60 protein-coding genes (2 of these 60 running past the window's edge) are annotated in these 57,671 nt (G+C 48.5%); 14 read left to right on the top strand and 46 right to left on the bottom strand.

What is annotated here, in order from left to right; all coding sequences use genetic code 11:
• The 8 genes from era to rpoE form a co-directional block, all read right to left on the bottom strand.
• Window positions 1-866, bottom strand: the 5' portion of a protein-coding gene (gene era, locus CWI84_RS05915) for a GTPase Era (protein WP_126841656.1). It extends 34 nt beyond the left edge of the window; only the first 866 of its 900 coding nucleotides appear in the window; it begins with the start codon at window positions 864-866; the stop codon falls past the left edge of the window.
• Window positions 863-1,552, bottom strand: a complete 690-nt coding sequence (gene rnc / locus CWI84_RS05910) for a ribonuclease III (RefSeq protein WP_126841655.1) — start codon at window positions 1,550-1,552, stop codon at window positions 863-865. The genes era and rnc overlap by 4 nt, the downstream gene beginning before the upstream one ends.
• Window positions 1,549-2,412 carry a signal peptidase I gene (lepB, locus tag CWI84_RS05905; RefSeq protein WP_126841654.1) on the bottom strand — a complete coding sequence of 288 codons (864 nt, stop codon included), beginning with the start codon at window positions 2,410-2,412 and terminating at the stop codon, window positions 1,549-1,551. Before lepB ends, rnc begins: the two co-directional genes overlap by 4 nt.
• Before the next feature lie 29 nt (window positions 2,413-2,441).
• Entirely contained in the window at window positions 2,442-4,253 is a 1,812-nt protein-coding gene (lepA, locus tag CWI84_RS05900; protein ID WP_126841653.1) for a translation elongation factor 4, read from the bottom strand.
• Window positions 4,254-4,350: 97 nt separating this feature from the next.
• The gene (locus CWI84_RS05895) at window positions 4,351-4,782 is read right to left on the bottom strand and encodes a SoxR reducing system RseC family protein (RefSeq protein ID WP_126841652.1); all 432 of its coding nucleotides are present in this window, start codon (window positions 4,780-4,782) and stop codon (window positions 4,351-4,353) included.
• Entirely contained in the window at window positions 4,772-5,773 is a 1,002-nt protein-coding gene (locus CWI84_RS05890) for a MucB/RseB C-terminal domain-containing protein (RefSeq protein ID WP_198674483.1), read from the bottom strand. The genes CWI84_RS05895 and CWI84_RS05890 overlap by 11 nt, the downstream gene beginning before the upstream one ends.
• Before the next feature lie 26 nt (window positions 5,774-5,799).
• On the bottom strand, window positions 5,800-6,405 hold the full coding sequence (locus CWI84_RS05885; RefSeq protein WP_126841650.1) for a sigma-E factor negative regulatory protein: 606 nt from the start codon (window positions 6,403-6,405) through the stop codon (window positions 5,800-5,802).
• 19 nt (window positions 6,406-6,424) lie between these two features.
• Entirely contained in the window at window positions 6,425-7,003 is a 579-nt protein-coding gene (gene rpoE / locus CWI84_RS05880) for an RNA polymerase sigma factor RpoE (protein ID WP_126841649.1), read from the bottom strand.
• 148 nt (window positions 7,004-7,151) lie between these two features.
• Here rpoE and nadB point away from each other — a divergent pair, with 148 nt between their 5' ends.
• Entirely contained in the window at window positions 7,152-8,768 is a 1,617-nt protein-coding gene (nadB, locus tag CWI84_RS05875; protein ID WP_126841648.1) for an L-aspartate oxidase, read from the top strand.
• Here nadB and CWI84_RS05870 read toward each other — a convergent pair.
• Together CWI84_RS05870 and CWI84_RS05865 are read right to left on the bottom strand one after the other, a co-directional pair.
• The gene (locus CWI84_RS05870; protein ID WP_126841647.1) at window positions 8,739-8,972 is read right to left on the bottom strand and encodes a hypothetical protein; all 234 of its coding nucleotides are present in this window, start codon (window positions 8,970-8,972) and stop codon (window positions 8,739-8,741) included. The genes nadB and CWI84_RS05870 overlap by 30 nt on opposite strands.
• A gap of 21 nt (window positions 8,973-8,993) precedes the next feature.
• Entirely contained in the window at window positions 8,994-9,266 is a 273-nt protein-coding gene (locus tag CWI84_RS05865; RefSeq protein WP_126841646.1) for an FAD assembly factor SdhE, read from the bottom strand.
• Between the two features lie 94 nt (window positions 9,267-9,360).
• Here CWI84_RS05865 and ygfZ point away from each other — a divergent pair, with 94 nt between their 5' ends.
• Window positions 9,361-10,299: a tRNA-modifying protein YgfZ gene (gene ygfZ / locus CWI84_RS05860; RefSeq protein ID WP_126841645.1), complete on the top strand. Its 939-nt coding sequence runs from the start codon at window positions 9,361-9,363 to the stop codon at window positions 10,297-10,299.
• Window positions 10,300-10,302: 3 nt separating this feature from the next.
• Complete coding sequence (locus CWI84_RS05855) at window positions 10,303-10,785, top strand: FKBP-type peptidyl-prolyl cis-trans isomerase (RefSeq protein WP_126841644.1); 483 nt, start codon at window positions 10,303-10,305, stop codon at window positions 10,783-10,785.
• A gap of 63 nt (window positions 10,786-10,848) precedes the next feature.
• On the opposite strand, the gene CWI84_RS05850 is transcribed toward CWI84_RS05855, so the two are convergent.
• The 9 genes from CWI84_RS05850 to CWI84_RS05810 all read right to left on the bottom strand — a co-directional run bounded on the left by CWI84_RS05850 (window position 10,849) and on the right by CWI84_RS05810 (window position 19,694).
• Complete coding sequence (locus CWI84_RS05850; protein ID WP_126841643.1) at window positions 10,849-11,331, bottom strand: methylated-DNA--[protein]-cysteine S-methyltransferase; 483 nt, start codon at window positions 11,329-11,331, stop codon at window positions 10,849-10,851.
• Between the two features lie 158 nt (window positions 11,332-11,489).
• The gene (gene lysS, locus CWI84_RS05845) at window positions 11,490-12,998 is read right to left on the bottom strand and encodes a lysine--tRNA ligase (RefSeq protein WP_126841642.1); all 1,509 of its coding nucleotides are present in this window, start codon (window positions 12,996-12,998) and stop codon (window positions 11,490-11,492) included.
• Window positions 12,999-13,030: 32 nt separating this feature from the next.
• Window positions 13,031-14,129, bottom strand: a protein-coding gene (gene prfB, locus CWI84_RS05840) for a peptide chain release factor 2 (protein ID WP_126841641.1) whose coding sequence is annotated in 2 segments (ribosomal slippage) — window positions 13,031-14,053 and window positions 14,055-14,129 — 1,098 coding nt in all. Because the reading frame shifts where the segments join, the coding sequence is not laid out codon by codon here.
• Window positions 14,130-14,166: 37 nt separating this feature from the next.
• Entirely contained in the window at window positions 14,167-15,879 is a 1,713-nt protein-coding gene (recJ, locus tag CWI84_RS05835) for a single-stranded-DNA-specific exonuclease RecJ (RefSeq protein WP_241968737.1), read from the bottom strand.
• Between the two features lie 15 nt (window positions 15,880-15,894).
• On the bottom strand, window positions 15,895-16,629 hold the full coding sequence (gene dsbC, locus CWI84_RS05830; RefSeq protein WP_157981002.1) for a bifunctional protein-disulfide isomerase/oxidoreductase DsbC: 735 nt from the start codon (window positions 16,627-16,629) through the stop codon (window positions 15,895-15,897).
• 88 nt (window positions 16,630-16,717) lie between these two features.
• Window positions 16,718-17,632, bottom strand: a complete 915-nt coding sequence (gene xerD / locus CWI84_RS05825; RefSeq protein ID WP_126841638.1) for a site-specific tyrosine recombinase XerD — start codon at window positions 17,630-17,632, stop codon at window positions 16,718-16,720.
• 35 nt (window positions 17,633-17,667) lie between these two features.
• Entirely contained in the window at window positions 17,668-18,177 is a 510-nt protein-coding gene (locus CWI84_RS05820; protein ID WP_157981001.1) for a VC2046/SO_2500 family protein, read from the bottom strand.
• Window positions 18,178-18,267: 90 nt separating this feature from the next.
• Window positions 18,268-19,230 carry an NAD(P)H-quinone oxidoreductase gene (locus CWI84_RS05815; RefSeq protein ID WP_126841636.1) on the bottom strand — a complete coding sequence of 321 codons (963 nt, stop codon included), beginning with the start codon at window positions 19,228-19,230 and terminating at the stop codon, window positions 18,268-18,270.
• Window positions 19,227-19,694, bottom strand: coding sequence for a GNAT family N-acetyltransferase (locus CWI84_RS05810; RefSeq protein WP_126841635.1), 468 nt, complete (start codon window positions 19,692-19,694; stop codon window positions 19,227-19,229). Before CWI84_RS05810 ends, CWI84_RS05815 begins: the two co-directional genes overlap by 4 nt.
• 137 nt (window positions 19,695-19,831) lie before the next feature.
• Here CWI84_RS05810 and CWI84_RS05805 point away from each other — a divergent pair, with 137 nt between their 5' ends.
• Window positions 19,832-21,469, top strand: a complete 1,638-nt coding sequence (locus tag CWI84_RS05805; protein ID WP_126841634.1) for a tetratricopeptide repeat-containing response regulator — start codon at window positions 19,832-19,834, stop codon at window positions 21,467-21,469.
• On the opposite strand, the gene CWI84_RS05800 is transcribed toward CWI84_RS05805, so the two are convergent.
• From CWI84_RS05800 to rpsB, 16 genes are all read right to left on the bottom strand, one after another.
• Window positions 21,466-22,287 (bottom strand): pirin family protein, encoded by an 822-nt coding sequence (locus CWI84_RS05800; protein ID WP_126841633.1) that lies wholly within the window; start codon window positions 22,285-22,287, stop codon window positions 21,466-21,468. The genes CWI84_RS05805 and CWI84_RS05800 overlap by 4 nt on opposite strands.
• Before the next feature lie 20 nt (window positions 22,288-22,307).
• Window positions 22,308-23,234, bottom strand: coding sequence for a glutathione S-transferase family protein (locus CWI84_RS05795; RefSeq protein WP_126841632.1), 927 nt, complete (start codon window positions 23,232-23,234; stop codon window positions 22,308-22,310).
• Between the two features lie 84 nt (window positions 23,235-23,318).
• Window positions 23,319-24,470 carry a lipid-A-disaccharide synthase gene (gene lpxB / locus CWI84_RS05790; protein ID WP_126841631.1) on the bottom strand — a complete coding sequence of 384 codons (1,152 nt, stop codon included), beginning with the start codon at window positions 24,468-24,470 and terminating at the stop codon, window positions 23,319-23,321.
• Window positions 24,470-25,237: an acyl-ACP--UDP-N-acetylglucosamine O-acyltransferase gene (lpxA, locus tag CWI84_RS05785; RefSeq protein ID WP_126841630.1), complete on the bottom strand. Its 768-nt coding sequence runs from the start codon at window positions 25,235-25,237 to the stop codon at window positions 24,470-24,472. Before lpxA ends, lpxB begins: the two co-directional genes overlap by 1 nt.
• Window positions 25,238-25,693: a 3-hydroxyacyl-ACP dehydratase FabZ gene (gene fabZ, locus CWI84_RS05780; RefSeq protein ID WP_126841629.1), complete on the bottom strand. Its 456-nt coding sequence runs from the start codon at window positions 25,691-25,693 to the stop codon at window positions 25,238-25,240. It abuts the gene before it with no gap.
• Between the two features lie 29 nt (window positions 25,694-25,722).
• Window positions 25,723-26,748 carry a UDP-3-O-(3-hydroxymyristoyl)glucosamine N-acyltransferase gene (gene lpxD, locus CWI84_RS05775; RefSeq protein ID WP_126841628.1) on the bottom strand — a complete coding sequence of 342 codons (1,026 nt, stop codon included), beginning with the start codon at window positions 26,746-26,748 and terminating at the stop codon, window positions 25,723-25,725.
• A gap of 2 nt (window positions 26,749-26,750) precedes the next feature.
• On the bottom strand, window positions 26,751-27,269 hold the full coding sequence (locus CWI84_RS05770) for an OmpH/Skp family outer membrane protein (RefSeq protein WP_126841627.1): 519 nt from the start codon (window positions 27,267-27,269) through the stop codon (window positions 26,751-26,753).
• A 35-nt stretch (window positions 27,270-27,304) separates the two neighbouring features.
• Window positions 27,305-29,788, bottom strand: a complete 2,484-nt coding sequence (gene bamA, locus CWI84_RS05765) for an outer membrane protein assembly factor BamA (RefSeq protein WP_126841626.1) — start codon at window positions 29,786-29,788, stop codon at window positions 27,305-27,307.
• 31 nt (window positions 29,789-29,819) lie between these two features.
• Window positions 29,820-31,175, bottom strand: a complete 1,356-nt coding sequence (gene rseP, locus CWI84_RS05760; protein WP_126841625.1) for a sigma E protease regulator RseP — start codon at window positions 31,173-31,175, stop codon at window positions 29,820-29,822.
• A gap of 13 nt (window positions 31,176-31,188) precedes the next feature.
• A complete protein-coding gene (ispC, locus tag CWI84_RS05755; RefSeq protein WP_126841624.1) occupies window positions 31,189-32,388 on the bottom strand; it encodes a 1-deoxy-D-xylulose-5-phosphate reductoisomerase in 1,200 nt (399 codons plus the stop codon).
• The gene (locus tag CWI84_RS05750; RefSeq protein ID WP_126841623.1) at window positions 32,388-33,251 is read right to left on the bottom strand and encodes a phosphatidate cytidylyltransferase; all 864 of its coding nucleotides are present in this window, start codon (window positions 33,249-33,251) and stop codon (window positions 32,388-32,390) included. The genes ispC and CWI84_RS05750 overlap by 1 nt, the downstream gene beginning before the upstream one ends.
• Before the next feature lie 3 nt (window positions 33,252-33,254).
• Window positions 33,255-34,028, bottom strand: coding sequence for a polyprenyl diphosphate synthase (uppS, locus tag CWI84_RS05745; protein ID WP_126841622.1), 774 nt, complete (start codon window positions 34,026-34,028; stop codon window positions 33,255-33,257).
• 77 nt (window positions 34,029-34,105) lie between these two features.
• Window positions 34,106-34,627 (bottom strand): ribosome recycling factor, encoded by a 522-nt coding sequence (gene frr, locus CWI84_RS05740; protein WP_420843708.1) that lies wholly within the window; start codon window positions 34,625-34,627, stop codon window positions 34,106-34,108.
• A gap of 69 nt (window positions 34,628-34,696) precedes the next feature.
• The gene (pyrH, locus tag CWI84_RS05735) at window positions 34,697-35,431 is read right to left on the bottom strand and encodes a UMP kinase (protein ID WP_126841620.1); all 735 of its coding nucleotides are present in this window, start codon (window positions 35,429-35,431) and stop codon (window positions 34,697-34,699) included.
• A gap of 103 nt (window positions 35,432-35,534) precedes the next feature.
• Window positions 35,535-36,413 carry a translation elongation factor Ts gene (gene tsf, locus CWI84_RS05730; RefSeq protein ID WP_126841619.1) on the bottom strand — a complete coding sequence of 293 codons (879 nt, stop codon included), beginning with the start codon at window positions 36,411-36,413 and terminating at the stop codon, window positions 35,535-35,537.
• Window positions 36,414-36,427: 14 nt separating this feature from the next.
• On the bottom strand, window positions 36,428-37,156 hold the full coding sequence (gene rpsB, locus CWI84_RS05725) for a 30S ribosomal protein S2 (protein WP_126841618.1): 729 nt from the start codon (window positions 37,154-37,156) through the stop codon (window positions 36,428-36,430).
• Between the two features lie 279 nt (window positions 37,157-37,435).
• Here rpsB and map point away from each other — a divergent pair, with 279 nt between their 5' ends.
• From map to dapD, 3 genes are read left to right on the top strand one after another with little or no spacing between them, the layout of a single operon-like run.
• Entirely contained in the window at window positions 37,436-38,224 is a 789-nt protein-coding gene (gene map, locus CWI84_RS05720) for a type I methionyl aminopeptidase (protein WP_126841617.1), read from the top strand.
• On the top strand, window positions 38,221-40,839 hold the full coding sequence (gene glnD / locus CWI84_RS05715; protein ID WP_126841616.1) for a [protein-PII] uridylyltransferase: 2,619 nt from the start codon (window positions 38,221-38,223) through the stop codon (window positions 40,837-40,839). The genes map and glnD overlap by 4 nt, the downstream gene beginning before the upstream one ends.
• A gap of 8 nt (window positions 40,840-40,847) precedes the next feature.
• Entirely contained in the window at window positions 40,848-41,672 is an 825-nt protein-coding gene (gene dapD / locus CWI84_RS05710) for a 2,3,4,5-tetrahydropyridine-2,6-dicarboxylate N-succinyltransferase (protein WP_126841615.1), read from the top strand.
• Here dapD and truC read toward each other — a convergent pair.
• Both truC and CWI84_RS05700 read right to left on the bottom strand, forming a co-directional pair.
• The gene (truC, locus tag CWI84_RS05705; protein WP_126841614.1) at window positions 41,652-42,380 is read right to left on the bottom strand and encodes a tRNA pseudouridine(65) synthase TruC; all 729 of its coding nucleotides are present in this window, start codon (window positions 42,378-42,380) and stop codon (window positions 41,652-41,654) included. The genes dapD and truC overlap by 21 nt on opposite strands.
• The gene (locus CWI84_RS05700; RefSeq protein ID WP_126841613.1) at window positions 42,373-42,717 is read right to left on the bottom strand and encodes a YqcC family protein; all 345 of its coding nucleotides are present in this window, start codon (window positions 42,715-42,717) and stop codon (window positions 42,373-42,375) included. The genes truC and CWI84_RS05700 overlap by 8 nt, the downstream gene beginning before the upstream one ends.
• Before the next feature lie 92 nt (window positions 42,718-42,809).
• Between CWI84_RS05700 and CWI84_RS05695 the strand changes: the two genes are divergently transcribed.
• Window positions 42,810-43,838, top strand: coding sequence for a DUF3549 family protein (locus CWI84_RS05695; RefSeq protein ID WP_126841612.1), 1,029 nt, complete (start codon window positions 42,810-42,812; stop codon window positions 43,836-43,838).
• A 3-nt stretch (window positions 43,839-43,841) separates the two neighbouring features.
• Here CWI84_RS05695 and CWI84_RS05690 read toward each other — a convergent pair whose 3' ends face one another.
• From CWI84_RS05690 to syd, 4 genes are all read right to left on the bottom strand, one after another.
• A complete protein-coding gene (locus CWI84_RS05690) occupies window positions 43,842-44,144 on the bottom strand; it encodes an Mpo1-like protein (RefSeq protein ID WP_126841611.1) in 303 nt (100 codons plus the stop codon).
• Window positions 44,134-44,784, bottom strand: coding sequence for a GNAT family N-acetyltransferase (locus tag CWI84_RS05685; RefSeq protein ID WP_126841610.1), 651 nt, complete (start codon window positions 44,782-44,784; stop codon window positions 44,134-44,136). The genes CWI84_RS05690 and CWI84_RS05685 overlap by 11 nt, the downstream gene beginning before the upstream one ends.
• A 44-nt stretch (window positions 44,785-44,828) precedes the next feature.
• On the bottom strand, window positions 44,829-45,212 hold the full coding sequence (locus CWI84_RS05680) for a DUF3192 domain-containing protein (RefSeq protein ID WP_126841609.1): 384 nt from the start codon (window positions 45,210-45,212) through the stop codon (window positions 44,829-44,831).
• Window positions 45,213-45,345: 133 nt separating this feature from the next.
• Window positions 45,346-45,912, bottom strand: a complete 567-nt coding sequence (gene syd, locus CWI84_RS05675; protein ID WP_126841608.1) for a SecY-interacting protein — start codon at window positions 45,910-45,912, stop codon at window positions 45,346-45,348.
• 67 nt (window positions 45,913-45,979) lie between these two features.
• Here syd and queF point away from each other — a divergent pair, with 67 nt between their 5' ends.
• Window positions 45,980-46,816, top strand: a complete 837-nt coding sequence (queF, locus tag CWI84_RS05670; protein WP_126841607.1) for an NADPH-dependent 7-cyano-7-deazaguanine reductase QueF — start codon at window positions 45,980-45,982, stop codon at window positions 46,814-46,816.
• 2 nt (window positions 46,817-46,818) lie between these two features.
• On the opposite strand, the gene CWI84_RS05665 is transcribed toward queF, so the two are convergent.
• On the bottom strand, window positions 46,819-48,618 hold the full coding sequence (locus tag CWI84_RS05665) for a M61 family metallopeptidase (protein WP_126841606.1): 1,800 nt from the start codon (window positions 48,616-48,618) through the stop codon (window positions 46,819-46,821).
• Window positions 48,619-48,797: 179 nt separating this feature from the next.
• Here CWI84_RS05665 and CWI84_RS05660 point away from each other — a divergent pair, with 179 nt between their 5' ends.
• The 5 genes from CWI84_RS05660 (at window position 48,798) to CWI84_RS05640 (ending at window position 54,799) form a co-directional block, all read left to right on the top strand.
• Window positions 48,798-50,378, top strand: a complete 1,581-nt coding sequence (locus CWI84_RS05660) for a GGDEF domain-containing protein (RefSeq protein WP_126841605.1) — start codon at window positions 48,798-48,800, stop codon at window positions 50,376-50,378.
• Window positions 50,379-50,449: 71 nt separating this feature from the next.
• Window positions 50,450-51,808, top strand: coding sequence for a nucleotide 5'-monophosphate nucleosidase PpnN (ppnN, locus tag CWI84_RS05655; protein WP_126841604.1), 1,359 nt, complete (start codon window positions 50,450-50,452; stop codon window positions 51,806-51,808).
• 12 nt (window positions 51,809-51,820) lie between these two features.
• Complete coding sequence (locus CWI84_RS05650) at window positions 51,821-52,201, top strand: DUF3192 domain-containing protein (protein ID WP_126841603.1); 381 nt, start codon at window positions 51,821-51,823, stop codon at window positions 52,199-52,201.
• The gene (locus tag CWI84_RS05645) at window positions 52,189-53,685 is read left to right on the top strand and encodes a hypothetical protein (RefSeq protein WP_126841602.1); all 1,497 of its coding nucleotides are present in this window, start codon (window positions 52,189-52,191) and stop codon (window positions 53,683-53,685) included. The genes CWI84_RS05650 and CWI84_RS05645 overlap by 13 nt, the downstream gene beginning before the upstream one ends.
• A gap of 106 nt (window positions 53,686-53,791) precedes the next feature.
• Window positions 53,792-54,799: an isocitrate dehydrogenase gene (locus CWI84_RS05640; protein ID WP_126841601.1), complete on the top strand. Its 1,008-nt coding sequence runs from the start codon at window positions 53,792-53,794 to the stop codon at window positions 54,797-54,799.
• A 27-nt stretch (window positions 54,800-54,826) separates the two neighbouring features.
• Here CWI84_RS05640 and rlmM read toward each other — a convergent pair whose 3' ends face one another.
• The 4 genes in view from rlmM to CWI84_RS05620 are tightly spaced (at most 38 nt apart) and all read right to left on the bottom strand, a layout consistent with a single transcriptional unit that may run on beyond the window.
• Window positions 54,827-55,936, bottom strand: a complete 1,110-nt coding sequence (gene rlmM, locus CWI84_RS05635) for a 23S rRNA (cytidine(2498)-2'-O)-methyltransferase RlmM (RefSeq protein WP_420843707.1) — start codon at window positions 55,934-55,936, stop codon at window positions 54,827-54,829.
• A complete protein-coding gene (locus tag CWI84_RS05630; RefSeq protein ID WP_126841599.1) occupies window positions 55,900-56,268 on the bottom strand; it encodes a DUF423 domain-containing protein in 369 nt (122 codons plus the stop codon). The genes rlmM and CWI84_RS05630 overlap by 37 nt, the downstream gene beginning before the upstream one ends.
• Complete coding sequence (locus tag CWI84_RS05625; protein WP_338034261.1) at window positions 56,262-56,828, bottom strand: alpha/beta family hydrolase; 567 nt, start codon at window positions 56,826-56,828, stop codon at window positions 56,262-56,264. Before CWI84_RS05625 ends, CWI84_RS05630 begins: the two co-directional genes overlap by 7 nt.
• Before the next feature lie 38 nt (window positions 56,829-56,866).
• Window positions 56,867-57,671, bottom strand: the 3' portion of a protein-coding gene (locus CWI84_RS05620; RefSeq protein WP_126841597.1) for a transcriptional regulator GcvA. It continues 98 nt past the right edge of the window; 805 of the gene's 903 nt are visible here — the last part of the coding sequence; its start codon lies beyond the right edge, outside the window; its stop codon occupies window positions 56,867-56,869.

Raw genomic sequence — 57,671 nt, 5'->3', positions numbered from 1 at the left:
CGCTCGTCATCCGACCAACCTGACTTCACTTTCACCCAGAGCTTTAACAGCACTTTTTGATCGAGCAGTTGTTGCAAATCTTTGCGAGCTTCGGTGCCAATGGTTTTCAATTTGCTCCCACCTTGGCCGATAACCATTCGTTTTTGCCCTTCTCGTTCGACCAAAATCAGTGCATGAATATGGCACGTGCCCGACTCTGCGGTGGCAAATTGTTCGATCTCAACAGTGGTTTCATAGGGTAATTCTTCGCCGGTAAAGCGCATCAATTTTTCGCGAATAATTTCCGCGGTCATAAATCGCACCGAACGGTCGGTTACATAATCCTCGGGAAAGTAATGGATACCTTGTTTGAGTTTTTGCTGAACCATATTGCGCAAGGTTTCTACGTTCTCACCCTTTTCCGCCGACAGCGGCAAAATTTCATCGAATTCGCGTTGTTCGCTTAACCATTGGATATGGGGTAATAAGCTGGATTTGTCTTTTACTTGGTCAATCTTATTCACCAATACCATGACCGGTGATTTCACCTCTTTCAGCTTGTCCAGCACCATTTGATCATCATTAGTCCAGCGCGTGTTCTCGACCATAAACAGCACTAAATCAACGTCTTTCACCGCTGCTGACGCGGTTTGGTTCATCACCCGGTTAATCGCACGCTTCTCTTCCAAGTGCATCCCGGGCGTATCAACATAAACGGCTTGTACATCGCCATCGGTATCAATACCAAAAATGCGGTGACGCGTAGTTTGCGGCTTATTTGAGGTAATACTGACTTTTTGCCCTAGCAGACGGTTGAGCAAGGTCGATTTACCGACGTTGGGTCGACCCACAATGGCGATAAATCCACTGCGTTGGTTTTCGTTCATGCGTTTTCCTGTAACTTTTCAAAGGCATCACTAGCAGCGGCTTGCTCTGCTTTGCGCCGACTGGTGCCGCGCCCCAAACAAGGCGTATCTAGTCCCTCAACCGTACAGCTCACAGTAAATTGCTGATTATGCGCTTGCCCTTGAGTGGCAACCACTTCGTAGTTCGGCAAGGGTTGTTGGCGTGCTTGCAACCATTCTTGTAAACGCGTTTTTGGATCTTTTTGGTTAATCCCTGGCTGGATGGTTTGCAACTGCTCTGCAAACCACTCGCGAATATGCTGTTGGCAGCTGCTCAGGCCGGATTCTAAATACATCGCGCCAATGATTGCCTCAACACTATCAGCCAAAATCGAGTCGCGACGATAACCACCACTTTTTAACTCCCCTTGACCTAAACGGAGAAACTCTCCCAAGCCAATACGGCGAGCAAACTTCGCCAGTGAACGGCCGCACACGATGGTCGCCCGCATTCTACTCAAATCACCCTCAGGCTCTTTCGGAAAACGTTCAAACAGCGCCTCGGCAATGACCAAGCCGAGAATAGAGTCGCCGAGGAATTCCAGCCGCTCGTTATGTTTAGCGGCCGCGCTACGATGGGTTAAGGCGCGTTCTAAAAGCCCTTTATCGCGAAACTCGTAACCAAGTTGTTGTTCAAGTTTAGCGATGGGTGGCTGCGGTAAACTCACTGCACGCCTCCAAGTCGCGACCAGCGAATTCCCGTCGGTACCCACTGCGGCAGCCAGCTACTGGCATCACGATCCATATCAAAACTCATCCAAATAAATACCGCCTGACCAACCAGGTTTTCGTCAGGGACAAATCCCCAGTAACGGCTATCAACCGAGTTGTCGCGGTTATCTCCCATGGCAAAGTAATGCCCCTCAGGCACAATCCACTCGTCTTGCTGAGTCCCGGGCTGATTAAAGTAATAAGGGATCCGTGGCGCTACGCGAGGATCTTTAAGGATTTTGTGGCTGACGCCAAACAGCTGCTCTTGGTAGGTATCCAACGCTGACGCGCCAGTAAAATATTGCTTACCTTCGGTAGGCTGCGACGCAATCACTTGCATTTTTGGACACTCTTGCTGCGCTTGTTGATCACAGGCTGGCTGAACGTAGAGTGTTTTGTTGCGATAAATGATCCGATCACCCGGTAAGCCAATAATACGCTTAATATAATCTACAGATGGATCCAGCGGATATTTAAACACCGCAATGTCGCCACGTTGCGGACTACCGGTATCGATCAGTTTGCTCTGGACTAACGGATCTTTGATACCGTAAGCGTATTTTTCGACCAGAATAAAGTCGCCTTCCAATAGTGTTGGCATCATCGAGCCCGAAGGAATGCGAAATGGCTCGTACAAGAAACTGCGTAGCACTAACACCACGAACAGCACCGGAAAAACCGACTGCGAAAACTCATTAACCCAGGGTTGTGCCATGCCCGCTTCGCGTTTTGGCGCCCACAGCCATTTTTCCAAGGCCCAAATCACGCCAGTGGCCAAGGTTACTAGGGTCAATATAATCGAAAAATAATTCGCCATGTCTTCGTCCCGTGGTTAAGATCCGTGGCTTATTTGCCCACTTTCAGTACTGCCAAGAAAGCCTCTTGTGGCACCTCGACACTGCCCAACTGCTTCATCCGCTTTTTACCTTCTTTTTGCTTCTGTAGCAGTTTCTTCTTCCGGCTTACATCGCCGCCATAACATTTTGCAGTCACGTTTTTACGCAACTGCTTAACCGTTGCGCGAGCAATAATGTGATTGCCAATTGCCGCCTGAATTGCGATATCGAACTGTTGCCGCGGAATCAGTTCACGCATTTTATCGACCAATTCGCGTCCCCGTCCTTCAGAATGATCACGGTGAGTGATCATTGCTAAAGCATCAACACGGTCACCGTTGATCATAATATCAACACGCACCATGTCGGCGGGTTGGAACTTTTTAAACTGGTAATCTAGCGATGCATAGCCACGACTGGTCGATTTCAAACGATCAAAAAAGTCCATCACCACTTCGGCCATCGGTAATTCATAGGTTACCGACACTTGTTTACCGTGATAGTTCATTGCGGTTTGCACGCCACGCTTTTCCACGCACAAAGTAATAACGTTTCCAAGAAACTCTTGCGGAACCAAAATGTTGGCTTCCACAATAGGTTCAAAAATGGTTTCGATGTCGTTCACCGCCGGTAAGTTCACCGGATTGTCGACTTTGACGATCTTTCCGTCAGTCTTCTCCACCTCATATACCACGGTTGGTGCGGTAGTAATGAGGTCGATATCATATTCACGCTCAAGCCGCTCTTGGATAATTTCCATGTGCAACATACCAAGAAATCCACAGCGGAAACCAAAACCTAAGGCCGCTGAATTTTCGGGCTCGTAGAACAACGAGGCGTCGTTGAGAGCGAGCTTCCCAAGCGCGTCACGGAAGGATTCATAGTCATCAGAACTGATCGGGAACATGCCGGCATAAACCTGTGGCTTCACTTTTTGAAAGCCTGGCAATGGTTTTTCCGCAGGACGCCGCGTAGCCGTTAGGGTATCACCCACTGGCGCCCCTAAAATCTCTTTAATACCGGCGATAACGTAGCCTACTTCGCCGCTTCGCAAAATACCGGTTTCCGTTTGTTTCGGTGAGAAAAAGCCTACTTTATCAATTTGGTACGACTGGCCTGTGGACATTACTGTCATTTTGTCGCCGGCGCGTAGCGTGCCATTCTTGACCCGCACTAACGACACCACACCTTGATAGTTATCGAACCAAGAATCGATGATCAGTGCTTGCAGCGGATCTTCCGGTTCGCCTTGTGGCGGAGGAATCTGGCGCACGATGCGCTCTAACACTTCGTCAATGCCAATACCGGTTTTTGCTGAGCACTGCACGGCATCGACCGCTTCAATACCCACGATATCCTCAATTTCCTGCGCTACGCCCATAGGATCGGCTTGTGGCAAGTCGATCTTATTGAGTACAGGAACCACTTCTAAGTCCATATCGATGGCGGTATAGCAGTTCGCTAGGGTTTGCGCTTCAACGCCTTGCGCGGCATCGACAACCAACAACGCTCCTTCACAGCCTGCGAGACTGCGCGAAACTTCATAAGAGAAATCGACATGTCCGGGCGTATCAATGAAGTTTAACTGATAGGTTTCACCGTCTTTGGCGGTGTAATGCAGTGTGACACTCTGCGCTTTGATGGTAATACCGCGCTCACGTTCCAGATCCATCGAATCTAGAACTTGCTCAGCCATCTCCCGATCGGTCAATCCCCCACAGTGCTGAATCAGACGATCCGACAGGGTCGATTTACCGTGATCGATGTGAGCAATAATTGAAAAGTTGCGGATATTACTTTGTTTAAACGCCTTTTCCGGCATTGACGATACCTCTATGTCCTAAGCGCATGAATGGGTAATGGGAGGATCATACTGATAATGCGAGTAACTACAACGTAAATCTTACCCAAATCGGTCGTTACGACAGGCGTTGAATGCCAACCACGCGGTTTACTTTGAGGTCTCGCCCCCGCAAACTTCCCTTCAATGCCGCAAAGGTCAGTCCAAAACATCCGAAAGAGAGCAGAATAACAATCCCTTCAGAGATACCTGGAATAGCACTTAACGCTATAGCACTGACTAGCAAGGCGACAATGGGTAAGCCATATACTAATAATGCAAAGCGGGTGAGCCATTCTTCTGCTATTGAGAGTTGCACGGTCTCGCCGAGCGCAAATTTATCGTCCGTTTCAACGGTTAACTCGGCACGCTTTTCGCTAAACACTTTGCTGATAATGCCGGCACCACAGGTAGATTGCTGCACGCAACTGCCACAACCGCTTTTAAGCTGGGTGGCAATCGTAATTACGCCACGACCTACCGCGGTAACTTCACCTAATTCACGAACCATCTGGGCGTTCCTCAACCACTTTCATGCGAACTTCAGCAGCGACGCGATGCGCTATCGCTAAGGGAATCTTACCCACAATGGTAACACGAAATTGATTTTTTAACTCGGTGTAAAGTGTCTCAGTTCCCTCAATACTCCACTCATGAACATCTCCCTGCTCCACTGGCGTAATATAAACCGAATAGTCACTTAGGCCATCAGAATAGAGGTAATAATCAACCGGATTGCCAGACAGTAATACGCGGTGGTGATCTTGGCGCAAGCGTTCATAGCCCTGTGGTGACCAGGTCGGTTCTAGCTGATACTGGGTTTCGCTTTCATGACTTGGATTCGTTAATTGTGGGGGTTTTGGAACGTGACTTAAGTCTGCCAAGTGACCGGGAAAGCCATCCAGTATACGCAAACTAGCAAGCTGTAACTGTTCTATGACCTCCCCTTGGGCTGAGACCATGGTTGCCTTTAACAGCATTCCGGTCTCTTTATCCACCCACACTGAATAACCATAGCGCACACCATCGTTACTCAACACACGAATGTACTGTGCTTTTCGATCAAGCACGCGAGCGCCGCCGACAGCGACCACATGGTAGTCATCAGCGATCTCTTCAAATGATTGGTAAAATGCCGGGGGGATTAAACCAAACAAGCTGCTGGCATTTACGGTATAGGAGTTGCCCGAAGGAATAAAATAAGACGCTGAGTCACCAATACGAATTGCGCGAAAATCCGGACCATTCAAACGAATAACGAGTTCGGTTTCTTCACCATTCGAGTCTGCTCCGTGTAACCAACGATAAGGCTCAACCTGATCACGCTGAACATAAATAATAGCGGCTTCAAAATTTAGTGACCGCAATGCAGCAGCCATTTTATTAAACCAAAACGCTCCTTCACGATTGCCTTGTTCAGGCTGGGCTTGCGCATAAACCTGAGGGACCATAAAAAACGCCAAAGCCACGATTAACGTGGCTAACTTCAGCGGATTGCCCATTAACGCATTCCTTCTCATATTCGTGATTAGCGAGGTTTAGCCTGCTTCTCACTCTCCTGCTCGGACTTATTCACATCAGCCTGTGGTTGCAATAACAACTGTTGTTGGTGATCAATGATGTACGATTGCATCTCACGCTGTTGTTGTTGCGTTGCTTGGCTAGGACTTGATGCTTGCGGCTCTGCAAAAACGGCGTTCAAGCTTACCGGGTTAAGGCCACCAATTGGATTAGTGATAAACGCCGGTTCGTTACTTTGTTGCACAGGATTCGGCTGTTGTACCGTATTGACGCTTAACACTGCCACCGCTGCGACGCCCGCTGCCACCGCCACTTTCGCAGCCGGTTGCAACCAACGCCACGCAGCACGCCCCATTGCGCCTTTTTGCGTAATCTGAGGTTGCACAACTTGCCCTTGTAACAGGGGTTCTTGCGCTACCTGTTCGGCCACGCGCTGACTAATATCTAACGGCGCGCCAACGTTCGCATCGGCTCGCATCACACCGCCTATTAATGCATAACGTTGCCAAGCGTCACGTGCTGTTTTGTCTGAAAGTAATTCGTCAAACTGACGTTGATCTTGGATATCTCCATCCAGCAACGCAGAGACCAATTGTCCTTTTTCTACAGACATACTTTGCCCTCTATACTTTCTACCGCTCAAGCAGCGGCCGCAGTTGATTGTCAATGGCTTCCCGCGCTCGGAAGATGCGCGAACGCACCGTACCTATCGGGCAGTCCATCTCAATCGCTATTTCTTCATAGCCCATACCTTCGATTTCTCGTAGCAAGATTGCTCGCTTCAGATCGCTAGGTAACTGGTCTATGGTTGTCATCACCACATCCTTGATTTCATCAGATAACAACTGACTTTCCGGTGATCCCGAATCTTTCAGTGCGCCTGCACTTTCTAAAAATTCGGCTTCCTCGGCATCAATATCTGTCGCTGGTGGCTTTCTTCCCTGCGCCACCAAATGATTCTTCGCAGTGTTCACCGCGATACGATAGAGCCACGTGTAAAATGCACTATCGCCTCGAAATTTTGGTAAAGCTCTATACGCCTTTATAAAAGCCTCTTGGGCGACATCTGCGACGTCCCCAGGTTGCTTCACATAACGCGAGATCAAGCTCATTACCTTGTGCTGGTACTTTTTTACCAGCAGATCAAAGGCTGTTGGGTCACCTTGTTTTACTCTCTCGACCAACAGCTGATCGCTTTGCTGTTCGCTCATTCGAGCCTGCTCTCCCTGACTACATCTGAACCCTACTGAGCCCGAGTCCCGCCACTTGGCTTACTGAATGTGACCCGTAAGGTAGTAAAAAGTTCGCAAAAAAAAATCTGAATGCGTAAAATCGTCAAAAATCTCAAATTGGTACTTTATGGAACCTACCGCAAATTATCAATGTGATGTGCTCATTATTGGCAGCGGCGCGGCCGGATTAACCACCGCACTGCTGTTGGCCGACCATGCCAATGTCATTGTACTCAGTAAAGGGCCATTAACGGAAGGCTCAACCTTTTATGCGCAAGGCGGCATAGCCGCCGTATTTGACGAAAGCGATAGCATCGAAAGCCACGTTGAGGACACGTTAGTTGCCGGTGCCGGGTTATGCGACCCCGCAGTGGTTGAATATACCGCGCGCAATGCGCGTGACAGTTTGCAATGGCTGATTGATGCGGGCGTAGGCTTTGATCGTGTGCCAGGCGGTTCTGACGAGGAACCACAGTACCACTTAAATCGTGAAGGTGGGCACAGCCATCGGCGCATTCTGCATGCCGCCGATGCAACCGGTCGAGCTGTCCAAACCACCCTGCTCGATAAGGTCATTGAGCATCCTAATATCCAGTTATTAGAGCGCTACAACGCCGTCGATTTAATCACTGGCAAGCACATTAATAAACCAAAAGGTTGCTACGGCGCTTATATTTGGAACCGCCAACACGAACAAGTAGAGACCGTAGCAGCCGGCTGCGTTGTGCTGGCCACCGGCGGCGCAAGTAAAGTGTACCAGTATACCAGCAACCCGGACATTGCTAGCGGGGATGGGATTGCAATGGCATGGCGTGCTGGCTGCAGTGTTACCAATATGGAATTTAACCAGTTCCACCCGACCTGTTTGTATCATCCCAACGCGCAAAGCTTTTTATTGACCGAGGCGCTACGTGGTGAAGGCGCTTTATTAAAACGCCCGGATGGCAGCCGCTTTATGCCTGACTTTCATGCCGATGCCGAGCTCGCGCCAAGGGATGTAGTGGCACGCGCTATTGACTTCGAAATGAAACGTTTGGGTGCAGATTGCATGTACTTGGACATTTCCCATAAAGACAAAGCATTTTTGTTGGAGCATTTCCCAACGATCTATCAAAAATGCTTGTCGGTCGGGATTGATATGGCAACACAGCCAATTCCCGTGGTGCCTGCGGCGCATTATACCTGTGGTGGAATCACCACCGGTTTGGATGCCAGTACTGATTTGCCGCGCCTGTATGCCGTCGGCGAGGTTGCCTACACCGGTTTGCATGGCGCCAACCGTATGGCCTCTAACTCGTTACTGGAGTGCTTGGTGTTCGCCCGTGCAGCAGCGGAGAGCATTATCAAACAACGTCAGCAATTTACGATTGAAGCGCGGCTGCCGGCGTGGGATGAGAGCCAAGTCGGTAATTCTGACGAAGAAGTGGTCATTCAGCATAATTGGCACGAGCTGCGCCTCTTTATGTGGGACTATGTTGGCATCGTTCGCACCACCAAGCGTTTAGAACGTGCCCTGCATCGGATTGAATTGTTACAACGCGAAATCCATGATTACTACGCCAACTTCCGAGTCAGTAATAACTTGCTAGAGCTCAGGAACTTGGTGCAGGTGGCGGAATTGATCGTTCGCAGCGCAATGCAACGTAAAGAAAGCCGCGGGTTGCATTACACCCTTGATTATCCCGATAAATCAGCAACACCGACACCTACTCGGTTAACGCCACAGCAAACTCCAGCGGCGTAACGCTGAAAAGTCACTAGCACTGAATTGCCAGCAGCAAAAATAGTAATAGCGGCGCCTGCCGCTATTCTCTATTCGTACAATAATCAGCCAATTGCCGACCACCCAAGGGGGATGAATCACGTCCAGTGCTCGGTTCGCGGTATCAATCTGCATCGGTTGTAGCCTTAACCCCAGCAGTTGTTGCCTGCGCTGGCGCGACCACACAACAGTTTCCACTGTGCGCGGTTAAACTTTGACGCGAGCCAGCATTAATTCAATCATCTCACTGAGTTCAGCGTCGGGACATTTTTGATGCCCCATAAACCATGCAAACAAATCAGGGTCGTCGCAGGTAATGAGGCGTCTAAAAACGGCCTTTTGCGGTTCGCTTAGTTCGTCGTATGCTTGGTCGACAAAAGGTTCAAATAACACGTCTAACTCCAGCATGCCTCGTCGGCAAGCCCATTTTAATCGACGCTTATCTTTTAGCGCTTCTTCAGATTGCTTTAATGGCAACATAACATCTCCTGAATTAATGCATAGCTCCCCTTGTAATTTGCGATATCGCCCCAATACTTTGAAAGACAGTCACAAATCAGCCAAGGGAGAAGTCGTGCTGACGTTAACGCAAGAGTTTACCAAAGCCTGTGAGGAATGCGTAACCGTTTCGCTGACAGATTATGGTATCATTGCTCTTAGTGGGGCAGATGCGCAAAGTTTTTTGCAGGGGCAGCTCACCTGTGACCTTAACCAACTGGAACAGCAAGGTTGGTTATATGGCGCGCTTTGTGACCCGACTGGGAAAGCGTTTTCGGTATTCTGGCTGACTCGTTGGAATGAGCGACTGCTGCTTATTCAACAGCGTGAAAGCATCGAAAAAGCACTGGCACAGTTACAGAAATATGCGATTTTCAATCAAGTTGAAATCCGTGATATTTCGGCTGATACCAAGATTCTCGGTATATTTGGTGAGTCTTGCAACAACAAGCTTAGCCCATTGCTCAAAGCTGAAATCGATGCTGCTGTCGTCAACCAGCCTGAGTGGGTTGCACTGCGGGTTGGCGAAGCACCGCAACAGTGGCTTGTTATTGGTCATTCAGGCATTGACGCCGAATACGACCAACGCTATTGGCAGGCTTTAGAAATTGAACGCGGTCGTCCCCAGATCGCTGCACTGACACAGTTGGCATTTGTACCACAGATGCTAAATGTGCAGGCGCTAAATGGTATTAGCTTTACCAAGGGATGCTATATCGGCCAAGAGACAATTGCCCGAATGAAGTATTTGGGCAAGCAAAAGCGCGCAATGTTTCGCCTGAGCGGGAAAGCGACGGCGCTGCCCCAACCGGGAGCTACAGTGGAAGTCGCGTTAGGCGAACAACGATGGCGTCGTGCAGGCACGGTAATTAGTGCAGTGAACCGTGCCGAACATCACTGCGATTTGTTGGCGGTATTGCCAGCAGATGCAACTGCAGAGCAAACGTTTCGGTTGCGTGATGACGAAGCCAGTCTCTTGGAAATACACTCACTGCCTTATCAATTGGAAACTTAACTTATGAGCGAAACTATCGCAGCAAACAAAGTCGTCTCTATCCACTACACTGTGAAAACAGCTGAGGGACAAACACTAGACCAATCAAAAGAAGGTCACCCGTTGAGCTTCATCCATGGTCGTGGAATGCTGATCCCAGGTTTGGAGAACGCTTTAGAAGGCAAAGGTGTAGGCGATAATTTCACCGCGGAAATTAAACCTGAAGAAGCTTATGGTGAACGTCATGATGGTTTAATCCAAACCGTTCCGCGTAGCATGTTTGGTGATAACGACGTAGAGCCTGGCATGCAGTTCCGCGCCAGCACCGACCAAGGTGACCAATCAGTGGTTATTGTTGATGTGAAAGATGACGAAGTAACAGTAGATGGCAACCATCCTCTTGCTGGCGTCGACTTAAACTTCGATGTTGAAGTCGTTGAAGTACGCGACGCGACTGAGCAAGAACTGGAACACGGTCACGTCCATGCTGACGGTCAAGATCATTAATCGTTAGCCTTAACGCATAAAAAAGCGGACAACATCTGTTGTCCGCTTTTTTATTTATTTGCATTATTTGCCTAGCGTTGATGATTCTTGTAGTAACAAATGTCTTTGCCTGTCAACGCCTGCGGCATAGCCTCTCAATTCCCCTTTTATGCCAGTCACTCGATGGCAAGGGATCACAATAATAAACGGGTTCCTAGAAATCGCATTAGCAACAGCACGAATACTAGTGGGCTTGCCGATGCGTTCTGCAACCTTTTTATACGACCAAGTTTCTCCTGGCCTGATATGGCTAAGCACTTCCCATACCGACTTTTGAAAAGCTGTGGTTTGCACTTTTAGCGGAATACTGAAGCGTTGTCTTTGACCGGCAAAGTAATCCTCTAACTGCTTTTTGGTTTGCAGCAAGACTGGATGACTATGATGTTGTTTAGAAGCAGCAAGAGACGGCTGTTTCGTTTGGTCTTTATAAAACAATCCTGTTAGGTGCTGATTATCGGCAATCGCGAGCATCGCACCTAGAGGCGTATCAAACTCTAAATGGTGCATAACATTCCGTATGATTAGATTGAATGGATTACCGCTAAGGATAGACGAAATTGAATGATTGTCAGTGATAAACCAATATTTTTTACGATTTTTTTGAATGGTTAAGGTCGATATCCCACCAATAGTACGCTTTAGTGGGATATCGAAGATTCATTCAATTAGGCTTTTGGACGCATGTGAGGGAACAACAATACGTCACGAATGGAAGCAGAATCGGTCAGTAGCATGACTAAGCGGTCAATGCCGATCCCCTCGCCTGCGGTTGGCGGCATGCCATGCTCCAACGCAGTAACGTAATCTTCATCAAAGAACATTGCCTCGTCGTCTCCAGCTTCTTTCTGTTCCACCTGTTGTTGGAACCGTTCGGCTTGATCCTCGGCGTCGTTCAACTCAGAGAAACCGTTGGCAAGCTCACGGCCACCGGCAAAAAACTCAAAACGGTCGGTAACAAACGGATTATCGTCGTTACGCCGAGCCAGCGGTGAGACTTCCGCAGGGTATGCGGTAATGAAGGTTGGCTGAATCAACTTATGCTCAGCGACTTCCTCAAAAATTTCGATTTGCACCTTGCCCAACCCCCACGACGGCTTGACGTCGATACCGATCGTTTTCGCTAACGCGGTGGCAGAATCCATCTCGTTCAACTGTGCCTCAGTCGCCTCTGGCATATGCGCCAAGATAGCTTCCAACACAGTCATACGCGCAAACGGCTGAGCAAAATCGTAGTCAACGCCTTGACTGGTGAATTGCAGAGTACCCAGCACTTGTTGGGCAACGCTGCGCAACATTTCCTCAGTCATATCCATCAAATCGTGATAGTCCGCATAGCCCCAGTAGAATTCCAACATAGTGAATTCGGGGTTATGTCGGGTTGATAACCCTTCATTACGGAAGTTGCGGTTGATTTCAAATACTTTTTCGAAACCACCAACAACCAAACGCTTCAGGTATAGCTCCGGTGCAATGCGCAGATACAAATCCATGTCTAACGCATTATGGTGGGTGACAAAAGGTTTCGCTGACGCGCCACCAGGAATCGCTTGCATCATTGGTGTTTCAACTTCGAGAAAGTCTTTGCCACTCAAAAAGCGACGAATGGCTTCAATAACTTTAGAGCGCGCCACAAACGTATTCCGCGACGCTTCATTAGTAATTAAATCCAAATAGCGTTGGCGATAGCGTGTTTCCTGGTCTGCTAGACCATGAAACTTATCCGGTAATGGACGTAACGCTTTGGTCAGCAGACGCACATCATCGACCAGTACACTCAACTCGCCGGTTCCGGTTTTGAATAGGGTTCCGCTGGCGGCAACAATGTCACCCAGATCCCATTTCTTGAACTCAGTGTTATAGAAGCCCTCTGGCAGGTTATCACGCGCCACATACAACTGAATTTTTCCCGACATGTCTTGGATAGTGGCAAAGCTTGCTTTACCCATAATCCGTCGAGTCATCATTCGCCCTGCAACCTTAACCCGCACGCCCTGTTGCTCTAGCTCTTCCTTGCTAGCCTCGTCATACTGGTCATGCAATGGCTTGGCTAGCGCATCGCGACGAAAGTCATTAGGAAAAGCGACGCCCTTGTCACGCATTGCAGACAATTTAGCTTTGCGCTGGGCAATTTGTTCATTAATGTCTACTTCGGGCGTTTGCGAATTATCTGCCATTAGCCAAGGTCCTCTTTCGGAAAGTCTGCTAGTTATAGTCCTGATTTCAAACTGGCTTCTATAAAAGGGTCAAGCGCCCCATCAAGTACAGCCTGAGTATTTCGATTCTCAACGCCCGTGCGTAAATCTTTAATTCGAGCATCGTCTAATACATATGAGCGAATTTGACTGCCCCAACCGATATCCGATTTGGCATCTTCCATCGCTTGCTTGTCTTCATTCTGCTTTTGCAGTTCAAATTCGTACAATTTTGCGCGCAACTGTTTCATTGCCGCATCACGGTTTTTATGTTGTGAACGGTCACTTTGACACTGCACCACAATTCCCGTCGGTTCGTGGGTTATTCGCACCGCTGAATCCGTTCGGTTAACGTGCTGACCACCGGCCCCAGATGCGCGGTAGGTATCAACCCGCAAATCAGATGGATCGATTTCGATCTCGATGTCTTCATCCACTTCAGGGTAAACAAATACCGAAGCGAATGACGTATGGCGGCGATTGCCAGAGTCAAAAGGCGATTTCCGTACCAGCCGATGCACCCCGGTTTCGGTGCGCAACCAGCCGAACGCATATTCGCCTTGAATGCGCACCGTCGCCGATTTAATCCCCGCAACCTCGCCCTCTGAGAGTTCGGTGATCTCAGTTTTAAAATCATGGCTCTCGGCCCAACGCAAATACATCCGCAGCAACATATTAGCCCAATCTTGCGCTTCCGTACCGCCAGAACCTGCCTGAATGTCTAGGTAACAATCTGAATCATCGTTTTCTTGCGAAAACATGCGCCGAAACTCTAACGCCTCCAATTGCGTCAGCCATTGTTCCAACTCTGTCTTCGCTTCGTTAAAGGTGTCCTCATCGTCGGCTTCTACGGCAAGGTCAACTAACCCTTCAACATCGTCTAGGCCTTGCTGGAGTCCCTGCAGCGTCTCCACTACGGTTTCTAACGCGGCACGCTCTTTGCCCAAACTTTGCGCTTTTTGCGGCTCATCCCAAACACTCGGATCTTCAAGCTCGCGGGTGACTTCTTCTAAACGTTCGACCTTTGCATCATAGTCAAAGATACCCCCTAAGCGCTTCGCTACGCTCGCGCATATCTTTTATCGCATTATAGGTGGCATTGGTTTCAAACATAGCGTGTAAGCCTGATAACTAAAAAAGGTCGGATATTCTAACGTAATGGACGCAATTGCTCTACCAGCAGTTGCAGCTGTTTTTTACCGCGGTATTCATTCACCTGTAAACGATATACCAGTTCGACCCTACGCACGCTGGCATTCGGCCACACCGATAGATCAACGTTGAAAGCGATAGCGTCGAGCAACGCCCTGCCTTGCTTTACCACCAGCTTCAAGTGCTTGCTCGCGACAATCCGCTGTTGCACTAGCGTAAATTGCCCGTCAAATAAAGGCTCTGGGAATCCCTGCCCCCAAGGTCCCGCATGTGCAAGCTGTTCAGCGGTAGCCAAATGCAGTTGTGAAGGGTCTAACTCGCCGTCCGACCAATACACCGTCTCACCGACGTCTAATCCCGGCCATTCTTCGATGACTTGCTGCACGGCTTGTTGAAACGCTGGCCATTGCGCCTCATCTACACTGAGCCCTGCTGCCATCGCGTGTCCGCCAAAACGCGTAATCACATCGGGATAGCGGCTTTGCACACGTTCTAGAAAATCACGAATATGAAAGCCCGCTATTGACCGTGCAGAGCCTTTTAGCAACCCACTTTGCCCATCTTCTTGCGCAAAAACTATCACCGGGCGTTGATGACGTTCCTTGATCCTTCCCGCAACAATGCCCACCACGCCGCTGTGCCATTGCGGGTGAAACAAGGTCAGGATCTTGGGCAATTCGCCGGCAAGTTGCAGATTATCTACTATAGCATCTGCTTCATCGCGCATGGTTGCCTCAATGTCTCGACGTTGTCGATTTAACTGGTCTAGCATTGTGGCATTTTCAAGCGCCTGCTGACGGTTGGTTGCTAACAAGCACTCTACCCCTAACGCCATATCGTCCAATCGACCTGCAGCATTAATTCGCGGACCTACGGCAAAGCCTAGATCCGGCGCCTGTAAGGTTGCTGGGTTACGACCGCTGACTTCGATCAGAGCAGCAATACCAGGGCGCGCTTTGCCAGCACGAATTCGTTGCAAGCCTTGATGCACCAAGATACGGTTATTGTGATCTAACGCAACAACGTCAGCCACAGTGCCAACTGCAACAAGGTCTAGCCACTCGGCCAAGTTTGGTCCAGCTTCGTCGAAGCGCTCTCGCAACGCCGCACGTAATGCCAGCAGCAGATAAAAACAAACCCCGACTCCCGCTAACGCTTTACTAGGAAACCGGGCATTAGGAAGGTTAGGGTTAACAATTGCAGTGGCCGCTGGGAGGCGCTCTGCGGGCAGGTGATGGTCGGTAATGATGACATCAATGCCTAGTTCCATAGCATGATCTACGCCGGCAAAGCAGGCAATGCCACTATCGACAGTAATGATTAGCTCAGCGCCTTGCGCCTGAGCCTGTTTTACTAAGCCTGGCGTCAGCCCATAGCCGTCGCTAAAACGATTGGGAATACAGTAATTGAGGTGCTGAAACCCCATTGCAGCTAGAGCACTGAGCATCAATGCAGTGCTCGTCGCACCATCGGCATCAAAGTCACCACAAATCACCACCGTTTGTTGCTGTTCGCGGGCAGCGATTAGCCTATCAATTGCTTGTTCGGTACCGTCTAATTGAGCCGGGGGAATCAGCGCCGATGCTGTTAACTGCAACTGTTGCGCTCGCTCTACGCCACGCGCCGCATAGATGCGTTGCAGTAACGGGCTCAAACTATCCGGTAACTGGTGGTGATGATTTATTTCTCTGCGACGGATGCGGTACGACAAAACCAACCTCTCAGGTTACTCAGCGTATTGCATCGCAGACTGACTTTGTTGTTTGAGCAGGTCCGCTAACTGCGCGGCAGTTTGATATCCTGGGATCATTTGTCCGTTCGGCAGAATTATCGCCGGCGTACCCGTAACGCCGATTACCTGTCCTAGCTGATAATGTTCGGCAACAGGTGCGTCACAATCAACATCGACATCAACATTCTCATGCTGTTCGATCGCATTAAAGGTTTGCCGCGGATCATCTGAACACCAGATCTGGCGAAGTTGATAGGCTCCTTTGGTTCGCATCCCTCCGCGAGGAAAAGCTAAGTAGCGTACGGTAATTCCTTCCGCCAAATACTCTGGCATAGCTTTATGTAGCTTTTTGCAATAAGGGCACGTGGGGTCAGTAAATATCGTAACGTGATATTTTTCGTTGTCCGCTTTATAAACCACCATTTGATCTTCGACGTTTTTTAATTGTTGCTGGCGTAATTCGGCCATGCCCTGATCCGTAAGATTCACTGGGGCATTTGAGCGGATATCAAATAAGTTACCAGCGAACAAATAATTACCGTCTGCCGAAACATACAATAGGCCTTGATTAGTCACTGCAGCGTAAATACCTTCAATCGGGGTTTTTTCTACCTTACTAACCGTAATTTTTAGCGCATTTAAGCGATCGGTATTAATCGGTAAATCTTGCGCATTACTCACTACGGAAAGACAACCTAACAACACGCCTAGCAGTAAAGACTTTTTCACCGGACAACTCACTTCATTTGCTTTCGTTACAATGCTTGAACGGTACGATGTTCGCCATAAAAAAGCAACGCTCTAAAGAAAAAAGCCATTACCCCCGCGGGTGGTGTTGCTGGTGCAAGCTGGTCAGCCTCTCGCGCGCTACATGGGTATAAATTTGGGTGGTCGATAAATCGCTGTGACCAAGCAGCATTTGCAGCACACGCAGGTCGGCGCCATGATTCAGTAGGTGCGTGGCAAACGCATGCCGCAGAGTATGTGGCGATAAATGCGAACGAATCCCCGCGCGCTCTGCATAGCAGCGAATACGGTGCCAAAACGTCTGCCGCGTGAGCGGACCTCCGCGATTGGTAATAAACACCCAATCGCCACCATCACGATGAATGCTGGCGCGCGCTTGACGAAGGTATTGCTGCAACCAACTGACCGCTTCCTCGCCCAAAGGTACCAAGCGCTCCTTATCGCCTTTACCGATCACTTTCACCAGACCTTGAGTGAGACTCAGCTGCGCAAATCGGAGCCCGACTAATTCACTCACGCGCAAGCCAGCGGCATAAACCACCTCTAACATCGCCCGATCACGTAACTCTATCGCTAAAGCTGTATCTGGCGCGGACAATAACGCCTCAACATCATATTCTGAGAGGCTATGCGGGATAGCTTGCGGTTGTTTTGGTCGAGCCAGCCGCTGTGTTGGGTCGCTCAACAGCCAGCGTTGCTTAACGGCGAATTGATAAAACTTTTTCGCCGCACTAAGGAATCTTGCCGTACTGCGTGGTGACACGCCTGCCGCCCGGCGTTGTAACAGGAAGTCCTCTAGATCGCTTTGCTGCACCGCGATGAGTCCCTGATGCGAAAGCCCGGAGAGGAACCGGCTGAATTGTTTAAGATCGTTGCGGTAGGATGCTTGGGTATGGTCGCTGACCCCTTGGTGTAGCCACAAGTGCTCGACGAACTGTTCAATTTTTTCAGCGTCAGCGACAGGCACTGGATGTTTTTCAGTCACGTTAGCAACCTAAGTTGATACAACGAATGTCACTATTATGCGGTGCGACCAGAATGAAGTAAATCGCCCTCTGCTGGACTGATGCCTAGCTGTTGCAGAATATGATAAAGCCCCGCGGGGTTACGGGGATTAGCGTGTTGCGATGGCTGCTCTCCCCGCACTCGTCTTTGTGCTTGCGGGCTTAGATTACTCCAGACCTCATCGCCGAGACGCTTGGGATCATCAAAACAGGCAAGCGGTTGAGGCCAAATAGCATCTGCCAGATATAGTTCAGTAAGACTTAACGGTGTTTGTTGTGGCTGATAAATGTGCGTTTGCGCAGAAGGCTGAAGTGGTCGTTGTGACTTAGCACCGATGCTTCGCTGCCAGTCTTTGTCTGCTTCCGAAGGCGCTCCCGCGGAAGTTTCAACCGCTTCAATGGCATCCTGTTGTGCCAACCACCAAGCGAACTCCCCCGCATATCCTCGCGCCAACGCCGACGCAGGGTCTGAACGCGCTGATACGTTAACATCATCAACGCTATGTGGATTGACCAGCTTTACCACAACCGAACTCCTAAATACGTTACTTACTAACGTATCGGCAGCTTCAACGGTAATTTAAGGGTGAATGACGGTTTCTGCTATTTCGTGCCGTTAGCTACGTACCGCTAGAATTAATTTCCCCATGGTGGCGGATTGTTTTAGCCGATTCAGCGCTTCACCGACCTCTCTCATTGGGTATATTTCATCAATCAGCGGCATTAGCGCACCAGACTGAAAATCCTCACCAAAACGTTGCATCAGCGCAGCGATAATTTCGCCTTTACGTTGATGCGAGAGACTACGTAACGTGGATCCTTGTAGGCGTTGGCGCTTCATCAGCAAACGGCCAAAATCGATCTCTCCGGTGCGTGCTTGCATTAAACCAATCAGTAAAATGCGGCCATCCGCGTTGAGAATCGTCTGATCACGTGCAATCGAATCACCCGCTACCGGATTAAGAATGACATCGACCGGCTTTTGACTCAGCACCTCGGTGTAGTCTTGCTGATGTCGATTAATGATTTCCGAGGCACCAAGCTCGCGACAGACAGCAGCTTTTTCATCGTTACTCACGGTTACTGCAATATCATTACCGGCGGCTCGACATAACTGAATCAACGCCGACCCGACACCACTAGCACCGGCATGACAAAATACCTTTTCTTGCGGCTGCAACTGCGCCAACATGAAGACATTTAAAAACGCCGTACTGAACACTTCCAACCATCCAGCAGCGTGCGCCATTGACCACGTTTCTGGAACCTTGACGACCTGTCTGACATCGACACATACATACTCAGCGTAGCCACCACCCTCAAGCAGCGCGGCCACCTTTTCACCCACCTTAACATCAACAACGTCATCGGCTGTGGCGATGACCTCTCCACTCACCTCAAGTCCCGGAATCTCCGATGCCCCTGGTGGTGGCGGGTATTGCCCGGCCATTTGCATTAAATCAGCGCGGTTCATTGCTGCATAATGCACGGCTATTTTTACCTGACCCGCGGCAAGTCGCGGCTCATCTGCCCCTTCACTCCATTGCCATTTATTCTGAATCTGTTGAAGCGCTCTCATTCCATGACCTCTTTTAATGGATTACTCAACGTCATACGAAATCTTGGCTGTTGTTGACCAAAATAGTCGGCAGATTTTTGCTGCTTCTCAAACCCGAAACTCTCATACAGCGCTATCGCAGGATTATCTGGATGAACCGTCAATGAAATTTCAGTCACGCCCTTCTGGCAGGCAGAATCAATGACCTCAGCCAACAACTGGCGCGCTAAACCGCGTTTGCGAAAGTTGGCCAACACCGCCAGCGACATGATCCAGAGTTGGTCATTCCGTTCCGCGGTGGCGGCCAATATGTAACCAACAACCCCTTGTTGCGAGTCTTCTGCAACTACTACCAAACGTGGCCATAGCTCAATCGCTTGGCGAAAAAAGAAATCAGGATAAACAGATTCACCGAACACAGAGGTTTCTACTTGATAAAGTGCACTAACATCTTTTGGCTCGGCAACACGGATCACCACGTCCATAACACACCCAATTTAACGGCTTATAAGCGAAATCATGCCACAGCCAATTGCTACGAAAAAGTCAGTTTCGCCATTGCATCGTGTTAAAAGATAGTTATTCTGTATCTTTAGTTGTACTTAATGAGCCATTCTTGTTGATGAAAAAGCTGGTTAATTTGCGTAAGAAGCGGTTTTTGATCATAGACGATCAAAAACCATTCCAAGTTATGCTCAAAGGCTTGTTACTCAGCCTTGGAGCCGGCGAAGTCGTCACTAAAACCAGCGGCGAAGCGGGCATCGCGGCGCACCAAAAACACCCATTCGACATCCTCATGGTGGATTATAACCTCGGCCGCGGCAAAAATGGTCGACAGGTGCTCGAGGAACTCCGAGCGCGCAATCTCCTGAAAGAAGATAGCTTATTTTTCCTCATCACGGGAGATAATACGCGGCCGATGGTTTTGAGCGCATTGGAGTTGCAGCCCGATGACTACCTGATGAAGCCGTTTTCTCATGGTACCTTGCGGGCGCGTTTGCAGCGCTCTCATAACAAACGGGAAACCCTAAAAGACGTGTACCAACCGCTATTGAAGCACGAATATTACGAGTGCATAGCCGCCTGCCAAAAACATATTGATGAGCAAGGGCGTTACGTCAACTTCTGCCGTAAGCTGCAAGCGGAAATGTACAATAAGACTGAACAATACGACAAAGCAGAAACCTTATTGATGGAACTGCTGTCAGAACATAAACAAGCCTGGGCATTACTGGTTCTGGCAGAAACACGAATGTTGCAAAACCGACCCTACGATGCATTAGATATTGCCAGAAAGGTTGCCCGTTCAACGCCCAACGCAATAGAAGCACATGACTTGCTGGTACGTGCCTACCTCGCTATTGAGGAATACGAAAATGCTTTAGAGTCTGCACGTAAAGCCATATCGTTGGCGCCATATTCGTTGGAACGGCAAAGCCTATTAGCCAACGTGGCACGGCAAAATGGTGACTTTGATCTGGCGCGTCAAGCAATGCAGCATATCGTCGAAATCACCCGTAAATCGGTACACCGCCATCCAAAACATTTATTGGCTTACTTACGCAGTATTTTAGACGCCGCCGAACATGGCGAAACGCGACAGCAAATCAGTCGTTACCAAACCGAAGCCTCGCTAGCCCTGCAACGTGCCAGGTTCGACGATAACATTGTTTATTCGGAACTCAGTTTCGACGATATTGAGAGCGTGGTTTCGGCCCGCATCGAAGCCTTTAACGGCCGTTTCCGCGAAGCTCAGAAACACTTAAATGATGTGGTCGGTACCCAACTCGCCAACGATGAGGAAATTTCCGACGAGCTACTACCCGATATCATGTGTGTGTTAATGGATTTGGGGGAATATGAAAAGGCTGATGAAATCGCTAAAAGACTGCAGCAAGCTGGCGGCGTCGATGAATATACCGAACGTTTGTTAAGCGCACGCATGAACGCCTCACAACAGCGCCAGAACAAGTTCTTTGAATGTCACCACCAAGGCATTAAATATTATCGTAACGGCAACTTTGGCCGCGCTTTGGAAAACTTCACTGAAGCGCTTAAACATGCGCCAATGAATAGCGGTGCTGCATTAAACTACATTCAAGCAGCTAGCCGTATCCTAGGCACCTCTGAAGAACCCAATCAACAACTGGTACAAGAGTGCAAGCGCTGTTTTAGGATTCTCGAAGGATTATCGCTAACCCCGAGCCACCAACAGCGCTACGACCAGCTTTACGAACAATGCCGCCGCTTCGGAGTCTAACTCGCGGTCAATTGCCCTGATTGATAGTCGCGAATAGCCTGTTCAACCTCTTGGTGAGTATTCATTACAAAGGGTCCATATTGCGCAATGGGCTCTGCGATCGGTTTACCCGCTAGCAGGATGGCTGCACCAGTACCCTGCAGCGCTAAATCAGACTGGCTATCAAGCTTGATAATTTCACCACGCTCAATCGCTTCACCATTAATCTGCAAACTGCCGCGATAGACATACATTAATCGAGCTGCTTGCTGTTGCGATGGGATGGTTAGCGAAGTATTGTCGTGCAGCACAATATCGGCCATCAAAAAGTCACGACCCTTAGCTTCAACCGGACCTTTCGCCGCAAATAACTCCCCCCCGATTACCCTCACTGTCGCATTATCAACGTTGACTTCTGGAATGGCATCAGCCGGATAATCCGCCCAGTCAGCGGGGCTCATTTTTTCCGCCGCAGGCAAATTGACCCACAACTGAAAGCCCCACATTAAACCAGACTCTTGTTTAGGCATTTCGGCGTGAATAATGCCTCGCGCAGCTTTCATCCATTGCACTCCGCCAGCTTCAACAACCCCTGTATTGCCCTCAGAGTCTTTATGCTCCATGCGTCCAGCCAACATATAGGTTAAGGTACAAAAACCACGGTGCGGGTGCGGAGGAAAACCGGCAATATAATCGTTTGGATCGTCCGAACGGAATTCATCCAACATTAAAAATGGGTCCTGATACGATAGTCCAGGCTGATTGATAATTCGGGTTAGCTTTACCCCCGCCCCGTCTTGGGCAGGAATTCCGCGATAACGGCCAATAATACTACTCATAATAAAATCCTCAGCTGCAATTACGCAGAAAAATCGATCACAGGTCCTTTGGGGACAATACCGGTTGGGTTAATGGTTTTGTGACTACCATAGTAATGCTGCTTTATATGATCCATTACAAGAGTGTCAGCAACGCCAGGCGTCGCATACAGATCAGCGACATAACGTTTAATGTTAGGAAAATCGCTGATACGTTGACGATTGGTTTTAAAGTGACTGTAGTACACCGCGTCAAATCGCACTAGCGTGGTAAAGAGTCGCCAATCTGCTTCGGTTAACTGATCGCCAACCAAATAACGCTGTTTTCCGAGCATCCCCTCAACCCGATCAAGTGCCGCAAATAACGCTTGGTAGGCTTCCTCATAAGCCTCTTGTGTGGTCGCAAAGCCACAGCGGTAAACACCGTTATTGATATCGCGATAAACCCACTCGTTAACGCCGTCGATAGCTTCACGCAGTGCTGCGGGGTAGAAGTCCTGATGATTGCCGGTGATGTCGTTGAACGCCTGATTAAAAATACGAATGATTTCAGCAGATTCGTTGTTAACGATGGTCTGGGTTTTCTTGTCCCACAACACCGGTACCGTTACCCGCCCCGAATAATTGGGGTCGACCAACTGATAAAGCTGGTAAAGATAATCTTTCTGATGCAATGCGTCATGCAACGGCGGTTGTTTAAATTCCCAGCCATTCTCCAACATTAAAGGGTGCACGACACTGACCGAAATGTGCTGCTCCAAGCCTTTCAATTGGCGGAATATTAATGTCCGATGAGCCCACGGACAGGCATAAGAAACGTACAAGTGATAACGCCCCGATTCGGGGGCAAACTCAGTATCAGGAGCAATTTGGTTGCGGAACTGCGATTCACTGCGAACGAATCGACCGCCATGCTTTTTGGTGTCATACCACTTATCGTGCCATTCACCATCGACTAATAATCCCATCGCTGACTCCTCAAATTTAACGGTTTGGATCAGTATATGGTTAATTATTTCGATTTATTAGTGCTAAATTTGGCTAAAAGCGTTCTATTTTTTAGAATATTCAAGCAGGTCGTGGGCTACGGTAGCGGCTGTTTGACTGGCGCCACGTTGTAACTGTTGGTGGAGCGTTTTAAAGCTCGCTAATAAGGCGCTATTATCATTGACCATGAGTTTCTCCAACTCGCTGACAATCCGCTCAGGATTCACTTGTTGTTGCTCTAGTTCAGGAACTAAGGGCCTCTTTGCCAATAAGTTCGGCAGTGAAAAAAACGGGGCTTTGAATAAGCGTTTAATCACTTGGTAAGTCAGCCAGCTAAAACGATAAGCCACCACCATCGGCCGCTTAATCAGCATTGCTTCAAGCGTTACCGTTCCCGAAGTAAGTAATAAGAAGTCGGCGGCCGCCATGGTTTTTCGTGATTCACCAACACGAATAGTGAGTGGCACTTCTGGGCACGTTTGTTGCCATTGCTGATGAAATTGCTGAGCCCTTTGGTTATTTACCATCGGCGCAATCACGGCCAAATCTTCGTGGCGCTGGTACAATTGCTTAATGGCCTCTAAAAATATTGGACCAAGCCGCTCCACCTCTCCACTTCGACTACCCGGTAATACGGCTAACCAACGTTTCGATTCACTCAATTCTAACGCCTGACGCGCGGGTAAAGCTGGCCATTGCAATGGAATATCGTCGGCTAAGGGATGACCAACAAAGGTTGCTGGAACGCCGTGAGCATCATAGAAGTCTTTCTCAAAGGGCAGTAAACACAGCATGTGGTCAACCGCCTTTTTAATTCCCTTAATTCGCCCTTCTCGCCACGCCCACACCGATGGACTGACATAATGAACGGTCTTGATACCTTGCGCTTTTAGGCGCTTCTCTACCGGCAGATTAAAGTCTGGCGCATCAATACCAACATAAAGATCGGGCTTTGCTGCAATCAGGTCGCTGAGAAGTTGTTTACGAATTGCCAGTAATCGCGGTAAGCGCTTCAATACTTCGAACAATCCCATTACCGACAACTCGTCCATATCGACAGAGGAGACTAGCCCTTGTTGGGTCATAAGGTCTCCACCAATACCGATGAAACGGGCCTGAGGATAGTGTTGTTTTAGCGCCGCCATCATGCCGGCGCCAAGGATATCGCCGGAGACTTCCCCGGCAACGATCGCGATGACAGGAGGACGGTCAGACATTAGGGGCGAATAATACCGCGCGAACTGCTTTTCACAAAGGCGATGAACTCGTCTAACTCACCATTATTGAGTTCTGCCAATTTCGGTAATGCCTCTTCGACCGTCAAGCCTGAACGGTACAAAGTTTTGTACGCTTGCCGAACCGTGCGGATTTGTTCAGCGGTGAAACCTCTGCGCCGCAACCCTTCGGCATTAATCGTGCGCGGGATCGCATTATGCCCTTGCGCCATAATAAACGGCGGAATATCTTGCACCACAATAGAGTTGACGGCAGCAAAGGCGTGCGAGCCGATATGACAGAACTGGTGGATACCCGTCATGCCCCCAAGAATCACCCAATTACCAACATGCACGTGGCCAGCAATGGTGACTAAGTTGGCAAAAATGTTGTTATCGCCAATCATACAATCATGAGCTACGTGCACTTGTGCCATCAGCAAGTTATTACTACCGATCTTGGTTAGACCTTGATCTTGCGTAGTGCCACGGTGGATGGTCACCGATTCTCGGATGATGTTGTTGTCGCCAATCTCAAGCCGAGTGGGCTCGCCCGCATATTTTTTGTCTTGGCAATCTTCACCAACAGAGGCGAACTGGTAGATGGTATTGTTTTTACCAATAACCGTTGGGCCTTTAATCACCACATGCGAGCGAATGTCACAATCGTCACCAATTTCAACATTGGCGCCAATGATGGTCCAAGGGCCTACGCTAACGTTTTTTCCAAGTTTAGCCGAGGGATCAATGATCGCAGTTTGATGAATCACTTAAAACTCTCTTCTGGCACAAATCAATTCTGCACAACACGCCAATTCCCCATCAACCTCTGCGCGCCCAGAGAACTTCCAAATGCCACGCCGTTCTTTATCGAATTCAACATGGAAGTGGATGGTATCGCCTGGCGTTACTTGACGCTTAAAGCGTGCATTATCAACCCCCGCAAACAAATACAATTCGTTAGCGGCAGCTTTTGACTGACTCATTTTAAAGCCCAACAGTCCCGCAGCTTGTGCCATTCCCTCGAGCAATAACACGCCGGGGAAAATTGGATTACCAGGGAAATGTCCCATGAATACGGGTTCGTTAAAGGTCACGTTTTTCACCGCGTGGATTTTCGAACTGGAGTCACAATCAATGACCCGATCGATCAGTAAAAACGGATACCGGTGAGGAAGGAGGTCTAATACACCTCTAATATCAAATCCATTTTCTTGTTCAGACAACAGCTTTACTCCCTAAAAAACGTTCGACACTAAGATTTAAGCTGTGATTCAAGCGATTTAACACGCTTGAACAGATCATCCAACTGGCGAAAACGCGCACCATTTCGGCGCCATTCTCTATGGTTTGTGGCGGGTATACCAGAGGCATAAACGCCCGGCTCAGTGATTGCCTTAATCACCATAGAGAAGCCACTGATTTGGACATCATCACAGATTTCAATGTGACCATTGATTGCTGTTGCACCACCAATCAAACAGCGCTTACCGATGCGACAACTGCCAGCAAGAACGGTACAGCCCGCAATTGCGGTGTCTTCATCAATAAATACATTGTGAGCTATCTGACACTGATTATCGATAATACAGCCGGCAGAAATAATGGTATCGTCTAATGCCCCACGGTCTACTGTGGTATTGGCACCAATTTCTACTCGATCGCCGATTAACACTCGTCCTAGCTGCGGAATTTTAATCCACTTTCCGTTTTCATTAGCCCAGCCAAAACCGTCTGCACCAATAACTGCACCGGCATGCAGCAAGCAATGTTCACCTATCTGGCAACGATGATAGATCGTAACGCCCTGCCAGATGGTTGTACCAGCACCAATTTTTACTTCCGCGCCAATGTAACTATTTGCCCCGATTGCCACATTATCGCCGATGACAGAGCCCTCCGAGATCACCGCATTCGGACCCACCGAGACGTTATTTCCCAAGCTTGCCGATGGCGCAATAGTCGCCGACTCAGCAATGCCTTCAGCAGGGCTTGGCGTGGTATCCAGAAGCTGAGCAATTTTTGCAAATGCTGCGTATGGATTATCGATAACCAAGGCCACCGCCACACTGTCGCTGTCGTCATCTTTCGGCGACACTATGACGGCGCTTGCTTGGGTCGTTTTCAACTGCGAGCTGTAACGACTGTTGGCTAAAAACGCAATTTCACCAGACTTTGCTGACGCGAGCGTTGCCACTGCTGAAATTTGCGTACTGTCATCACCACGGACTTTTCCACCAACGTGGTCCGCGAGCTCTGCGATGGAAAACGTTTTGGTCATTCTTACTTACCTGACTTAGACATCTCTGCGACAACTTCATCTGACAAGTCATTATCAGCCTTGATAAATACCACTGCGTTGCTTTGCAGCACTAAATCAAAGTTCTCTTGCTTCGCAACCACGTTAATCGCCTCTTGCACTTGGCCAAGCAACTTATTGCGCTCTTCGCCTTGACGACGACGTGTATCTTCTTGCAACGCCTTGCCTTTCAGTTGCGCTTCGGCAATCAGTTGTTCAAGATCTCGACTCAACTTGGTCTTCTCTTGCTCAGACATGATTGATGCATCACGCTCCTGCTTTTGACGTAATTCTTGGATTTTTTGTTCCATTTGACGCATTTCTTCAAAGCGATCGCTGAACTCGTCCTGCAGCTTCTGTGCAATGGCTTCACGTTGCGGCAATTCTTGGAAGATTTGCATCATATCTACAACGCCAATCTTCTGTTGTGCTTGCGCAGCATTAGCAACAAATACTCCAGACATAACAACGGCCAGCGCCATAGTTTTAACCAATGTTTTCAAAGTTTACTCCTTGATGCTCTTTTTTATTAGTAGAATTAAAAGGTTGTACCTATATTAAACGAGAAAATTCGAGTTCTGTCACCTTCGACCTTTTTAATCGGCCGCGCAAGCGAAAATACCAACGGCCCCATCGGTGAAATCCACTGCACAGAAATACCCGCTGAAGCGCGGAAGTCACCAAGCGAACTATAGTCCGTCAATGGTTGGCTGCCAGGTACCAAATCTAACGTTTTATAATAATCGTAATCGAATTCAGTATCCCATACTGTACCGACATCAACAAATATACTGGTTCGCACACTATTGCGATAGCCCTCGCTGATAAATGGGGTTGGAACGATCAACTCTGCACCAGCCGAGAGAATAGCATTACCGCCTAATGCATAACGACTAACCGAGATAGTATCAGCACCATTACCGACAGGATATCCCGGTGGGTTACCGGTGATGTCTGGCGGTCCATCAATTTGATTTGCCGCTGCCAGAACCGCCCTAGGGCCTACAGTATTTGACTCGAAACCACGCAAATTATCGGATCCGCTAATCCGGAAATACTCCCAGAATGGCATCAAATAATCGTTGTTATTATCGTCTTGTCCATAACCATTTCCGTAGCCAACGCGGAAACGACTCAAGAACGTCCACTGTTGATCATCCGATAATGGGATGTAGTTATTAAACTCGTAATTAAAGCGGAAATATTGCACATCACTGATTGGCGTGGAGATATTTACACTTGCCCTTTGCTCAGAGCCGTTTGTAGGAAACACTCCACGGTTCAGGGTAATCCGTGACCATCCAGCGGTTAATTCATAAATGTTAAAGCCAACTCCTGCTTCAGGGTTTTGCTCATCAATATATGGCGCATAGAAGGTACGAATTTGCTCATAACCATCAACATTTGTGACATGCTGATTACGATAGCCCACACCAAACGACAGGCTATTGATCTCGTCTACAGGAAAGCCGAGATTAGCACTTACGCCATATTCTTTTTGATTATAACGAATCAAGTTTTCCGCTTGCCCGGCGTCAAATTCACTAACATAGACGCGACCTGAAAGGCTTACACCGTTAATGGTGAAATATGGGTCAGCATAAGACAATGAAAAGCTTTTACTGAAACGGCTCGTATTAATATTAAAGGCTGCTCGGTTACCGGTACCTAGGAAGTTATTCTGCGATATACCGGCATTAAGCTGCAAACCGGAATAATCGCCATAGCCTATCCCCGCATTAAACGAGCCAGAGGGCTGTTCTTTTACCGTGTATGTCACGTCAACTTGATCACTTCTGCCGTCGACTTTTTCTGTCGAGCTCTCTACGCTCTCAAAGAAGCCTAAACGCTCTAGCCGTATTTTACCTTGTTCGACCAATGTGTCTGCGAGAGGCGCAGCCTCTAACTGTCGCATCTCGCGCCGTAAAACACGTTCCGATGTCGTCTGGTTACCCTCAAACTTTATCCTACGCACATAAATGCGTTGCCCGGGTTCAACCGAGAACGTGAGTTCAACCGTTTTGTCTTCTTCATTAATATTCGGAATGGCTTTAACTTCTGGATAAGCATATCCATATCGTCCGTAAAAACGACTGACCATATCCTCGATGTAAGTGATTTGAGCCGCGTTATAAAGTGTGCCCTCTTTGATTTTTGTCAAACGTTTGACAATCTCTTCTTTACCTTTCAGATCGCCTATTACGTCAGTCCCACTGATACGGTATTTTTCCCCTTCTGTGATATTCAGGGTTATATAGATACTTTCCTTATTCGGGGTCATCGAGACCTGGGTACTATCAACCTTAAATTGCAAGTAACCGCGATCACGATAAAAGGACTCTAGCTTTTCCAAATCACCAGAGAGTTGTTGCTTTTGGTAGCGCTTTTCACCAATGATGTTGTACCAAGCCAAATCATCTTTTAATTCAAACTGCTCGATGATTTTATCTTTAGGGTAAGAATGGTTACCAACGATATTGATTTGCGCAATTTCAGCGGCATCGCCCTCATCAAAGGTAATATCCAACGACACCCGATTACGCGGCAACTCTCGGACCTTTACCGAGACTTTGGCATTGTATTTACCAACACTGTGGTAAAAATCTTCCAAACCCTTTTCAATTCCGGACACCGTTGTTTGATCGAGCGGTTCACCGACAACAACATTATTATCAACTAAGCTACCTTCTAGCTGTTCATCTTTAATGTCGCTATTACCATCAAAGTTAATTTCTGCAATGGTAGGTCGCTCGTGCACTTGAAATACCAGCGTGTTGCCATCCTGTAAGGCGACAATATTATTGAAATGCGTTGATGAGTATAACGACTTTATCGCACTACGAATTTGCATCTCTGTGACTTCGTCACCGACCCGGACTGGAATATAGGTTAACGCCGCACCCAGCGCTACTCGCTGCAATCCCCTCACTTCAATATCTTTTACTACAAAATCATCAGCGGCAAAGGCCGGTGAAATAGTTGCCGCGATTAGCGTACTTAAAAACAGCTTTTTAAACGTCATTCTGTTCTACTTATCGTTGGTTCGTTTTGACTCAGAGCACAAATCGGAAAATGTCATTGGTGATGGCTAATAACATCAGCGCAAACACTAACGCACCACCTATGCGATAACAAACATCCTGTATTTTTTCCGAGACGGGTTTACCCCGAGCCCACTCGATCACAAAAAATAATAAATGGCCGCCATCAAGAACCGGTAATGGTAACAGGTTTATGATGCCGAGATTAACACTTAATAGCGCTAAAAAGCCGAGAAAATAGACCAAACCCTGGTTGGCGCTTATGCCAGCCCCCTCGGCAATGCTTAACGGCCCAGCCAAGTTCTTTACCGACACATCGCCAGTCAATAACTTGCCGATCATTTGTACGCTTACCACCATCAAATCCCAGGTTCTGGCTGCACCTTGTGCAACCGCTTCTACAGGACCATATTGGTGGTTAAAGCGGTAGGCCGCTGGATAAGGCTCCGCTTGCGGAACTACCCCAAGAAAACCTATGACTCCAGAACCTGTCTCGCGTTCCCCAATTTTTGCCTGAATCGTCATATTTTGTTGATCGCGTCGCACGCGAAATTCTAACGTCTCACCAGCAGCGGCGCGAATAGCAGCGCTGATAGTTTGCCAATCTGACACCGCATCGCCATTAATCGCGAGAATTTCATCGCCCTTCTTGAAGCCCGCAGCGGCTGCCGGCGAGTCGTTAGCAACGCTGGCGAGACGGCGGTAAACCTTCGGCTGAAAAACCTCAATTCCTAAACTGGTGAAGGTCGCCTGCTTTTCCGGATCAAATTGCCAGTCGCTTAATTGCAGCGTTCGTGTCTGTTCGCTGCCATCAGGATTGCGCACTACAATGGTCGCTTGCTGGTTACCTAATGCCGCCATTAAGCCAAGCTGGACACGTTGCCAGTCATAAGTTTCTGTATCGTTGATACGGACAATTTCTTGGCCGCTGTGCAGCTCTGCTTGGGCCGCAATCGACTGTGGTTGCACATCACCAATAATGGGCTTAATCGACGGCACGCCAATCACGAACATTAACCAAAGCGCCACCACGGCTAACACAAAATTTGCAACAGGCCCTGCCGCGACAACGGCAAAGCGCTTATACACCGACTGGGCATTAAAACTGACGGGGCGTTGCTCTGGACTGACATCATCAATACGCTCGTCAAGCATGCGCACGTAGCCACCTAACGGAATCAAGCCCAACTGGTAAACCGTTCCATCTTTGCCAGTGCGTCGCCACAGCGCTTTACCAAAGCCAACGGAGAAAGTCAGCACTTTCACTCCACAACGGCGCGCAACATAAAAGTGTCCCCACTCATGAAAGGTCACTAAAATTCCCAAGGTGACGACAAAGGAAGCGGCATACCAAAGCATTTCTAACATCAACAACCCTCTCTCATGCTAGCTCCCGAACACGCTGATTGGCGCGCCGACGACTGTCTTCATCGACTGCTAAAACCTGTTCAAGTTCAGTGCAGGGATGTAACGAAATATGTTGTAAAACATGGTCACAAACATTGGCTATTTGGCCAAAAGCGATCCTTTCTGCCAAAAACTCGGCAACGGCAACTTCATTAGCAGCATTTAACGCAGTCGTCGCCGCTTGCCCTGCCCAGCAGCAATCAATGGCGAGCTGCAGGCTTGGATAGCGCTGAAAATCCGGTGCTTCAAAGGTTAATTGACCCAGTTGACTAAAATCTAATCCTTTCACACCACTGCGAATTCGCTCAGGATAGCCCAAGCAGTGCGCAATTGGGGTTCGCATATCAGGTTCGCCCAACTGCGCTATCACCGAACCATCGCGATACTGTACCATCGAGTGGATGACACTCTGCGGGTGCACAATCACTTCTAATTGCTGCTGCTGGCAATTAAATAGCCAACGCGCCTCAATATATTCCAAACCTTTATTCAACATGGTCGCAGAGTCGACCGATATTTTCCGGCCCATCGACCAATTGGGGTGCTTGCAGGCAGAATCTGGCGTTTGATGGTAGAGGTCGTTAATGGGCAGTTGACGAAACGGTCCGCCAGAACCGGTTAACAAAATTTTGTCGATACCGTGTTCGGTTAAATCAGCAGAGCCGACTTGTTTTTGCGCGGTCTCTGGCAAACATTGGAAAATGGCATTGTGCTCACTATCGACAGGTAGTAGTTCTGCTCCAGATTGTTGTGCAGCGCGAATAAATAACTCGCCACTCATCACCAGCGCTTCTTTGTTCGCTAGCAACACTCGTTTTCCTGCATGCACCGCAGCAAGTGTCGGTGCTAAGCCTGCAGCGCCAACGATCGCCGCCATCACGACATCGACCTCAGCGGCAGCGCTCACTTGCTTTAAGGCGTCTGCGCCAACCAACACCTCCGTCAAGCTATCAACCGCTAAATATTGTTTTAGTTGCGCAGCTTTGTCGCTGCTCGGAACCACCGCATAACGTGGCGAGAAGCGCTGACAAATGTCAGCCAAGCCCTGTATTTGTTGAAATGCGGTGACGGCATAAAGGCGAAAATCATCGCTATGCCGGGCGATAATATCTAAGGTACTTTGTCCGATGGAGCCCGTTGCTCCCAACACCGTAACTTGTTGCTGTTTTGCCATTACAACAAGAACCCTAAGTATGACAAAGTGAACACCGGAACTGCCGCAGTAAGGCTATCGATACGGTCCAATATGCCGCCGTGGCCAGGCAGGATAGCACCGCTATCTTTTACCCCAGCGCAACGCTTGAACATGCTCTCGTTCAGGTCACCAAACACCGAAGCAATAACCGTTAATAGGCCGGTTAAATAGAATCCGGTAAATTGTGACGCTGGCACTTCGGCCCAATGAGCCACGACCATCATCACCACGAATGCAAGGGTGATTCCACCGCACAAGCCCTCCATGGTTTTGCCTGGACTCACTGCCGGCATCATTTTATTACGGCCATAACGTACGCCAGCGAAATACGCACCAACATCAGCAGCCCAGACCAACAATAATATAAACAGCACAACCCAACCGCCAAAGAACGGATAGATATCAATATTTAATGAGCGTACAGCAACCAGCGCCGCCCAGGTTGGAATGAAGATTAATATCCCGAATACGCCGACGATCATTCGTGTTCGAGACCAGAGCCGACGACTGCCTGGATAATTAACAATCAACGCCAGTGCAGCAATCCACCACACACCACCAGCGACGATACAGTAAAACAGCCAAGCGTTGAGTTGGTGTTGCTGCCAAATATTACTCCAAGGAACGGCATAGCTTAAGCCACTGATAATCGCCCCAATCAATACCGTATAGGCAATCCGGCTTGCTCGCCTGCGCAAGCCCATAAGCGGCGACCACTCCCACGCTCCTAGAATCAAAATAGCTTGAATGAATAACGAAAACCCCCACATTGGCAGCATAAACACGGCATATAATGCCAATGGGATTAAAATCAGTGCGGTTAAAATACGTTGTTTAAGCAAACGTTAGTCCTCAGATACCTGTGCTACGCGTTTTATTACATCGTTGATTTGCTCACTCGTCAAACCAAAGCGACGCTCGCGCGAGGCAAAATCTGCGACGGCTTCGGCAAAGACTTGTTCATCAAAGTCGGGCCACAGCACGTCGGTAAAATAAAATTCCGCATAAGCGACTTGCCAAAGCAGGAAATTACTGACTCGGTGTTCTCCGCCCGTGCGAATCAGTAAATCGGGTTGCGCTTGCTGCGCTAGCTGAATATGTTGTTGCAACAGCTTTTCATCAATCGCTTGCGGATGTAATGTCCCGGCAGCCACTTGCTCAGCAAGCTGACGAGCGGCATTAACGATATCCCAACGTCCACCGTAGTTGGCAGCAATATTTAATTGCAGTGCGGTGTTTTGTGCGGTTAATTTTTCCGCTTCTGCAATCCTTTCTTGCAAGCGTTTAGAAAACTGCGAAGTATCTCCGACCACATTTAAGCGTACGTTACGTTCATGCAGCTCCGGCACCTCACGCTTTAATACCGTCATAAACAGTTCCATTAGTACCGTAACTTCGGCTTTTGGTCGCTGCCAATTTTCGCTGCTAAAGGCAAACAACGTGAGGCTTTCAATACCATTTCTGCGAGCAAACGAAACCGCCCTGCGGACAGATTCCGCACCGGCTTTGTGCCCTGCCGTGCGACGCTTACCCCGCTTTTTAGCCCAGCGCCCATTGCCGTCCATAATAATGGCAACGTGCTTCGGCATTAACTGTTTTACTGTCGGTAATGAGTTCATTTAGCTACTTCAATAAAAAACGCCGTGCGAGTATACCTGACACGGCGTCTTTCACCAATGAATGGTCTGATGACCGGTTAAACTTCCATCAGGTCTTGTTCTTTCGCTTTCAGCAGCTCATCCACTTTAGCAATATAGCTATCTGTTACTTTCTGGATTTCGTCGACTGCTTTGTGCTCTTCATCTTCTGTGATTTCTTTTTCTTTCAAAAGTTCTTTCACATCGGCATTAGCGTCACGACGAATATTCCGAATCGCAATACGACCGTTCTCGGCATCAGCACGAACCACTTTTACTAAATCGCGACGGCGCTCTTCAGTCAACGGTGGCAATGGAATACGGATAACCGATCCAGCAGCCGCTGGATTCAATCCTAAATCAGAGGTCATAATCGCTTTTTCGACCGCTTGCGACGCCGACTTATCAAACACCGTCAGTGCTAACGTTCGGCTGTCCTCAGTGGTAATATTTGCGAGCTGCTTAAGCGGTGTATCAACGCCGTAATAGTTCACCATAACGCCGTCTAACAAGCTTGGGTGTGCACGACCGGTGCGCACCTTTGAAATTTGATTACGCAAGCTTTCTACACTTTTTTCCATGCGCTGCTTAGCGTCTTTTATAATGTCATTAATCACGTTACTTTCCTTTCCTAAACTTTTGTTGGCTGATTAGTCGGCCTGCTTGCTAATTAGTGTACCTTCTTCTTCGCCCATAATCACGGATTTCAGCGCGCCAGGCTTATTCATATTGAACACTTTGATCGGCAATCCATGATCGCGAGCCAGGGTAAATGCCGCTAAATCCATCACTTTCAACTGTTGCTGAAGCACATCATCATAGCTGATGTGTCGGTACAGGGTAGCATTTGGGTCAACATTAGGATCGGCAGAATACACACCATCAACTTTGGTGCCCTTTAATACCATCTCCGCTTCGATTTCGATGCCGCGTAAACAAGCCGCCGAATCGGTGGTAAAAAATGGATTGCCGGTACCAGCGGAAAAAATCACTACGCGGCCAGACTTTAACAAGCTAATAGCCTCAGCCCAGTTGTAACTGTCGCATACGCCCGTTAACTCGATAGCAGACATCAGCCGAGCGTTAACAAATGCTCGATGCAATGCGTCACGCATCGCCAAGCCATTCATGACCGTGGCGAGCATTCCCATATGGTCACCAACCACACGGTTCATCCCAGCTTTTGCTAAGCCTTCCCCACGAAACAAATTGCCACCGCCAATCACGAGGCCAACTTGCACCCCTAGTTCAACCAATTCTTTGATTTCCTGTGCCATGCGGTCCAACACTTTCGCGTCGATGCCAAATGGCTCATCGCCCATCAGTGCTTCACCACTTAATTTTAGAAGAATGCGTCGATAACCAGGTTTGGGATGCGTGCTCATAGTCCAATATCTTCCTTTCGTGGGTTAAAAAAAACCGCGTCCTGATCGCTCAAGACGCGGTTTCTATTACAAGTTGTTGGTGCTCTTTACCAACATAATCTACTTAGCCTTTTTTCGCAGCCGCCACTTGTGCTTGAACTTCAGAGGCGAAATCTTCCTCTTTGCGCTCAATACCTTCACCGACTTCAAAACGAACGAAGGTCACAACGTCTGCGCCCGCTTTCTTAAGCAAGTCGCCAACCGTCATTGAAGGGTCTTTAACAAATGGTTGACCCGTCAAGCTGATTTCGCCAGTGAATTTACGCATACGGCCTTCGACCATTTTCTCTGCGATTTCTTTTGGCTTACCGCTTTGCATTGCGATATCAACTTGGATTTGACGCTCTTTTTCAACAACTTCAGCATCAACGTCTTCAGGCTTAACGAATTGAGGGTTGCTTGCTGCAACGTGCATGCACAAGTCACGCGCCAACTCTTCGTCACCACCGTTTAACGCCACAGCTACACCAATACGGTTGCCATGAGTGTAAGTCGCAACGTTGTCGCCTTGTTCGATGGTTGTAACACGACGAACCGTCATGTTTTCACCGATTTTGGCAACCAAGTCTTCGCGAGTCTTTTCAACCGTTTGGCCACCGATATCGGTCGCTTTCAACGCTTCAACGTCGTTCTCTTTGCTATTGAACGCTGCGTCAATAACTTTCTCACCGAAGCCGAGGAAGTTTTCGTCACGGGCAACGAAGTCAGTTTCGCAGTTAAGCTCTACTAATGTTGCTTGGTTACCTGCAGATTTCACTAAGATAACGCCTTCAGCGGCAACACGGCCGGCTTTTTTCGCGGCTTTCGCTTGACCGCTCTTGCGCATCAATTCGATTGCTGCTTCTAAATCACCGTCGACTTCTTGCAACGCTTTTTTGCAATCCATCATGCCAGCGCCAGTGCGCTCGCGCAGTTCTTTAACTTGAGCTGCTGTAATCGCCATTTACTTGTTTCCTCTTATTCAGTTTCTTCGACGAAGTCGTCAGCGTCTTTCGCTTCAGCACTTCCAGCGCGCGCGTCTTTGACTGCTGTAGCAGCAGAGTTCAGGTATAACTGAACCGCACGGATTGCGTCGTCGTTTCCTGGAATCACGTAATCTACGCCATCAGGATCTGAGTTAGTATCAACAACAGCAACAACTGGGATACCCAGGTTGTTCGCTTCTTTAATCGCGATGTGCTCGTGGTCAGCATCGATTACGAACAATACATCAGGCAAGCCGCCCATGTTCTTAATACCGCCAAGACCTTTCTCAAGCTTAGCCATCTCACGCGTGTTAACCAACGCTTCTTTTTTGGTCAGCTTGTCGAATGTGCCGTCTTGGCTCATGGTTTCAAGGTCTTTCAAACGCTTGATTGACTGACGAACAGTTTTCCAGTTAGTCAACATACCACCCAACCAACGGTGGTTAACGTAAAACTGGTTGCAGTTTTCTGCTGCTTCTTTTACCGATTCAGCGGCTGCGCGCTTAGTACCTACAAAAAGAATTTTGCCTTTGTTTGACGCTACGTGTTGCAGATAGCTCAACGCGTCGTTAAACATAGGAACCGTCTTTTCGAGGTTAATGATATGAATCTTGTTACGAGCGCCAAAAATGAATGGCTTCATTTTTGGGTTCCAGAAGCGAGTTTGGTGACCGAAATGGACACCGGCTTTCAACATGTCACGCATTGACACAGTTGCCATAATAATTTCCTTTAATTGTAAGGGGTTAGGCCTCCATACATCCCATGAACCGACTCTGTCTGCGAATCGCTTCGCGAACTGAGCACCCCGTTTCATGTGCCGATGTATGTGTGGTGTTTTAAGTGTATTTTTCGCAATTCTTCGAACTGCGGGCGCTTTATACCACAAAACCTCAGTTAAAAGCAACGTTTAGCGTGCCGTTAAAGCATAGCGTTTAACGCCGTGGGCTGATAAACTAGCGCCCTAAATTAGGCTGGAATGACGATTTTTAGGGGCAGTATGTCAACCATCATTAAAACTGCAGAAGAAATTGAAAAAATGCGCGCCGCAGGACGGCTTGCCGCCAGTGTGTTGGAAATGATCGGTGAGCACGTCAAAGCAGGCGTCACAACGGAAGAGCTAGACCGTATCTGCCACGAGTATATTGTGGCGCACGATGCCTACCCTGCACCGTTAAATTACCATGGTTTTCCAAAATCCATTTGTACCTCGGTTAACCACTGCGTTTGTCATGGTATACCGGGGGAGAAGCCGCTTAAAGACGGTGACATCATTAATATCGATGTTACGGTTAAACTCGATGGCTACCATGGCGATACCTCGAAGATGTTTATCGTTGGGAAACCGTCAATTATGGCAGAACGTTTGGTACGTGTGACGCAGGAGTCTCTGTACAAAGCGATTGAAATGGTACGTCCTGGTATTAAAACCGGTGATTTTGCCGAAGTCATCCAGAAGCACGCCGAGCAGCATGGCTATTCAATTGTGCGTGAATACTGCGGTCACGGTATCGGTGCCGGCTTCCATGAAGATCCACAAATTTTGCATTACGGTACAGCGGGTTCTGGTGACGATGTCGTCGCTGGCATGTGCTTTACCATTGAGCCGATGGTCAATGCCGGTAAACGGCAGACTAAATTAATGAAAGACGGCTGGACGGTATTAACCAAAGACCGCAGTTTAAGTGCACAATGGGAGCATACCTTACTGGTAACTGACGATGGCGTAGAAATCTTAACCCTACGCGAAGAAGAGACCATTCCACGGGTTATCAAACACGCTTCATGAGCAACCTCGCCGACGACTTTAACGCCAACTGGCCGGACGGTGATCCTACCGGCCAGTTAGCTATTTATCGAGATATTCTCGGGCGCTATTACCGTTGGTCTGAAGCACAATTTATTACCAGTGACATTGGCGCACTGCTGCGCCACCGAGCCAACCTATTCGACAACCTGCTGAGACACCTGTGGCAGCAATTCGCCTTGGATGCTTTCCCGTTAGCTTTAGTCGCCGTGGGTGGCTATGGCAGAGAAACCTTACATCCGGGTTCAGACATTGATTTACTCATTGTCTGCGAAGATCATCAGCCGACAATGCCTGCCGTTGGCGAATTACTGACATTTCTGTGGGATTTGCACTTAGATGTTGGCCATTCGGTGCGTACCGTCGCCGACTGTATTGCGCAGGCCGCAGACGATATCACGGTCGCCACTAACCTTGTTGAAGTGCGTTTCTTGACCGGTCAACATAATTTGTTTTATCTGCTGCAACACGCGATTCAGAATGATTTTCCTTGGTCTAGTCGTGCGTTTTATCAGGCCAAATTAGCCGAACAACAACAACGTCATTTGCAATACCACGGCACCTCTTACAACCTTGAACCCAGCATTAAGTCCAGTCCGGGCGGATTGCGAGACTTACAGACCATCGGTTGGATTGCCAAGCAGCATTTCCGTACCCACACCGATGAAAGCTTGGTGGAATATGGTTATATGACGGCTGAGGAGTTGCTTGAACTGCACGAATGTATGGACTGGCTGTGGCGTATTCGCTTCGCTCTGCACCTTGAGGTTGGCAAACGCGAAGATCGGTTGCTATTCGATTTTCAACCGGGTGTCGCTATGCGGCTTGGCTACGGCAACGAGGGGAAACGCTCGGTTGAGCTGATGATGAAGGACTATTTTAAAGTCGTGCTGCGGGTGAATGAACTCAATCGCATGTTACTGCAGTTCTTTGAACAAGCCATTCTTGGCGACCAAGATTTGCAGCAGTTCAACGACATCGATAATGATTTTATCACCATCAATGGGTTGCTTGCGGCTCGCCACGACGACGTTTTTGCCGACCCGCGCAACTTGTTACGCTGTTTCCTAGTGATCGCTCAGCAACCGCAAATACAAGGCATTCAATCGCATACCATTAGGCTACTCAGGAATGCACGTGCCGGACTCAACGAACCGCTCAGTTATGATGCGGACTGTCGCGCACTGTTTTGCCAGTTACTTGCCCATCCACAAGGTTGTGGCAAAGCGTTTGAACTGATGCATCAACACAGTATCTTGGCGAACTACCTCCCCCAGTGGCAGCAAATTGTTGGGCAAATGCAGTTTGATTTATTTCACGCCTATACTGTCGATGAACACACCTTTCGCCTAGTCCGCAACCTTTACCGCTTTACCGAGCCACAAGCGACCGAAGATTTTGCGTTGTGCCATCAGTTGGTGGAAAAAATGCAGCGCCGCCACTGCTTATTTATCGCCGGAATTTTTCATGATATCGCCAAAGGACGAGGAGGAGACCACTCTGAGTTAGGCGAAATGGATGCTCGTAATTTTTGTTTCCTACACGGCTACAACGAGGCAGAAACAGAGCTGGTCGCATTCTTGGTTCGCCATCACTTGCTACTGTCAGTCACCGCCCAGAAGCGCGACATTCACGATCCTGACGTAATAAAAACCTTTGCTAGCCAAGTTGCCAGTGTTGAGCGGTTAGACTATCTGTACTGCCTCACCGTTGCTGATATTAGAGCAACCAACCAATCACTCTGGAATAATTGGAAAGCGACATTATTAGAAGAGCTCTATCGAGCTACCCGTGAGCTACTTGAGCAAGATTCGGCGGAGCCTGCTTTGGATGTCCGCCGCCGGATTGCCGAAAACAAAGCCGCAGCAATGGCACTACTGCTAAGCGCAGGATACGATGAAAAAGCGATTTTGGCGTTGTGGGGGCGGTTTACCGTCGATTACTTTTTCCGTCATAGCGCCGAACAAATTGCTTGGCACTCACAAAACATCATTGATCTATCCACCGAACAATTGCCGCTGATTTTGATTGGTGATGAAAATAATCATGGTTTTACCGAACTGTTTATTTACCATCACGAGGAAAGTCACCTTTTTGCAGCAGTTGCGGCAGTGCTGGATAGCCAACGCCTGAGTATTCATGATGCACAGATTTTGGCGACCCGTGACGGCTATGTGATGGACACCTTTGTGCTATTGCAAAGTAATGGTAAACCGTTAACCTCTAGCAGTCGCATTGAGGAAGTGAAACAACAACTGCTTGATGTGCTGCACAAACGCGCCCCAGTACCTAGAAATCAACGACCACTATCGCGACGGATGAAAAACTTTACTGTCAACACTCGGGTAAACTTCTTACCCAGTAAGCACCAGAAGCGCACGACCTTTGAATTAATCACGCTTGACCGCCCAGGTTTGGTCGCTAAACTAGCGGCGACGATGCAACAGCTTAATGTCACAGTGCTGGCGGCGAAAATTACCACTATTGGCGAACAGGCGGAGGATTTATTTATCGTCAGTTCCACCGCTGGCCAAGCACTGACCGAGCAGCAGCAACAGCAATTAAAGCAATCTTTTATTGAATCTTTAGAACAGTAGGACCGACCATGGAAGAGTTAAAAACGCTGATTAACCGCGCCTTCGACGAGCGCGACCAATTGTCGCCCAATACCCAAGATGACGAACTGCGCGAAGCGGTGCGATATGTCATTGATGAGATTGATCAGGGGCATTTGCGCGTTGCCGAAAAAGTTGCTGGTGAGTGGATCGTCCATCAATGGCTGAAAAAAGCGGTACTGCTGTCGTTCCGACTCAACGATAACGATTTAATTGAGGGCGGTGAAACTCGCTTTTACGATAAAGTGCCAGCGAAGTTCGCCGATTATGACCAAGCGCGGTTCCGAGCCGAAGGTATGCGTGTAGTGCCGCCGGCAATGGTGCGCAAAGGCAGTTTTATTGGCAAAAACGTGGTGGTAATGCCGTCTTACATCAACATCGGCGCATACGTTGGTGCCGGTACTATGGTCGATACCTGGGCCACCGTTGGCTCCTGTGCGCAGATTGGCGAGAATGTTCACTTATCTGGCGGGGTAGGAATCGGTGGTGTATTAGAGCCGTTGCAAGCCAACCCTACCATTATTGAGGATCACTGTTTTATCGGTGCGCGCTCAGAAATTGTTGAAGGGGTGATTGTCGAAGAAGGCGCGGTTATTTCGATGGGCGTCTACATCGGTCAAAGCACTCGCATTTATGACCGTGAAAATGACCGCGTTCTGTATGGTCGCGTCCCGGCAGGATCGGTTGTGGTGCCTGGCGCCCTGCCAGCGAAAGACGGTAGCCACAGTTTATATGCGGCAATCATCGTTAAGCGCGTGGATGCTAAAACCCGCGCCAAAGTCGGCATTAACGCATTATTGCGCGCGGCGGAATAAAAACGCGCGCTTGAATTCTGGCGGCAGTGGCGCATGTAGGCGCAGTTGTTCGCCAGAAAGCGGATGTTGCAAGGCGAGCTCGGAAGCGTGCAACAATAACCGTGGACAATCAAACTGTTGTTTAAAGAAGCGATTGTGGCGGCCATCGCCATGATTACTGTCACCCACAATTGGGTGGCTGATGTGTGCCATATGTCGGCGTAACTGGTGTTTACGGCCATGTTGAGGCAACAGTTCTACTAACGAATAGCGGCTGGTTTGGTGGCGTTTGCTTACCTGAAACGGTAATTCCACTTGTGCCAAGGTGCGGTAGTAAGTGACCGCCTCTTGCGGCGCTTTATCCTGTTGCGCTTTTGCATCAGCAATTTTGTCTAACTGCTCTTTCAAAGCGTGGTTAATGATGCCCTGTTGCTGCGTATAACCTCTTACTACCGCGTGATAGACCTTATCAATTTGGCGTTGCTGGAATTGCTCCATCAGCAATCGCGCCACCTCGCTCGATAACGCAAACAGCAAAACCCCAGAGGTCGGTCGATCCAAACGGTGTACCGGGTACACATGTTGCCCCAACTGATCTCGCAGTTTCTGCATGGCAAACTCGCGCGCCCCTGCAGCAATGCGACTACGATGCACCAACAACCCTGAAGGTTTGTTAATCGCGACGAGATCATCATCGTGATAAATAATGTCCAGTTTTGTCTCAGACATCGTCTTGCAACGGATCAGTGCCACTTAACAGCACGTCGAAGTCTCTGATCAACGCCACTAACTGTTCGTGTTGTTCAATATCGTTACGAAAACTGTGAGCCGCCATCGGGCTAACTGCAATGCTGTCTGGCAGCGGATGCTGACCATCTATCAATGCCCACATTCGCGGAATCATGATGAACTGCAACCACTGATGAAATTCCAAGGTGTCGACGGCAAATGGTTGCTCACTTTCTAATGCTTCTGCTGGCGGTTGATGAGCTTGCCACAAACCTAGGCAGTTAAGCTCTCGTTCAATTCTATCGAGAAGCCGGGCCGCCCGTTGATACTTATCCATCGAATACTCCATAACATCTTTTACGGGTCGAATATTGGCGTTGCTACCCGTATAATGGCGACATAGTTAAATAAAAACGAGCAAAATTCAAGATGAACCCACAGCCTGCCCCAGCATCAATTGCCACTATCGGTGAATGTCTCCAAGCCGGAAACAGCGACTATTGGGTGTTTGATATGGGTCGTCGGGTGCAACCGCTTGATAAGCAAACGTTTGCCGCCATTGAACGGCAGCAACAACCCTACCCTTATCCGATTCAGCAGCATGCTCGGATAGCGGTATTGTTTCAGCATCAACAGCAGCCTCAACAAGCGTTCTTGTGGTTTCTACAGTTTCCCCTCGATGAACGCGGTTTGCTGAATTTGGCAGCCCGTGACGAATATTTACAGTATGTGATCACGGCATTGGGTGAGGAAATAACGGGCCAGCTCAGCGAACAACAGCAGCAGCAATTGAAAAATAATCCGTACCTGTTTACTCCAAGTGAGGATAAGCGTGCCGCATTACACGCTACAATCCAACGCCAGCGTCAACAACCGGCGTCGATACATTTTGAGTATGCCGCATCCTATATTGCTGGCGAACAACCGTTCGAGAACTGGCAAGATGTTGGTCTGCAAGGACTTCACGATATTGCAGCGCGCGTCTTTGATGACCCCTCGCTAGCGGCAGCAATTGCCAAAAACCTTGGGTTTTACGCTGATTCAGTCGCTGAAGCCCTACTGGTTGCCTTAGAGCACCAACGAATTCCTGCAGCAGTGCAAAATGCTATCAGTGACTTTGTTCAGCAGGCCCAGCTACCGGTGCAACAATTATCTGGATTACGAGCCCTGGCAAGCGTCAGCGACCATCCGCGTGTGATCGCTCTTCTGCAACAACGATTGGCCAGCGCAAATGCCGATGAACTAACGGTTATAGCGGCTCGCCATTGGCCAGCCTTGGGCAACGAGGACTTATTAAGCGTTTTCATTGAGCGCGCCAGCGAGCAGCCTCAAGCCGTTTTCAACGCGCTATTTCGTGATCTAGTGATGATGCCGAGTTTACGTCCGTTCGTACTCGGTTATTTACACCAGACACCGCTATCAACCGCGTTAGAAAAGGCCTTAGCGGGGCTACAATAGCCGTTAACGCTTGCGCCAGCGTTTCATTATCGCGTCTTTGTACATGACCCAGTCAGCCAAGAGGCTGTACCACGGATGAGAAAAGGTGGCAGGTTTGTTGTGTTCAAACAGCAGGTGGCCCAACCAAGCAAAACCGTAACCAGCAATCGGCATAGCTACCAACCACCAAGGGTTGCCGGTGATAATCGCGATTAACAGTGCCAGTAATACCAAGGTTGACCCAATGTAATGCATCAATCGGCATCGCGGATTGGCGTGTTCAGACAGGTAATAAGGATAAAACTCAGAAAAGTTATTAAAGTTCATGCAGCCCCTCCAACGCTAAGCGTTCACGAGAAAACCACAATAATTCGCCAGCCAAACCGCTGACATCCAGCTCATTGATTTTTTCAAAACTCCGTTGTTTGAAAAAGTCGAGATAATCTTCCCGCGTCACATACACTGCAACCCCCTCGGAACGAGGACTTTCGCGTAACGCGGTTTTTACCGCAGCCAGCAGCAAATCACCCAAGCCTTGCTGACGATAGCGGGGTGGCACAGCAATAAAGGCCAGCATGTGGCAGTGTTCTGCGGGTAAAGCTTGTTGAATAGCTTTTTCTTTTTCAAGGATCTGGCGTGTCGAAAGGTAGCCTGCTGTTAGCAACAGTTTAAGTCGCCATTGCCAATAGCGGCCGGGGCCAAAGCTATCGCCAGGCTGGGTGAGACAGGCAACGCCTTTCAGCGTTGCGCCATCGAACAGCCCAATAATCGGTTGTTCAGTATTCCAGTAGGCGGCGAGATCTTCGCGGATCACCGCCCTTAAGCGTTTTTCATAGTCGGGTTTGGTGTGTTCAAACAATCGCTCAAACAGTGGATCGTCATAATAGCTTTGATACAGTAATGATGCCGCCGCTGGCAGGTCATCAATACCCAAATACACCAGTTTTTCCGCAACTTCGGCTACCATGGGAGTACCCTTTTACTATGAAGAATACTCCCAACTTAGCGAGATCACGGCAATCTGTCGAGAGCCAATTCACCGGTACCGATCAATTTTGCTTGCTTAAAAACGATCGGGGTGCATTCATCTTTGGTGGTTAAGCCATCTTTATGCAACCGATGAGTACGATAATACAGCACTTGGTAACTATCGCCATTAAGCGTTAATGACTCACTAAAGTCTGGTGTTCCCAAACGCTCACGTACTACCGCAATAGCCTCGCCTTCAGAGAAGCTCGCAATGATCGCACGATTACTGCGCTCTACGTCTGCAACGTCTTGTTGTTGATAGTCTTGGTCGTCATAGCTTTCGCGGTCGGTCACGATCAGACAGCCAGATAAACTGACCGTTAAAGGCACCAGCATCAATAGACTTAAGCGTTTTACGTTGTTCATCCATAATTCCTTGATTTAACAAAAGGTTTAACGTCAACCGATACAAAGCAAACGCTGTGCCAAAGGTTAACTGATTGTTTTATTTATGTTTTTCTAGTTAATGAAAATTTAGCGCGGTTAAAAAACCCGTAAGTTAGCGAATTTCGCTAATGATCTGGTGATTTACCTCAAGCTTGTCGATAAATTCAACAAGGTTTTGCGCCAATATTTCATGCTGAGGTTTACCAATCCACTCTAAACCGACTTCAGCGGTTTGGTTATCGACTGAAATCAGCAGGTCGTCATGTTCATCTGATAACCCAATAAATACCGTTTCCGACTGCTTTAAGCGACGTTTCATGAGTACATGCCCAGCAATGTTTGCCAATAGCCGTTCACCGTCTTCGGCACACTGAACTTGTAATAGACTCAACGGATGCTGCTGGAATGTACACTGTAGATCCGCGGCATACCAGTGCTGAAACCAACGCTTAATGTCCGCATGGAAGACTAATCCTAGCGCTTGCTCCAAATCGGCGAAATTCAACGGCGACGACTGGCGCACAGGCTGCCAAGCAATGCGATCAGATTCGGCACTGCCCTTACCTTGATAAATCGGCGCCTGCCACTGTTGCACATACTCCGCTTGAGGCACTTTCTGTTGCGCCGTATAGGCCGCTACATAGTCGGTTAATAATTGTTGCATTTTTTGTTGAAGCATCGCGCCCTAGCACCCTGTCCAAGAAATCAGTAAAATCTCGGCAAATTGTACGCTTTTGGGGCAGGTTATGGCAAAACATCAGGTAATGGACAAATTATCCTTGGGCAAACAAACGCAATACCCGACCGAGTATGATGCGTCACAATTACACCCTGTGCCACGCAGTATTAATCGCCAGTCCATCGGTATTGATAACGATAATGCGTTGCCGTTTAGTGGCGGCGATTTGTGGAACGGTTACGAACTTTCTTGGCTGAACACAAAAGGTTTGCCGCAAGTCGCAGTAGGACGTTTCTGGGTGCCGGCAGATAGTCCCAACCTAATTGAATCTAAGTCGTTTAAACTTTATTTGAACAGTTTTAACGAGAGTCGATTCGATGATTGGCAAACGGTAACCGAGTTAATGGTCAGTGATTTATCGGCCTGTGCTGGCGCCACCGTTAACGTGCAGTTGTTTAGTTTAAACCAACTCGAGGGTAGTCAACTCAGTGCTTTGCCTGGTCATTGCATTGATCAGCAAGACATCACCATCGACCAATACGACTACGATCAGACATTACTAACGTTGCAACCAGATGCTCAGCCAGTCTCTGAAACCCTGCACTCTCATTTATTAAAGTCCAATTGTTTGATCACCCACCAACCTGATTGGGGTTCTGTCGTCATCCGTTATCAAGGACCCGCTCTCGACCAGCAAGCGCTATTAAAATACTTGGTGAGCTTTCGTCGCCACGACGAATTTCATGAACAATGTGTGGAAAGAATCTTCCAGGATATTTTGGCGCTGGGAATGGATAAGCTGACGGTGTATGCCAACTACACCCGCCGTGGTGGATTAGATATTAATCCATTTAGGTCGAATTTTGAGCAGCCTCAACCATGGTTAAGGCTGCCCAGACAATAAGCCTATTTATCGCTGTCTTCTGAACCTGGGTAAGGAATCAGCAGCCACTGCTCGAATAGGGCTTTTTGCGCCGCTGTCGGTTCATCCACCGGCACAACCTTAGCGTCGTTCTTCGGTATTTTACCTAAGGTCAGCGTCTTCTCTGCCAACTGGTCGCGACGGAAATAGGTCACCGTGACTTCGTCGCCCGGTTGCATTTCTTTTAGCGCCGCCTTAAAACGCTTGTCGTCGACCCGGATACCATTAAAGGCAACGATGATGTCATCAGGGGTGAAACCCGCGTCCCAAGCAGGACTATTGCGCTCGACTAAGGTCAATTGCATGCCATTATCAGCAGGCTTAGCACTCCACCCCGCCCAAGCACGCATCTCAACATCGTCGCTGTTGCCGTAGCTCAACTTCAGACCTACCGGTTCAAGAAGTTTAGTAAAATCAACATCCACAGGCTGCATGACGTGTTGCTGCCACCAGGTCTGCCAAGATTTTCCCGTCAAATCTTTCAAGATTGCGAGCACATCGGCGTCGTTGAAGCCCTCTTTATCGGCATCAAAACGCTGATAAAGCGCATTGTGTACATCGCGGTAACTCACTTTTCCGTCGGTTTCTTGCAGTAACGCAATATCCAACATCCAAGAAACAATTGCGCCCTCAGAATAAATATTGACCGAGTAGTTGCGCGCGCGGTCGCCATATTGGTCAATCCAGCTTTCAAATGATGCTTCCGCAACAGACATAACCTCGGCACCCGGTTTGTGCTTATGACGCTGTATTGCCGATGCTAGGTGGTCGAAATACTCCGTTGGCTTCATAATATCGGCGCGCAGCAACAAGTGATCTTGGAAATAGCTGGTGGAGCCCTCATGCATCCACAGTAAGTCGGTATAGTTCTCTTTTTGGTAATCATAAGGGACTAGCCCGTCAGCGCGATAGGCTTTTACATTCCAAGTATGAATAAACTCATGCGACGCGGTCGATAAGAACGACAAATACTCGTCATGCGGTGCAAAGCTGAAGCGCGGACGCTGGATAACCGTGGAATTTTTGTGTTCGGTGGCGCCGCCTGCACCATCCGTTGCATGAATCATAAAGACGTAACGTTCAAAAGGATACCCTTCCCAAATAGTGCTAGCCTGAGCAACCATCTTCTTTAAATCCGCAACGGTTTGTTCAGCATCGTAATTACCATGCCCCCAAAACACGACTTGGTAATCTTGCTCACCCTGTTCAAAATCGAATACTTTGTTAATACCCGTTTCGATCGGTGAATCGACCAAGACGTCCCAATTTTCCGCACTAAATGCGTGTTCACCGGTACGCTCCAATCCAGAAACACTGCGCCAAGATGGTGGTACTTCTAAGGTCACATTAGCTTCTTCCTGACGGTATTGATCGGTATACATAAATACCGCTGAAGCGTCCAAGTAAGCATGGCTATCGTCGATATGGCGACTACGACGCCCTAGCTCGTTGGCGTACAACTGGTAGCTGACGTTTACTTCCGTCGCTTCTGGCAAATAAATGCGCCATGTCGATTTATCCACTTTCTCCCAACGCAAAGGGTTGCCATCATCGTCAGTCGCGACAAATTCACGAACCCCAGAGGCAAGATCAAGAATATGGTAAAGCCCAGTACGCCAAGCCGCCATCTTCACATCCAAATGGTCAGCTTTTGTCTCTGGGAAAGTCATTGAGACATCACCAGTATGATGTTCTGGGTGAGTCAAATCGATGCGATATTCTACTTCGCTCGCTTGTGCAGCAAACGCGGCCATCATCGACATGGCAAGCAATGTTTTCTTCATTGTCGTCCCTTTTTGTTTAAACATTATTCACACTGCTTTCATCGTACCAGATACACCAATAAACAACAGCGCCAATAGATCGCCTAAAAAGCGCCATTAATCGCATTGATCTAACATCGGAATCGGTTACTATTAGAGGTCACGTATTCCTGCTCGATCTTACACAACAGGCGATTTTTTTGACTGAGCTCACCGTCACCGAACAGAAATTGGCACAAGCCACCAAACGGCTGCAAGAAAGTATCCAATCAAGACAGCGGCTGGAACGCCAGTATGAGCGCGATACCCAGCGGCTTAACACCTTTATTGGTTCATTCTTTCAAACTGTACTGGGCGTCGACAGTGTACTTGATCAGAAACTGCTAAAATTGCGTGGCCAACTTCAAAAAAATCCGTCGGTAGATAGCATTGAAGCAGCGCTCGAGGATATCAACGACTATGCTCAAAGCCAGCAACTGCAAATTCAACGATTACTGAAAGATGGCTACGATATACTCGAGCACCTAGCTAACAGTCGTAATGAAAAATTGCTACCGACACCAATTTTAACCAGCATCAAACAGACTCTGGCATTACCAGCGTTGTCGGTAACGAGTATTACCCCGCTGCTGGTCAATGTTATTCATGGGTTACAACAGACGTATCAACAATTTGCTACAAAAAATGCGGTAAACGACGGTGACAACAATCCTACAGCTGCCATTGAGAGTATTTCGCTTGAACGCCTAAAGCAATGGCGAAAAGAACTTATTAACTTACTCAGCATGTTGGATTTTGGCAGCCGTGATGAAGTATCGCTGCAGACTATTAGGCAAAAATTGACTCAACAATTATCTCGAGATCAGTTGTTAGAGCAATGCATAAAGCTCATTCGTATAGTGCTCGCTAGTATTCGGGAAGAACGAAAGTCGGCGCAACATTTCCTCAGTGAATTAACTGATACGCTAACGAGTTTGCAGCAAACAGTGGCTACTAGTAAAGAAAGTCAGCAGCTAGGAAATCAACAACAGAATAGCTTAACCGATAAATTGACGTCGAATGTACAAGCGCTCAGTAATACGATTGAACATGCTTCTGATCTTGTCGTTTTAAAACAACAAGTACAGCAGCAACTTCGCAAACTAGCGGAAACAGTACAACAAAAGAAACAGCTTGAAGAAGCTCAGCAACGCAAGTTGAGCAATCAATTTTCAGAACTCGAAAGTCGCGCTAAAGACTTTCAACAACAAGCAAAAGAATACAAAAAGCGATTGTCAGAACAGCGTTTTAAAAGTTTGCAGGATAGTCTTACGCGACTCCCCAACCGAGCAGCTTTTGAGGAACGCTTTGCGCTGGAGTATAAACGTTGGCAAAAAACCAAAGCACCGTTGGTAGTGGCGATTGCCGACGTTGACCATTTTAAACGTATCAATGATAACTATGGCCACACCGCTGGCGATAAAACTTTGCAGGTCATTGCCAATGTCTTAAAGAAAAGTTTAGGGCAAGCGGCTTTTATTAGCCGTTACGGCGGTGAGGAGTTTGTGATGCTGCTCGCTGATAGTGATTCCGACTCCGCTTTAAAACTGTTAGAACGCGCAAGAACTACCGTTCGAGAAATTCCGTTTCGCTTCAAAAACGAAGATATCAGTATCACTATTTCGTTTGGTATGGCAGACTTTCAATCATCATTAGACACTATGAGCAGTGTTTTCGAAAAGGCAGACAACGCGCTATACAAAGCCAAAAGCGAAGGTCGTGATATCGTGATTCGTGCATAAGTGAGTTAGCAAAACAATCATGATGGAACCGGCGCACAAGAGTGCGTCTGTGTGAGGGAGTTAGTAAAAACATGAGAGCAAGTATTTCACCGCAAGGCACCATGTCCTTGCTGTCACAATTAGAAATAGAACGATTAAAACAATCATCAAACAGTGATTTATATCGGCTTTTCAGAAACTGCTGCTTGGCAGTGTTAAACGCCGGCAGTAATACCGATAGCAGTGCAGAAATTTACGAAAAATATAAAGACTTTGCAGTTAACATCATCCGTCGTGAGCGCGGCATCAAACTTGAACTGATTGAACCGCCTGAAGAAGCTTTTGTAGACGGTGAACTGATTACCGGTATTCGTGAACATGTAGAATCCGTACTGCGGGATATTTTATTCACCGGCGAACGCTATTGCGCGGAAGAGCTAGCGGATGCTGACTCCGCAATTCTGACTCACGTGGTATTCGATATTCTCCGCAACTCACGCACCGTGCGCGTGATGGAGCAACCGAATATGGTGGTTTGTTGGGGTGGTCACAGTATTAGTGAAGTGGAATACCAATACACCAAAGACGTCGGCTACCAACTGGGCTTACGCGGGTTGAATATTTGCACCGGCTGTGGGCCTGGCGCGATGAAAGGCCCGATGAAAGGCGCCACCATTGGCCACGCTAAACAGCGCATCAGTACAGGTCGCTATCTGGGGTTAACGGAACCCGGCATTATTGCCGCCGAGCCACCAAACCCAATCGTCAACGAATTGGTCATTTTACCAGATATAGAGAAGCGTTTAGAAGCTTTTGTACGTTGCGCTCATGGTATTGTGATTTTCCCAGGTGGCGCAGGAACAGCAGAAGAATTGCTGTATTTGCTCGGTATTTTGATGCATCCCAAAAACCAACAACAAAGTTTACCGGTTATTCTGACAGGGCCAGAAAGTAGCCGTGCATATTTCGATGCACTAGACGAATTTGTGATGCACACTTTGGGTGAAAAAGCGCGCAACTGTTACCGAATTATTATTGACGATCCAGCCGCCGTTGCCCAGCATATGCACGCGGGTATGGCTTCCGTGAAGCAGTATCGTCGCGACTCAGGCGATGCCTATTACTTCAACTGGACGCTACACATTGATGAAGAGTTTCAACGCCCATTCATCCCCACACACGACAATGTTGCTGGGCTTAATTTGCATCCTGAGCAACCCGCCGAAAAACTAGCGGCAGACTTACGTCGGGCATTTTCGGCTATCGTTGCGGGTAACGTTAAAGATGAAGGAATCCGTCGAATTAAAGAACATGGCGTGTTCAGTATTCACGGTGAAAAATCGTTGATGAAACGTCTCGACACGCTCCTCAGAGCATTTGTGGAACAGGGTCGGATGAAGCTCCCGGGTTCAGTCTATCACCCGTGTTACAAAGTAATCACTGAAGGCTAAGGTGGCAAGCGAATGAATCTTAAAGTGATTAAAATTCTAGTAATAGGGTTTGTCCTTTACGGCGCATTCGCGGCCGTGGTTCTGTCGCTGTATGAAGCCAACCCAGATGACATGCAGTGGCAGGAGCGCGAAACATTTAATGCCAAGCAAATTGGTAAATTAAACCTTGGTATGACCAAGGATGCATTGATCCGCCTACTCGGTTCTCCCGATATCACCGAAGCCAAGGAAACGCCACAAGGTAATGTACAAGTGTTGTTTTATCGCACCCATCACGTCACCTCCGATGGCGTCACTACTAAAGACGAGTGCACTGCCTTGCTATTCCGTGATAATGAATTAATCGCTTGGGGGGATTCAGCATATAAAGACTATCTGACGTGGGGGCGTTAACGTCTACATCACCAAGCTGGGCGGAGCTTGCAGACACTGTTCTAGGTGACTCTGTCAACGTGTTGCGCGCGATTGAACAGCTCGATCAACGGTTAAGCCAACACCCACAGCGCTATCAAGATTATTTTGCTATTAGCGCTGAAGTGGCGCATGCGAGCGCCATTCGCGCAGTATTTTGGACCTTGAGAATTTCGACTCAGTGTCAATGTCACCCACGCGTTCGCTGTCTGTTAGCGCTTTCTTGCTGGTTAAAAATCACTCAACAGCCTATTCCACAGCAGTCGCCATTATTACGCTTATGCCAATCGCCTTATGCAAGTTGGCACCCGCATGCAGCCATTGTTGCTATTGCTATTGCTATCACTGTCAACGGCGCGGCAACCGACTCCCCTTTTCGCTGGATGCAGCGACTGCGTTATGATGCCCGAACGGATGCACAACGGAATATTTTAGAACACATCGCTAGTGGCTCGTGGTTTATGCCAGGACAAGCATTCAATATGCCTGAACACGAACGGGTTATGGTTTTACTTAATCAAGACGACGACCAAATGCGCTGTTTTGATATAACACGACAAAAGGTGCTGCAGTTGCCCTGTGTCAGAGTTATGCAGATGACGTTGCTAACTAACAGCAGCGAAGCGATTAAAAGCGTGCCCGAAGCCATTTTTTATGATCCACTGGTCGACCAACAGCGACCTCGGTGGAAAGCGCCAAAGCCTCTGCTTCGAGCGCTAGCGCGATACCGTCATGGTAGCGGTTCGTTAACCCCAATTATTCGTTATATCCAACATCATCCTTATCTGGCGCAAGCCATTGTAGATGCGTTCGATAGCCACCCAAGAAACCATTCTGGCTATTCGCAACGGCAGTTAAAGCAGGCTTATTTATGGCTTGGACCACTGCGTTCTGCTGCCATCTTAGCCAGCGCTTCATTGCAGCACGATTTGCTTGTTGAGCGCCTCGCCTGCCAGACAGAGTGCTTGCAGCAACTCAATTTGCTCGCTAACTTGATCAGCCAATTGTGCCGCTTATGTAATACTTCTCTGCCAGTATCCAGTCAGTTGCTCAGTTTGTTATTGACCACGGATTTACTGCGCAAAAACACCCTCACAACCCTGCCTTACTGGCCTATGATTGGCCAGCTCAATGATTTGACAGTAAGCCCTTGGCACAAATCTTCTGCGCGCACTTCAGCGTATCGTTTAGCAGCAAAATTGGCAGAGAACTGGGAATTGCCCGAGCGCTTACAACGGTTTTTAACCGAACCTAGCAGTGATAAAGGCTTAGCCCAGGTGGTCTGTCTGGCGAACTATTTGCAGGTCTTTTGTTGGCAGCCTACGGTCAGATTAAGCGAAACAGCAAAGCGTCAGTTAAAAGAAAACTTACCGGCTAATCTCACTTTATCAGAGCTCCATTATGTTGGCCTCTCTTGCTTAACCGAACAACACGCATTTTGCCTATTTCCGCGTCTAGCATCTTAACCAGTTATTCGCTCTGCTTACCGCGTGATCATGGCGTAGTTCGCCACAATCTGCTATAACCAGCGACAATCCAGCGTTAGCGATAACAGGTAGTAAAGGACGGTTTATGACAATTACCGTGACAGTCATTCCGGGCGACGGCATCGGCCCTGACATTGTAGATTCCACGGTGCGTATTCTTAATCAAGCAGGCTGTGGTTTTAGGTACGAATATGCCGATGCGGGTCTGACCGCGCTAGAAAAGCATGGCGAGTTGTTACCACACAGTACATTAGAGGCGATTAAGCGCAACCCCGTTACCCTTAAGGGCCCATTGACCACACCGGTAGGCGAAGGTTTTACCTCGGTCAATGTATCGTTACGGCAGCAATTCAAACTGTACGCTAATGTACGTCCTGTTATCTCCTTCAAAGGCACACAAGCGCGTTACGATAACGTTGACATTCTAACGGTGCGAGAAAATACCGAGGGTATGTACTCAGGCATTGGGCAAACGGTCTCTGATGACGGTTTAGAAGCCGAAGCGGTGAGCCGTATCACCCGAGCTGGAGCCGAGCGTATTGTGCGTTTTGCCTACGACCTCGCTCGTCGCGAAGGGCGAAAGAAAGTAACCGCTGTGCATAAGGCAAACATTCTAAAATCTACCTCCGGACTGTTTCTCCAAGTGGCACGGGAAATCGCTGAACAATACCCGGAAATCGAATCTAACGAAATGATCGTTGATGCCGCTTGTATGCGTTTAGTAATGCATCCACAAGAATTTGATGTGATCGTTACCACCAACCTGTTTGGCGACATTATCTCAGATTTATGCGCAGGATTAGTGGGTGGTCTAGGTATGGCGCCCGGCGCCAACATTGGTAAAGACTGTGCCATTTTTGAGGCGGTACATGGCTCGGCTCCGGATATTGCGGGGAAAAATTTGGCCAATCCGAGTTCAGTCATTTTAGCGTCGGTGCAAATGTTGGAGTACTTAGGCCGACATCAAGAAGCACAACGAATCGTCGATGCCCTCGCTAAAGTCATTGCTGAAGGTGAGCATACCACTCGGGACTTGGGCGGTACTCACGGCACCACCGAGTTTACTGAGGCAGTGATCGCCGAGTTGGGTTAGCTATTGTTGCCACGCCTGCGGCGCTGGTCACAACCAGCGCGCGTGGACGGTGACTTCTTCACGGTCATGGTAAAGTTGTTTAGCCTGTAACTCAAAACGCCCATGCCCCTCGTTTTGCAACTGCTCTTTGATGTGTTGCAAATACTCATTAACCGCCAAATAGCGTTGTTTCATCGGTAGTTTTAAGTTGAAAATGGCTTCTTTGCAGTAATCTTGCAATAACCACTCGGTCATCAACTCGCCAACACGCGCGGGTTTCTCTACCATATCGCAGACCAGCCAATGGACATTGCGCTTCTTTGGTAGATAACGAAAGCCATCCTCACGAACGTGGCTAACCTGCCCGGTATCCATCAGGCTTTCTGCCATAGGGCCATTATCAACGGCGGTTACCATCATGCCTCGGCGGACCAATTGGTATGTCCACCCTCCAGGCGCAGCGCCTAAATCAACCGCACGCAACCCCGACTGTAAACGCTGCTCATGTTCTTCTTTGGCAACAAACACCGAAAAGGCTTCATCAAGCTTTAAGGTTGAGCGACTGGGCGCATCTCCCGGCATCCGTAACCGTGGAATACCGCCAGCCCAAGGCGCTTGATTAAAACTAAAGGAAAACCCAACCACTACCCGTACTTTATTTATGAACACCACTTGTAGGCTTGGCCGCTTAGCAAGGGGTTTTTGGCTAAGCAGTGATGCACCACGCAATGCTTGCCGCAGTGGCACGGTAAACTTTTTGGTGAAACCCGCCACGGATTTTGCTTCATTGGTGTCAGGAGTGGTTACTGTTAACTCACCCAATAGCCCTAAACGCTGCTGATTTTCCGCAACACAGGTGAGAATGGGGGAGACCCGATCCCCCTCAGCCGGTAAATCCATTTCTGCTAAGATGACCAACCATTGACGGGTGAATATCAGCTCTTTCAGCGGTAATTTGCTGGCTAAATGTTCTGCTTCCTCAGCTTGGCAGCGGAAAACCACAAACGCCTCACCAGCTTTGGCTTGGCAATAACCATAGACCCCCAACTGACTGGCTTTATCCTGAATTTCTGCGGCGCAATCGCTCTCAAAGCCCGCCCGACAAAATAACCACAAACCGCTCATGCTTTTACCGCTGCCATCAATAAACTCACCCAACCCAGAATAAACAATACTCCACCTAACGGAGTAATGGGACCGAACCATTTAATACCCGTTATTGCCAACAAATATAAGCTCCCAGAAAATAATACAATACCCAGCGCCCAACTGTAGCCAGCAATCGTTAACCATGAGCTACTCAACCGTTCAGTTAATAACGCCAAAGCGAGTATGGCCAAGGCGTGATAAAACTGGTATTGCACACCAGTGTGAAACACTTCCAGCGCACGCTCCGTTAACTTGCCGCGCAAACCATGAGCGGCGAACGCTCCAAGAATCACTGCGGAGCCAGCAAAAATGCTCGCCAAAATAAGCCATCGAGTTAACATTGTTCCCTCATAAATTGGTAACTGTGTTCGGCGACACGGCGCCAATACTGATCATCACTAATGCCACTGCGCTTGCTCGGTTGCAACGAGTGATCGCCCGCTTCGTACCACTGTAATTGCCAATTAGCCGGAAGTTTTTCCGTGTTCACGTTGCGGGCAAAAGGATCACGCCTACCCTGAGCGATCCAACCAGGACAATGGCTTAACTGCAATTCTGCGCTACGGTCTTTGCCCGCTTTACCCGGCGGTTGAAAAGGAAAGCCCATGGCTACTACTGCCTTTGCTCTAAGCTCATCGGCCATCGCCGTCGCAACCCGACTACCCATCGATTTTCCAGCCAATATCAAGTTGTCGCAAGGGTATTGCTGGATAACCTCTCGGGTAAACTGCTGCAATTGTGCTTGGCTGTTAGGGGGACACCGCTTTCCCGTTTCTCGAATGCGTTCCCAATAGGGAAAGTCCGGACGCACCACAAAGGCACCTAACTGAGCCCAGTGCATTGCGACCGTTTGCATAAAAGCGCTGTCGCAGCCTGCCCCAGCGCCGTGAAAAAATAACACCTGAAAAGCGCTATTGTTAGGGCTTCCATCTGTACAAATCACTGGTTCAACTCACGCTCTTCTTGTTCTACCAACTTTAGCAACCAGTCTTTGAAGGTGACAATTTTTCGCAATTCTTGGTGCCCTTCGCGACAGACTAGATGAAAAGCCTTATCACGCGGCAACGCTTGTGGGAATACGCGAATTAAATGGCCTGCATCAATCTCTGGTTTAACCAAAACATTGTTTGCGAGCGCCACCCCTTGACCATGCACTGCCGCTTTTAACGCCAAGCTTGAATGGCTAAAAACGGGACCGTTATCACCATCCTTTTTGTCTACCCCAACCCACTGAAACCAATCTTTCCAAGCATTACGAGTTTCATCGTGCAAGAGCGTGTGGTTAAGCAAATCTTCAGGCTTGTTCAGTGGTTTGGGACCGCGCAACAACAACGGCGAACATACCGGCCAGAGGTATTCTCTATGCAGTTTATAAGAGCGCACGCCAGGCCAGCGCCCATCACCATAATAAATCGCAACGTCCACGTCCTCCGTCAGCGACCCATCAACTTCATCGACCGCTTTGATACGCACGTCAATGTCTGGGTAGGCTTCGCGAAACTGACTTAAACGCGGGACGAACCAGAGAATCGCAAAGCTCGGCGGCAACGAAATAGTCAGCGACCCGCTGTCGGCAGCGACTTTAACTTTCTCAGTGGCTTGCACGATACGTTGGAAAATATCCCGCAGTTCTAAGTAATAGGATTGCCCTTCTTCGGTTAACAGTAGTGCCCGATTTCGACGAATGAATAAGGTCACCCCGAGACTTTCCTCTAATGCCTTCACTTGGTGACTAACTGCCGCC

Origin of the sequence: Idiomarina tyrosinivorans (assembly GCF_003987475.1) — a bacterium.
GTDB lineage: Bacteria > Pseudomonadota > Gammaproteobacteria > Enterobacterales > Alteromonadaceae > Idiomarina > Idiomarina tyrosinivorans.
Note: the sequence above shows the minus strand (reverse complement) of the source record. Positions and strands in the feature narration are given on the sequence as shown.

What these genes read in the sequence shown, in the direction of transcription:
- CWI84_RS05690 (WP_126841611.1), bottom strand. Translation starts at nt 44,144, where the DNA reads ATGAACTTTAATAACTTTTCTGAGTTTTATCCTTATTACCTGTCTGAA.
- ppnN (WP_126841604.1), top strand. Translation starts at nt 50,450, where the DNA reads ATGAGAGCAAGTATTTCACCGCAAGGCACCATGTCCTTGCTGTCACAA.
- queF (WP_126841607.1), top strand. Translation starts at nt 45,980, where the DNA reads ATGGCAAAACATCAGGTAATGGACAAATTATCCTTGGGCAAACAAACG.
- CWI84_RS05865 (WP_126841646.1), bottom strand. Translation starts at nt 9,266, where the DNA reads ATGTTGCCATTAAAGCAATCTGAAGAAGCGCTAAAAGATAAGCGTCGA.
- uppS (WP_126841622.1), bottom strand. Translation starts at nt 34,028, where the DNA reads ATGAACTCATTACCGACAGTAAAACAGTTAATGCCGAAGCACGTTGCC.
- CWI84_RS05700 (WP_126841613.1), bottom strand. Translation starts at nt 42,717, where the DNA reads ATGGATAAGTATCAACGGGCGGCCCGGCTTCTCGATAGAATTGAACGA.
- CWI84_RS05890 (WP_198674483.1), bottom strand. Translation starts at nt 5,773, where the DNA reads ATGGGCAATCCGCTGAAGTTAGCCACGTTAATCGTGGCTTTGGCGTTT.
- glnD (WP_126841616.1), top strand. Translation starts at nt 38,221, where the DNA reads ATGAGCAACCTCGCCGACGACTTTAACGCCAACTGGCCGGACGGTGAT.
- CWI84_RS05680 (WP_126841609.1), bottom strand. Translation starts at nt 45,212, where the DNA reads ATGAACAACGTAAAACGCTTAAGTCTATTGATGCTGGTGCCTTTAACG.
- CWI84_RS05630 (WP_126841599.1), bottom strand. Translation starts at nt 56,268, where the DNA reads ATGTTAACTCGATGGCTTATTTTGGCGAGCATTTTTGCTGGCTCCGCA.
- rpsB (WP_126841618.1), bottom strand. Translation starts at nt 37,156, where the DNA reads ATGGCAACTGTGTCAATGCGTGACATGTTGAAAGCCGGTGTCCATTTC.
- syd (WP_126841608.1), bottom strand. Translation starts at nt 45,912, where the DNA reads ATGCTTCAACAAAAAATGCAACAATTATTAACCGACTATGTAGCGGCC.
- nadB (WP_126841648.1), top strand. Translation starts at nt 7,152, where the DNA reads ATGGAACCTACCGCAAATTATCAATGTGATGTGCTCATTATTGGCAGC.
- bamA (WP_126841626.1), bottom strand. Translation starts at nt 29,788, where the DNA reads ATGACGTTTAAAAAGCTGTTTTTAAGTACGCTAATCGCGGCAACTATT.
- rpoE (WP_126841649.1), bottom strand. Translation starts at nt 7,003, where the DNA reads ATGAGCGAACAGCAAAGCGATCAGCTGTTGGTCGAGAGAGTAAAACAA.
- frr (WP_420843708.1), bottom strand. Translation starts at nt 34,627, where the DNA reads ATGGAAAAAAGTGTAGAAAGCTTGCGTAATCAAATTTCAAAGGTGCGC.
- CWI84_RS05795 (WP_126841632.1), bottom strand. Translation starts at nt 23,234, where the DNA reads ATGGGATTATTAGTCGATGGTGAATGGCACGATAAGTGGTATGACACC.
- CWI84_RS05800 (WP_126841633.1), bottom strand. Translation starts at nt 22,287, where the DNA reads ATGAGTAGTATTATTGGCCGTTATCGCGGAATTCCTGCCCAAGACGGG.
- CWI84_RS05815 (WP_126841636.1), bottom strand. Translation starts at nt 19,230, where the DNA reads ATGAGAGCGCTTCAACAGATTCAGAATAAATGGCAATGGAGTGAAGGG.
- pyrH (WP_126841620.1), bottom strand. Translation starts at nt 35,431, where the DNA reads ATGAGCACGCATCCCAAACCTGGTTATCGACGCATTCTTCTAAAATTA.
- CWI84_RS05665 (WP_126841606.1), bottom strand. Translation starts at nt 48,618, where the DNA reads ATGAAGAAAACATTGCTTGCCATGTCGATGATGGCCGCGTTTGCTGCA.
- lepA (WP_126841653.1), bottom strand. Translation starts at nt 4,253, where the DNA reads ATGCCGGAAAAGGCGTTTAAACAAAGTAATATCCGCAACTTTTCAATT.
- lpxB (WP_126841631.1), bottom strand. Translation starts at nt 24,470, where the DNA reads ATGTCTGACCGTCCTCCTGTCATCGCGATCGTTGCCGGGGAAGTCTCC.
- lepB (WP_126841654.1), bottom strand. Translation starts at nt 2,412, where the DNA reads ATGGCGAATTATTTTTCGATTATATTGACCCTAGTAACCTTGGCCACT.
- truC (WP_126841614.1), bottom strand. Translation starts at nt 42,380, where the DNA reads ATGTCTGAGACAAAACTGGACATTATTTATCACGATGATGATCTCGTC.
- dapD (WP_126841615.1), top strand. Translation starts at nt 40,848, where the DNA reads ATGGAAGAGTTAAAAACGCTGATTAACCGCGCCTTCGACGAGCGCGAC.
- CWI84_RS05805 (WP_126841634.1), top strand. Translation starts at nt 19,832, where the DNA reads ATGAAAAAGCTGGTTAATTTGCGTAAGAAGCGGTTTTTGATCATAGAC.
- lpxD (WP_126841628.1), bottom strand. Translation starts at nt 26,748, where the DNA reads ATGACCAAAACGTTTTCCATCGCAGAGCTCGCGGACCACGTTGGTGGA.
- ispC (WP_126841624.1), bottom strand. Translation starts at nt 32,388, where the DNA reads ATGGCAAAACAGCAACAAGTTACGGTGTTGGGAGCAACGGGCTCCATC.
- map (WP_126841617.1), top strand. Translation starts at nt 37,436, where the DNA reads ATGTCAACCATCATTAAAACTGCAGAAGAAATTGAAAAAATGCGCGCC.
- CWI84_RS05855 (WP_126841644.1), top strand. Translation starts at nt 10,303, where the DNA reads ATGAGCGAAACTATCGCAGCAAACAAAGTCGTCTCTATCCACTACACT.
- CWI84_RS05695 (WP_126841612.1), top strand. Translation starts at nt 42,810, where the DNA reads ATGAACCCACAGCCTGCCCCAGCATCAATTGCCACTATCGGTGAATGT.
- CWI84_RS05685 (WP_126841610.1), bottom strand. Translation starts at nt 44,784, where the DNA reads ATGGTAGCCGAAGTTGCGGAAAAACTGGTGTATTTGGGTATTGATGAC.
- CWI84_RS05895 (WP_126841652.1), bottom strand. Translation starts at nt 4,782, where the DNA reads ATGGTTCGTGAATTAGGTGAAGTTACCGCGGTAGGTCGTGGCGTAATT.
- CWI84_RS05850 (WP_126841643.1), bottom strand. Translation starts at nt 11,331, where the DNA reads ATGCACCATTTAGAGTTTGATACGCCTCTAGGTGCGATGCTCGCGATT.
- rseP (WP_126841625.1), bottom strand. Translation starts at nt 31,175, where the DNA reads ATGTTAGAAATGCTTTGGTATGCCGCTTCCTTTGTCGTCACCTTGGGA.
- CWI84_RS05810 (WP_126841635.1), bottom strand. Translation starts at nt 19,694, where the DNA reads ATGGACGTGGTGATCCGTGTTGCCGAGCCAAAAGATGTTAGTGCACTT.
- CWI84_RS05640 (WP_126841601.1), top strand. Translation starts at nt 53,792, where the DNA reads ATGACAATTACCGTGACAGTCATTCCGGGCGACGGCATCGGCCCTGAC.
- CWI84_RS05650 (WP_126841603.1), top strand. Translation starts at nt 51,821, where the DNA reads ATGAATCTTAAAGTGATTAAAATTCTAGTAATAGGGTTTGTCCTTTAC.
- tsf (WP_126841619.1), bottom strand. Translation starts at nt 36,413, where the DNA reads ATGGCGATTACAGCAGCTCAAGTTAAAGAACTGCGCGAGCGCACTGGC.
- CWI84_RS05885 (WP_126841650.1), bottom strand. Translation starts at nt 6,405, where the DNA reads ATGTCTGTAGAAAAAGGACAATTGGTCTCTGCGTTGCTGGATGGAGAT.
- lysS (WP_126841642.1), bottom strand. Translation starts at nt 12,998, where the DNA reads ATGGCAGATAATTCGCAAACGCCCGAAGTAGACATTAATGAACAAATT.